This window comes from Lacihabitans soyangensis (assembly GCF_024343775.1).
In the GTDB taxonomy this organism is placed as follows: domain Bacteria; phylum Bacteroidota; class Bacteroidia; order Cytophagales; family Spirosomataceae; genus Leadbetterella; species Leadbetterella soyangensis.
On record NZ_RJUF01000019.1, the window covers coordinates 1 to 57,671 of the forward strand.

The following is a 57,671-nucleotide window of genomic DNA, read 5'->3' on the forward strand; positions in this document are numbered from 1 at the left end:
TCGTCACAATTTGGCATCAAGCATTATTGCACCATAGGATTGAACTCAAGAGAAGCCAACAACGAAGCTCTTGCTGAGGAAGTTATGGAAATCTTGCCTTTATTTTTATACAAAGAAGGTGTGGTAGGCGTTGGAGAAATTGGCTTTGACGACCAAACCGCTGCAGAGGAAAAATATTACCGTCAGCAGTTAGAAATGTCAAAAGAGGCTGGCTTACCTGTGCAAGTACACACGCCGCATAGAGACAAAAAGAAAGGAACAGAATTGAGCATGTCCATTGCCTTGGAGCACGCCATTGACCCAGGAATGGTAATCATCGACCATAACAATGAAGAAACCGTGGAGAGTGTTCTGGACAAAGGATTTTGGGCGGCATTTACCATTTACCCTTTCACTAAAATGGGTAATGAACGCATGGTAGAACTCGTAAAAAAGTATGGGCCAGAACGAATCATGATAAATTCTGCTGCAGACTGGGGTATAAGCGATCCATTGGCAGTGCCAAAAACAGCCGCCTTGATGAAAATCAGGGGAATTTCAGATGAAGCTATAAAAATGGTTTGCTACCAAAACGCCATTGATGCCTTTGCTCAAAGTGGACAAATAAATGTGGCGGACTTCGAGACACCACAAGTAATCGATCAAAGTCTAAAATTCAATGGAAATACCGTTTTAAGAGGCGGACAGATTCCGAGAGTGGACAAAAATTCTATTTTTATTAGCTAAGTATATTTTGAACATAAAAGCATATCTTCAACTCTGTCGCCCCGCCAATATCATCACAGCTATTGCCGATATTTTGGCAGGAGTAGCAATAGCGAGTTTTGCGACTCCATTAACCGAAATAAATCCGTTTGGGGTAATACTTTTATGTATTTCTACTATTGGTCTGTACGGTGGCGGAATAGTTTTTAATGATATTTTTGATTTAGAATTAGATAAAATCGAGCGGCCTGAAAGAGCAATTCCCAGTGGAAGGATAAGCTTAAGAAATGCCTATATTTTCGGAACTGTGCTTTTGTTAATAGCAATTATTTCCGCTTTTTCGAATGGTAGTTTAAGTGGAATCATCGCAACATTGATCGCAATCTCAGCCCTTGTTTATGACAAATACGGAAAACATCATTCGTTTTTGGGACCGATTAATATGGGTCTTTGTCGTGGTGGAAATCTGATTTTAGGGATGTCTATAGTTGCCAATACGGTTTCCGAATGGTGGTGGTTGGGAATTTTACCAGTCTGTTACATAGCAGCCATCACAATCATAAGCAGAGGTGAAGTGCATGGTGGCAACAAAAACACCCTATATTTTGCTGGTTTATTATACATAATGGTTAGTATTTCACAATTAACTATTGCTTACAAACTCGATAACCTCTTGATAACCTTAGCTTTTGTTGCAATTCATATTTATTTGATTTTCAAGTCATTACTTAAAGCTATTTCGAACCCGATTGGACCAAATATTAGCAAGGCTGTTAAGGCTGGAGTATTGGCTCTAATCGTGATGGACGCGGCCTGGGTGAGTGTTTCAGGCAATTTTGTTATTGCACTTTTTGTACTAATTTTACTACCGATATCGATAAAACTAGCAAAAGTTTTTGCTGTTACGTAGGATCTTAAATAAAAGAAATTAAATATTCTAAATATAATGAACTAATGGCTCCTTAAAATCATCAAATAGTCCGTTCTGAAAATTTGATGTAGAGTTAAGTTCATTAAACACTCAAAAATTAAATCAAATTTTCAGAGAGGATTTTATTTGATGAATGTTTTTTTGCCTACTTTTTTTCGAAAAAAAGCAGGTCCCCGCCGGAAAGGCGACGAATCAAATATAAGGAGTTTATTATTTTGTGTTTGTTTCAGTTTATTTAATAAAACTAAAATTGTGCATTCAAAAAGAAGTTTAGTCAGGTGATAAAAATTTTATTCAACCATAAATGAAGTCTATAAAACAGGCCTTTGAGGTTCCGTTCAGTTTTGATATTATTTTTACTGAGAACCTTTTTTCTACTGATAATCAAGAATTTAAAAACTTTCTTGAAAACTTTGGGAACCGCAGTTTCCATAAAAAAATATTATTTTTAATAGACGCAGGTGTCGCAGAAAATCATTCCTATCTGCAAGACAACATCCGTGGGTATTTTCAAGAAGTCAATAACATTTCTTTAGTTGATGAAATACTGGTGATGCCTGGTGGTGAGTTGGTTAAAAATGACCCTCAATATCTTGAAAAAGCACTTTTGGCCATCAATGAACATGGCATAGATCGGCATTCGTTTGTAGCTGCCATCGGTGGGGGAGCTTTTTTGGACATGGTAGGTTATGCCTCTTGTATTGCCCACCGCGGAGTAAAGCACATTAGAATTCCTACTACTGTTCTTTCTCAAAATGACTCTGGCGTGGGTGTTAAAAACGGTGTCAATTTTCTTGGTAAAAAGAACTTCCTGGGCACATTTGCTCCGCCAGTGGCCGTGTTCAACGATTCAAATTTCTTAAAAAGCTTATCGGACAGAGACTGGCGATCTGGAATTTCTGAAGCCGTTAAAGTGGCCTTAATCAAAGACTTATCATTTTTTGAATGGCTTGAAGATAATGCCCAAGCCATGGCTGATAGAAACAAGGAAGTTATGGGCGAGCAGATTTTCCGCTCAGCCGCACTGCATACCAATCACATTTCAAGCGGTGATCCGTTTGAATTAGGTTCAGCCAGACCATTGGATTTTGGTCATTGGGCAGCCCATAAATTGGAGTACTTGACCAATTTCGAAATCCGGCATGGCGAAGCTGTGGCTATCGGCATAGCCTTGGACTCTGTTTATTCTAAAATACTAGGTCTAATTACCCAAGAAGAGGCAGATAGAATTCTTATTTTGCTCAAAAAACTGGGTTTTATTCTGTACCATCCAGCACTTGGGGAAAACGACAAATTGAATCTTTGGGAAGGATTAAATGAATTCAGAGAGCATTTGGGAGGCGAATTGACCATAACAATTTTGGAAAAATTGGGTAAAGGAAAAGAAATACACGAAGTAGATTTTGAAGCCATGAAACAAGCCGTTGATGAGCTCGAAAAATTGAACGTATAATAGAAACAATTAAAACCTTAGCGTCTTAGCGACCTAGCGGTAAAATCAAATATGAAAACAGCATTTGGCCAACTTAGCTATTGCAGCAATATACATCCGGGAGAAGACTGGAAAGAGCATTTTTCGGTACTTAAAACCAGTATTCCTGAAATAAAAGCAGCCGTCAGTCCAACGGAACCCATGGGACTCGGACTTAGATTAGCCAATCAAGCGAGTATAGATTTATCTGAAAATGAGAACTTTGAGGATTTCAAAAATTGGTTAGAAGCTAACGATGTCTACGTTTTTACGATGAATGGATTTCCGTACGGAAATTTTCATAATGTAGTGGTGAAAGACCAAGTTCATGCTCCTGACTGGACCACCAAAGATCGGGCAGATTACACTATCAGAATGTTTGAATTACTGGCTAAACTCCTTCCCGAAAATCTAGATGAAGGCGGAATTTCAACATCTCCTCTCTCCTATCGTTTTTGGTGGAATACGCCCGAAAGTTTAGAAAAGGCCACCAAAGCGGCCACCAAAAACATTTTATTGGTCGTTGATGCTTTAATCGATATTTTTGAGAAAACTGATAAAACGCTACATTTAGACATTGAACCAGAGCCTGATGGTATTTTAGAAAATTCCGAGGAATTCATAAATTGGTACAAGGGGTATTTGCTTCCAATGGGCGTCCAACACCTTGCTGGCAAAGGATATTCGACTGAAGAGGCCACCATACTCATAAAAAAGCATATAACACTTTGCTATGATGTTTGCCATTTTGCAGTTGGCTTTGAAAACCCACAAGACGTTATCGATAAACTTAATAATGAAGGACTTAAAGTAGGCAAAATTCAAATAAGTTCAGCTGTAAAAGTAGATTTTTCTGAAAATGCAGAAGAAAAACTAAAAACAATAGCCCAATACAATGAGCCCACTTATTTGCACCAGGTGGTGGCTCAGCAAAAAGATGGAAGTTTCCAAAAATTCCCAGATTTAACCGAAGCCATCGCTAGTTTTCATGAAAATATCAGTGAATGGAGAGTACATTTTCATGTTCCTTTGTTTCTGGAGAATTATGGTTTGCTGGGCTCGACTCAGTCAGATATTGTAGAAACTATCAAAGTGCATAAAAACAAACTATTTACTCATCATCTTGAAATCGAGACTTACACTTGGGGAGTTTTGCCATCAGAGTTCCAAGCACCTCTTAATGAATCCATTATACGAGAAATCAACTGGGTAAAGGGTCTTCTTAATGGTTGAATGAATTAAAGAATGAATGATTATTATTTTGAATGATTCAATGATTGATTAAACAAGGGTATATTTTGGTAAAATATAGAAAGAAATGCAAAAAACAGTTGTAATCGATATAGTGGGATTGAGTACGAGCGTGATAGGTAAGCATACGCCTTTTTTGCAAAAGTATATTGCCAAAAATAATCTTACCCACATAAAACCCGCATTTCCTGCCGTTACTACTACCGCACAGAGTTGCTACGTGACCGGAAAAACGCCAGCCGAACACGGAATAGTGGGCAATGGATGGTATGACCACGAGGCCTCAGAAATAAAATTCTGGAAACAATCGAACAAACTGGTGTATGCCGAAAAAATCTGGGAAGCCGCCAAACGAAAAAATCCTGAATTTACAAGTTCAAAAATGTTTTGGTGGTATAACATGTACTCCTCGGCCGATTTTTCAGTAACACCACGTCCACAATATCATTCCGATGGGGTGAAAATGCCTGATTGTTACTCTTACCCCTCAGATTTAAGAGATAAACTCCAAAAGAAGTTTGGGACCTTTCCTTTGTTTAAATTTTGGGGACCAGGTGCCAATATTGAATGCTCCAAGTGGATTGCGAATGCTTCTATGGAAGTTGACCGAGAAAACGACCCGACACTAACGCTAATATATTTGCCGCATTTGGACTATTGCTTGCAGAAATTCGGCACGGATTTCTCTAAAATAGCCAAAGAATTAAACGAAATAGATGCTCTGGCGGAAGAACTGGTCACTTATTATGAGCAAAAAAATGCCAACATTATTTTGCTTTCAGAATATGGCATAAACAACGTTTCTCGGCCCGTTCATATCAACAGAATTTTAAGAGAAAATAGCTTAGTGGCCATCAGAGTAGAGGCTGGGCTCGAACTCTTGGATGCCGGAGCCTCAAAAGCCTTTGCGGTAGCTGACCACCAAATTGCCCATATTTATGTCAATGACCCAAAAGAAAAGGCCCGTGTAAAAAGTATTTTGGAGAAAATAGAAGGTGTAGCCTTGGTAATGGACGAAGCCGAAAAACAGCAACACCACATCAACCATAAAAGAGCAGGAGATTTTGTACTAATGGCCAAAGCCGACAGCTGGTTTACTTATTATTACTGGAACGACGACAAACTTGCACCCGACTTTGCACGAAGCGTAGACATACATAACAAACCCGGCTACGACCCTGTGGAGATGTTCATGAACCCTGCAAATCCTTTCATAAAATTACGGGCAGCCTATAAACTAGCCAGAAAACTCCTCGGATTTAGATACCGCATGGATGTAATTCCATTGGACGCCACACTCATTAAAGGCTCACACGGCACCTTGGACATTGGCAAAGAATACTATCCCGTACTTATAACTAATCAAGCCATTAATCAAAAAGAGATAGCGGCCACAGATGTTTATAATGTAATTTGGCAGAGTGTTTTTGGAGAGGGGTAAGTGTTTTGGAAATAAACAGGTTGTGAATTATGGAGTTATGTTTTTTTTGAAGTTGAGTTCATTGTTTCAGAAATAAAATAAACCTACATTTACAATCTAAATTATATGTTCACTTATTTCAGTATTCTGTATGAACACCATGCGAATTGACATAATAAATCCAAAAGCTGCCAAACTTTTAAGAGACTTGGAGGACATGAACCTGATTTCCATTCAAGATTCATCAAAAAAAGGATTTGCAGATGTTCTAAAAAAGCTTCGTTCAAAGGCCAAAGAGGCACCATCATTGGAAGAGATAACTAAAGAAGTGGAGTTGGTTAGAAGCAAACGTTATGCAGAAAAATCCAACTAGAATCATTATTGACACTAATCTCTGGGTCAGCTTCTTGATATCAAAAGATTATTCAAAACTGGACGAAATCATTTTTACCGAAAAAGTTTCGCTAGTTTTTAGCAAAGAATTGCTTGATGAATTTTTGGAAGTGGCACGCAGGCCTAATTTAGAAGATTTTTTGCTGCAAATGATATTGAGGAAATACTTGAGACTATAGACGAATATGCAGATTTTGTCAAAGTTAAATCTAAAATTGAGCTTTGTAGAGACCCGAAAGGTAACTTTTTGCTCTCCTTATTAGCTGATGGTAAAGCCGATTATTTACTTACTGGAGATAAAGACTTACTTGATTTAGTCAATTTTGGAAAGACGAAAATTCTAACAATTTCTCAATTCCTTACAAAGAATAAAAGTTCATATTTCATTCAAGGCTCAAACAGAGTGATAGCCATCGATATTGAGTTTTTACAATTTACTCATTACCAATCAAGCAATTAAGCAGAAAGAGCTAGTATGTCATAAACGGATTTGTGAGGGTGTTTTTGGGAACGATTCGATAACCTCACCTTGCAAACTTCTCCAGCTGATTTACCAAAACTTCGAAATCATTAGGGTAAGGGGCAGTTGCTTCGATAACTTGACCGTCGAGATCGCGGAATTTGATGGTGTGGGCGTGTAGGGCCACTCTTTTCATCAATGGTAATTCCTCGGTGTCGTTTTTGAGGTTAAACTTTCTTTTGATGTCTGACAGAAATACCATTTCGCCGCCATAAGTCGGGTCACAAACAATCGGGGCTTTGAGGCATTGCAAATGCACACGTATTTGGTGCATACGTCCTGTAATCGGGATACATTTCACCAAGGTATGTCTGGTGTATTTTCTGATGGTAAAAAATATCGTTTCAGCCATTTTGCCCTTTGCCTTGTCTATCCTCACAGCTGTGCCATCTTTCAAGGGTGCTATCGGCAAAAAGACTGAAATAGAGTCAAAATCGTGCAAACCATTTACGACCGCATGGTATTCTTTCTGTACTTCGCGATGCTCAAACTGCATGGCCAAGTTACGATAAGCTTCAGGATTTTTGGCAATTACTAAGGCACCTGATGTTTCTTTGTCGAGTCTGTGGCAGAGTTGCACATCTCCATAAGTTTCACGTGCCAGTTTAAGGATACTAATAGATCGGTCAGCAGTACGTTCATCAAGCGAAGGAACAAATGGTGGTTTGTTGATAACCATATAGTTATCATTTTCAAAAATCACTAATTCCTTAAAATCTAAATTCTTGGGTGCTTTTTTAAACCTGCTTAAATCCATCCTACCGTTTATTATTTCGGTACAAAGCTACGCAATTTCCTTGGGTGGTTTGGCCAAATGGAAGGTAAATCTTGTCCCTTTGTCTATTTTAGAGGTCACGTTTATGGTAGAATCATGGGCGTTTAGGATATGTTTTACAATGGCCAAGCCTAAGCCCGTTCCGCCCACTTCGCGTGTTCTACTTTTATCAACTTTATAGAATCGCTCGAAAATCCTGGGCAATTGTTCCTGAGGAATTCCAGGTCCGTTGTCCTCAATGACAATCTCTACTTTTTTGTTTTCAGTGTTGAGTTCAACCACCACTTTACCGTTGTCTCGGCCATATTTTATGGCGTTGTCTATGAGGTTTATCAGCACTTGAGACAACCGTTGCTTGTCGCCATAAACCCAACACGCTCGGAGGTCTTTGGGTTTATAAACCAAGGTCGTGTTTCGTTTATTGGCCTTATTTTCAAGTTGTTCAAATATTTCCTTCACTAACTCCAAAATATCAAACGCCCCAAATATCATTTTGATGTCACCCGTTTCCACTTGAGAAAGCACCACTAAATCTCTCACCAAAATATCTAAACCATCTAAGCTTTTGGCGGCTTTTTTTAGGAACCTTTCTGCTATAACAGGATCTTCCAAAGCACCATCAATGAGCGTATGCACAAAACCTTGGGCTGCAAAAATCGGGGTTTTAAGTTCGTGCGAAACATCAGCCAAAAACTCCCTACGGAATATCTCCATGCGTTTTAGTTCATCTATCTCCTCTTGCTTTTTGCTAACATAGTTAGAAATTTCTCTATTGAGTTTTTTAAGTGGGTTTACACTTTTTAGCAGCGTTTTTCTAGATATATCAAAGTCCCTGATTTTGAGTTTTTGTATACTGGCATATATCTGATTCACCTCCTTAAACACCAGCAAATCAATGATATAAAAAGTAAAAAAGAAAGTAGAAAAGAAACTACCAATGGCTGCTATGAACAGCATGGCCAAGTTAACCTCCGGCACAAAACTAAGGAAACCAGTAGTGATACTAGAAACAAGCAAAGAAGTAAAAAGAGAAATCCACCTAGGCGATAAAAACATACGAAATCTTTAGCACAACGAAATTGCGGTTTTATGGGCTAGAAAGCAAATATTCTGCTATTTATCTGTCTTAAACATATAGCCAACGCCTTTGAGCGTGCCTATGTATTGGTCGCCAATTTTCTCCCTTACTTTACGAATGTGCACATCTATGGTACGCTCTACCACAAAAATATCTGAACCCCAAATTTTCTGAAGTAAGCTTTCGCGTGACTGAACTTTGTTTGGTACTGTAGCCAAATAATGAAGAATTTCGAATTCTTTTTTAGGTAAAACTACCACCGAACCGTCTTCTTTTGTTACGGAGTAGGTTTCCTTGTTGATGATTAAACCGGCAATACTCAAAACACCTTCATCAGTGCTTTTTTGGGTTTCTTTCCTAAAAAAAGCATTAATTCTACTCAACAAAGCCCGCGGTTTTATGGGTTTGGTGAGGTAATCGTCAGCTCCAACTTCAAAAGCCGCCACTTCTGAGTATTCTTCGGCACGTGCGGTTAGGTATAGTAAGTGTATGTGTTTTAGTTTTTCAGTGTTTTTGATGATTTTTCCTGCTTCTATTCCGTCCATGATGGGCATCATGATATCCATCAATATCAAATCTGGCATAAATTGCTTGGCGGTTTCAATACCTTCCAGGCCATTTGCAGCAGATTTTACCTCATAACCTTCTTTTTCTAGATTATAAATCAATAGCTCAAGTATGTCTGCATCATCGTCAATGACAAGTACTTTTTTAGCCATATTTATTATTTGTTAAATGAACGTTAAAATTCTGGTACAAAAGTAGGCTAACCGAAGCTGAGGTATGTTAAGCCAGTGTTAAATTTCTATGGAATATATTTTGCGTTGTTCGTTGGTAAATACAATTTTGGAGTTGTTTTCAAATACGACCGCTTCAGTTTGGTTTTTACCAATCTTCACGCATTTCAAAGGCTTTTTAAAATTTACCTGACCATTCTCTATGCCGTAAATCATTAGTTTACCATAAGTTATGAGGGCATATTTGGTGCCATCTGGGCTTATATCTGCACCAGTCACTTGGGCTTTAAAGTACACTTGGTCTTTGGGCATTACCGAATATTCACCTGGTTTATCGGGTAAAACATAGAGTTTTGTAAGCTTCTTGCCTTTGTTCCAGCTTTTTGTAAAAAGATACAATGAGTCGTTTTTCCAGAAAAATGCCTCACAATCAAAAACTCTGTTTAGAGAATCAGCTGGTGTTTGATCAGCATATCTAAATTTTATCTGCTCTACACCGTAATAGCCTCTTTTATAAATAGTTAAATCGTTCCTGCGGTTTGAATTATTACCAAAGTCTCCGATGTAGATATTGCCCTTTGTATCTTTTGCTAAGTCTTCCCAATCAATGTTTACCGAATTTGGTACATCCAAAGTGTCAAACATCAAACCCTCGGCATTGACCATGTACAGCTCTGGGCTACCACCAGAGTCGTTATGCGTCCAATAGTATCCATCCTGCCAAGCTTTGCTAAGTCCCGAATTTTCACCAATACAGACTGGAAACTTACCTGTTTTCTCTATTTTAGGTTTGCTTTTGACAAAAAAAGCATTCTTTACCTCGTAGTTGCACGAGCAAGTGGCTGTTTTCAGAGCAAAAAGAAAAAGGTAGAGTTTGTATATAATCATCTTTTCAATTTTTCAATTTCCAAAATCACATCTAATATACCTTTTAAAGGGATTTTTACCCAACCTGGACGGTAATTTAACTCATAACCTAACTCATAAACAGCTTTTTCGAGCAAATGAAATTGCAACAAATAGTTGATCTCATTGTTGTTTTTCAAAAGCGGATGAAGCGGCCCAAAATATCCAAGATATTCTTCCAAATAGGTATCTCTCATGAGTTTATACCACCTGTCGGTAGCTCGTTGGAGTACTTTCTCGTCCAGTTCCTTGGTTTCAGGACTGTTGAACAATTTGGCAGAAACCGCATAATGGTAAGACCGAATCATTCCTGCCACATCTTTTAAGGGTGAATGCTTCACTTTTCTACTTGCAATGCTACTTTCTGGTTCTCCTTCAAAATCAATAATTACCAAGTCTTCCTCACAAACCAGCACCTGACCGAGGTGATAATCTCCATGAATTCTGGTTCGGAACGATTCAATGGGGCGGGTGAGAATTTGATCCACAAAATCCAAGATTAAATCTTTGGCCTCCATAAATTTCCAAGCCAATATTTGCGAGGCTTCGTCGAGTGACAAATAATTGTCTGTCAGAAGATTGTACCGATGCTCAAGCAAATCTTCGACTTTCTGATGGATAAATCTACGATAAGGTCGGTCAAAATTATCAGCCCTAAAGCCTTCGTCGCCATGAATGCTAAAAAGTGCATCGTGCATTTCTGCCGTTCTTACTCCCAAAAGAGCCACTTTCTCAAATACATTTTCCTTAACTTGGAAATTACCGTCAACAAAAGCAAACATGAACTCGTTGAGATAGTCGCCCGTTTTGGACCAGTTATCTTTTTCGTTGGATATAACTTCTACCAATAGCCCAAAAGTGATGTCACTTTCAAGTTTTCGTTCCAAAGTTACACTCCCACAAAATCTCGGAATATTTTTAAAATCGGAGTTTTGAGTGATAAACTGCACCATTTCCACCTCTGGATTGGTTTCACTGAAGAGCTTGCGGTAAAGTTTGAAGAAATATTTCCCACCAAAAACAAAAGCGGTATTACTGGAGTCTATGTCAGGAATTACACTTTCAGAAGCCGACTCATCTTCCAAGCCTTTGCCTTTTTCAAACTTAAGGAGGTCGTTGTCTATCTGCAATGTACCCTTGCTGGCCACCACATTATGAAAAATGGCCTGTCTAAAAGACGTATCAAAAACAGCCTCCACCAAATAACCCTCTTTGTCCTCCAAAGTTGCCGGGCTGATAATTGCCTTTTCTGGAAGTTCAACACTGCCTTTCTCTACAAAAGAAAGTGGAAACATATAAGTCTCTGTGTCTCCCTCAGGGTATTTAACGGTAATAATACTGAAGAAAAACTGCTTCTCTGCATCGGTCATTCTGACTACTTTGGTAACTTTCAATCTCCAGTTCTTTCGAGCTTTACCAGCGAACCATCTACATTTAACAAAGTAGTCGGGCAATAAATTATCTTCTAAAACAGTGTGTACGTATTTATCTTTTTCAAAACCTTCCCAGTCGAGTTGTAAAACAAATTTTGACATAATTTTCGGTCAAGTATTTTTCAACAAATTAGCATTTGAATTGAAAATAAAAAAGGATTTATCTCAATTTCTCCTCGAAAAGTTTCAGTATCCTTTTATACTCGTCTGTCCACGAACTTGGCTCCACAAAGCCGTGATCCTCAACCGGATAGGATGCCAACTCCCAGTTTTCTTTTTTGAGTTCTATCAAACGCTGACTCAAACGCACAACATCTTGATAATGAACATTCACATCTACCACTCCATGACAGATTAGAAGGTTGTTTTTGAGACCATTTGCAAAATAAATGGGTGAGCTTTTACGATAAGCTATACTATCGGTCTGAGGCGTGTTTAGGATATTTGAGGTATAGCCATGATTGTAGGCCGCCCAGTCTGTCACTGGTCGAAGTGCCGCACCGGCTTTGAACACATCGGGTGCCGCAAATAATCCCATAAGAGTTATAAAACCACCATATGAACCACCATAAATCCCGATTTTCTTAGCATCCACTCCATGGTTTTTCACTAAATATTGAGCTGCATCCACGTGGTCTGACAAATCTTTGCCGCCCATGTGTCTGTAAATTCCAGTCCGCACATCACGCCCATAACCTGCTGATGATCTGTAGTCTATATCCAATACAGTGTAGCCCAAATCCGTCAAAAGGTTATGAAACATGTACTCTCTAAAATAGCTACTCCACCATTTGTGGGCATTTTGTAGGTATCCAGCTCCATGTACAAATATTACTGCGGGTTTTGTTCCTGCCTTTTTGCCTTTGGCTGTTGGCTCATAAATTCTGCCGTAGATTTCCTGGCCATCGGAAGCTTTAAAAGTAATGACTTGAGGATCTCTCCATGGGTACGCCTGAAAATCAGTGGTGAGTGAATTGGTGATTTTTTCAGCGACAGCTCCGGCTTCATTTTTCTGCAAATACAGCTCCCATGGCTTATTTGAATAGGAATATCTGACGGCCAAGAGCTTCTCATCAGGCGAAATCGTAACCTCATGTGCCCCAGTCATTTCAGTTATTTTGTTAAGTTTTGAACCATCAACTGCCAAATGATAAAAATGCTGTTCGCCGGGATGAACCTGATTGGTGGTGATAAAAAACGTTTTTTTATCAGAAGACAAAGCCACTCTTTGTACTTCAAATTTACCAGAAGTAAGAGCCATTTTGGTTTTTGTATTCAAATCATATCTATAAAGATGAGCATATCCTGTTTCTTCAGATTGGAAATAAATGGTATTTTCATCCAAAAAACCCAAAGTACTGGCAAAATTCGATATCCCGGGTCCGCCAATCCAAGCTTCATCTCTTTGGTGATCAAGGTTTTGAACTTTTCCATTTGCAAGATCAACTTTTACTATCCAGCGATCTTTGTGATCGACAGTTCGTGCCTCAGCTATCAAAACAGTACCCATTGGCGACCAAATAAAATTGGAAAACTGAATCGCCCTTCCTTTAGCCTTTGTTGCACTGTCTATTTTAGGATAATCCTTAAAATATTCTGGAAATTTATCTATGCCAGGTAAACCTTTTGAAGAAATCTTAAAAACGGTATCTGCAAGAGCATTGAATAAATAAGACTCAGAGGTCATTTGTGGAGAACCCACTTTGTTTCTTGCAGGAATATCTTCGGTGTAACCCGATGCGTTCACATAATTAGGTACAATGGTATTTTTTTGCGTTTTAGGTGTTTCTATCACACTATAAACCACCATATTAAGATTTGGGCTTATTTGCAAACCACCCAATCTTTTGTCATCAAGGTATATTTTTCGAAGGCCTTTTTTAGGTGGATTATTTTTCTTGGCCTGAGTCTCCTTATTTTTTCTTTCTTCCAGAACATCGAACAATTCCAACTGATCTTTTTCTAACCAAGCTTCCTCTTCTGTCTTTTTCTTTTCTGATGCTTTTGAGCCAGCCTGAAAATCAGTCAATTGTTTTACAAATCCATCGTTAATGTTTTGAGAATAAAAGTTTTGACCTCTTCTGTAAACCACAGTTTCGTCGTCCAGCGAGAACTCTGCTGATGACTCTATATCAACGGTTTGTGTTAATCTTTTGATAAGATTTGTGTGTAAAAAATGGACAAATAAATCCCCTTCTTTTACAAACACCTTTTTGGCACGATCATTTGAGTACGCACCAGTCAGAGAAAGGCTCTCTCGTTGTTTTGAAGATAGCTTTTCGATTTTCTTACTTTGCAGGTTATACGAATAAAGCGAATCGCCTAAGTTCTTATCAGGATTCCAGTTGAAGTAAATATTTTTGTTCTCCTCAGACCATGAAATGTTCGAAGGTGAAGTACCGATCCATTTTGGGTCTTGCATGATTTTGTCTACGGTGAGTTTTGACTGAGCAAATGCACCAAAAAAACCAAAGAGAAACAGAGACAATAGTTTGATTTTCATTTATTTATAGGGTTTATGATGAAATTATTTCTTTAACAAATTTTCTAATATTACTACAGAACTGACACCAGCTTTCTTTCGGAGTTCTCGGTTAAAGGCACCTAAAACAATATCCTTATCGCCATCATTGTCAAAATCTCCAGCGTCCATGGTTAGCCATTTATGGCCGGAAACTTTCTTTTTTGAATTCACCTCAAAATTCAGGTTACCCATTCCTTCAAAATACAAAAAGCCCTCGCTTCTTGCAAACTCCGGAAAAAAGGAAATAACGGCCAAATCAAAGTCTTTATCATTGTCGAAATCTTCGGCTATTACTTTGGAGGCACCGTTTATTGGATAAAAATACTTTTCCACAAAGCCTGCTTTTCCATCGTTAAGATAAATACGAACGCCATGAAAAGGTTTCTTGACGATGCTCAAATCGGCATTGTCACCATTTGTATAGACAAAATCCATATCACCATCAAAGTCCAAATCTTTGGCTTCGAAATAACTAGAGCCGAAATAAGGCGGAAAACTCAGAAGAGGCTTCATCTCATACTCGCCGTTTCCCGTGTTTTTCAATAAAACTATGGCTTCTCTGCCTTGGGTCATCAGTGCCAAAATATCTTTTTTACCGTCCCTGTCAAAATCCACATGATAAACTACCCTAGCTCCAGGTTCATTTATTAAAACGTTTTCTTTAAATGTTTTACCATCATACCAAGCTAAATTTCCGAAAAGATTCCCAAAATTAGCGATGATAAAATCTTCATAGTTATCGCCGTTTAGGTCGGCCAAAACCAAATTTACTGGTCGGTGTAACTTGTCAATTAAAACTTTATTGTCGGCCATTAGCCTACCCTCAGACAAATCGGATGGATTGAGAATACCCACCTCTAACCAAACTTTACCAAGATTTTTGTGGAATTTCAAGTCTACAACTGGGCTTTTGGTACGCATTGAATCCGATAGTTCTCCATTCTGTTTCAAAGAATAAAGACTACTTTTTATTGAGGTTCCTATCGAAAGCTCCTTTTTTGTGGAATCAAACTGGGTCAAAACTATCTCTTTTGCCTCTATTTTTTGCTCTTTCAGAGCAAACCCCAAAAGCTCTTTGGTTTTGCGTATTTCAGCCTTATTTAAAGAATCTGGAGCATTATCACCATAATATTTAACAATTTTTTCCCAATCCTCTTTCGTCATCACGGGATGATCAGGATAAACTCCCGAATTCATAATGGCCATCATTTCGTCGTTGGAGTAGTTCATCATTTCCAACATATAATCTCCTTGTCCCAATCTCAGAGCCATTTTGGGTAATACACCATTGAGCCAAATAGCTTTGGGCAAAGATTTAGGCTCAGGAAACATATGACAACTACCACAATGAATTTTAGAAAGTTCTTCACCACTTAGATTCGTCACCTCTGGAACGGTAATTTCCGAAGAATTTCCTTTTTTGCATGAATATCCTATGACACAAATGAACAATATACCAATTATAAAACACTTCATAATTAGTTTATTTTAAAACCTTTAGCCCCCTTTGGCAATACTACATATCTTGCAGACTGCCCCAAATAACCAGAGCCATGATAAATTTCTTTCTTTGTTGTCTTGCCATTTAACACATAGCTATAAAACCTTGAATTTGGATTTAATTCTGCCTCTTGCTTCATAAGTGGCGTTTTGAACATTTTTAAAGGCCCCCTATTTTGTGAAGCCAATAGACAAATTTCGCCTTGACTATTAGCAATACTTACCAAAGCTTTTGCATCGCTTGGCACGTAGAAACCCGAGTTTTTCACTATCGAAAAGTTACCTGTGCCATTTCCTTTCAAATAGACACCATTGGAAGCATCATAACGTCCGACTGAGGTTTCAATGCCGAAATTATTGCCCGAAACTACGATATCTTGAAAGCCGTCACTGTCAAAATCCTCCACAACAATGCCATTTGCTGGACTAAACTGTACCTCCATAGGTAAATCTTTGACCAAAAACTTGCCACCACCTTGGTTTAAAATAATAACGGACTTCATAAAATTTAACTCCAAATCTTGAGCATCCTTTTTCTCTTCCTTTGTTAGTAAGTTATCAATATTTGCCTTTGCAAAATCCTTATAAGACACAAACCTTGATCTCGTTACGTTTAATTGTTTGTTAACGTCGTCTTTACCATTAAAAGGAACCAAAAACTTCTCTTTCTCTTCGTTTATATAATACACAAATGGAATAATGTCATAATTGCCATTGTTATCAAAATCTTTGGCCAACACCCTCGCAGGCTCTTTTTCATTACCTTTAAACTGAGCATTGAGGCCAATATTACCGAGTAAATAATCCATATCTCCGTCATTATCAAAGTCCCCAGCATTGGTAGAAGTCCAAAGACCTTTGAGCTTTTCAAGTCCGGTATCTTTCATTTCAGATAACTTCCCTTTATTATTTTTGAATAATCTCGGTGCCGACCATTCTCCTGCTACCAATAAATCCATCCACCCATCATTGTCAAAGTCGGTCCACAAAACGTCACAAATCAATCCCAAGTTTTTAAGTTCTGGAAGAACCACATTCGTAAACTTTGCTTGGCCATCTCTTGAATCATTTCTGAATAAATAAGAATCAGTGAATTTAGGATATTCTCCTGGGACATTTCTACCTGCAACAAACAAGTCCAAGTCGCCGTCATTGTCATAATCTGAAGCCCTCACACAAGATGTACTTGTCGCAAATGCAGGAATTGCATTCATTTTCTCTGAAAAATTACCTTTCCCATCATTCAAGTATAGTTTATCTTCAAAAACTTTGTCTCCAGGCCTACCCTCAGAGCCACCGCGGCACAGGTATAAGTCCAAATCTTTATCCCCGTCTGCATCAAATAATAATGATCCCAAATCTTCTTCAAACTTGTTTTGGAGTTCATATTGGGCCAAAAGTGTTTTTTTTGTGAAGGTTCCGTCTGCTTTTTGAAGAAAAAACATTCCGCTATATCCACGGCCACCCCCTAAGAAAAAATCCTCCAACTTATCGCCGTTGACATCTCCCACTGACATGCCGGGTCCCAATTCTGAAAGTTTGAATGGTAAGAGATTTTGTACATTGAAGTCTATAAAATCAATCTCTTTATGAATGAAATCTAATTTGGAGTTTTCGGTAATGTCTTCGAAAACACTTTCTCCCATATTTTCGATGTAGTCGGTTTTAACATTGGCATTTTTGATATTTACTTCCAAAACCTGATCTAACTTAGGATTTACAATTATCTGAGACATACCGTTGTACCATTGTACTGTCAGTTTCTTCACCTTTTTAGCACCCAAACCAAAATGAATAAAGGGTTCAACGCTAGACAAATAACCTCTATAAGGATTATTCTCATGAATCATTTTCTCTCCATTCTCAAATTCCAAAAGAGCTACCGTTCCGAGGCCATTCAGATTACTTTTATCTCCAATAGTTTTAATTCTCAAAAAGTGATTTTCTTTGGCTTTATCCAATTGCACTTGATTGTTTTTAAACACGAAAGCAGAGTCATTGATATTGTTTACTACATAATCCAGATCGCCATCGTTGTCTAGGTCTGCATACACTGCACCGTTGGAAAAAGATGGAATATCCATTCCCCATTTTTCAGTTACGTCTTCAAATTCTAAATTACCTTTATTTCTGTAGGCGTAATTACTAATCTTTACCTCTGGAATTTGCCCAAGCAAAAAAGTCTTCTCTGCCAAATTTTCGGCCTCAGCTCTGAAGGCCATGAAGTCTCTGTCTGTTACATCCTTTGGAAAGCCGTTTGTTATTATGATATCCCGAAAACCATCATTGTCAAAATCCGCCAATGAGGGTGTCCAACTCCAATCGGTTTCAGCTATGCCAGAGAGTAAGCTTACTTCACTGAACATCGCTTGCTTATTGTTAGGTAATTTCCCATTATTAAGCTGAAGCGTATTACGCATGTATTGGTAGGTATAGCCAAACTCATCACTTAGTTTAAACAATTGATAGTTGTTTGGTGGGGCAAGAACTTTTTTTCTTAAATTGTTTTTTGCCAACATGTCCACCGCAAAAACATCAAGCAAACCGTCATTATTAATATCGGCCACGTCATTGCCCATTGCGGAGCTACTTGTATGCTTAAAATACTGATTAGCTTGATCTGTGAAGGTCCCATTGCCATTGTTGATATACAATAAATCGTCAGCAGCATAGTCATTAGTCACATAAATATCTTTCCATCCATCTTTGTTGATATCGCAAATATTTAAACCCAGTCCGTAGCCCTCTATGGTTATGCCCGCCTCTTTGGAAACATTGGTGTAGTATGAATGTCCTAACTTTTCGTCGAAATCACATCTATACAATCTATCTGTATTTGGATAAGTCCCGTCTTTAACTTTTGGTCTAAAAGTATTGGGATATTGGTCAATTTCGTTGGTAAGTACATATAAATCCAAATCTCCATCGTTATCATAATCAAAAAAAGCAGCATTTTCAGAATGTCCCGAATCATTCACACCATATTCAGCAGCCATCTCTTTAAATACTGGCACTCCATCTTTCAAACCTTGACTGACAAACAAGAGATTATGTCTCTCTGAGGCGGGTTCCTTAACCGTGGCCGCCACATAAACATCCATCCACCCGTCGCTATTAATATCCACTGGAACCACGCCGGCACACCACCTGTTGGATGCTTCAATACCCGCTTTAGAGGATATATCATCAAACTTAAAATCTCCTTTGTTTAAGTATAACTTATTGGCAACCTGATTTCCACTAAAAAATACATCCTGCAAACCATCTTTGTTAAAATCAGCAATACCGACACCAGACCCATTGTAGACATATTCAAAATCAAGGATATTGATAGAATCGTTTTCGATTATTCTGTTAGAAAACTGAATACCAGAGTCAGAGGCCTCTATTTTGGTAAAAAGAGTATTGTCCTTGCAAGAAAGAAAAGTAATAGAAATTATAGAAAGAAATAAAAATCTTAACGTCATATTGGGTCAAATTAATAGAACCCAAAAATAACAAAAAAAGGGCAGAAGCTTTGCTTCTACCCTTTTTAAAAATCTCGAAAATCTATGAATTAATATCCAGGATTTTGAGTTAGGATATCTTTTCCTTGAACGTCAATCTGAGCCTGAGGAATTGGTAAGTATTCATTTTTACCTTTAGTGAATTTAGCTCCACCAAATTTAGCAACTAATAATTTACTTTCGTAAGCCAAGTATTTGTTCAATTCAGTATCAGCAATTCCCCATCTCACTAGGTCAAAGAATCTATGTCCTTCTTGAGCAAGCTCAAGCATTCTTTCCATTCTTACCGCTGACCTAGCTACTGCTTTGTCAGTCCAAGGTGCACTGTAAGAAGCTATGTTATAATTAGCCGCAAACTTAGACTTGTCACTGTTTTCAGTAACCCAACTAGCTTTGTTGGCTGCTCTAGCTCTAACCATGTTAGTATATTCACGAGCTTTCTCCAATGAACCAGCCTCTATCTCAGCCTCAGCTGCCATTAATAAAACATCAGCAAAACGAATAATGTTGAAGTTCATAGTAGCATAACCTCTTGTCCAAGATGAACCGTCAGTCAAAGTATTCTCTTGACGTTTGTAGTAAACAAACTTTTTAGGAGAATAAGGACCCGCATAAGGTTGAGAACGAATCCAGTCTTTACCAGGATGCTCTGTCCAGTCAAGATATGGTATACCTCTACGACCTACTGTAAAGTCCAAACGTGGATCTACAGGACCAGCATCTTCCACAAAGGGAGCTGAAGACTCAACACCATAATCATTTTTCAATTCATTACCTGGAGAATTATATGAGCCGTCTAATAATGGAAGACCATCTTTTGTACGATATGAATTAGCCAAAGAAAAACTTGGCTGGAAGAATCCACAACAGTTTCCAGGACCATTCAAACCTGTGTTGTAAGGATAGTTCAAATCATCAAACCAGTTCGAGTTGTTTACATTCTGTGTATTCATAGAAGACTGCAAAGCAAATACCGACTCCTCGTGATTATCATTCTCAGCATTGAATACCTCAGGGAAACTTGATACCAAAGCATATTTCTTACCATTGGTAGTTCTACCATTGGCAATAATCTGATCAAATAAAGTTTTAGCTTGAGCAAACTTACCTTGGTACAAATTAGCTTTGGCTAAATAAGAAGCAGCTGCCCATTTATTAACTCTACCTGCCTGCGACTGAGTCTCAGGAAGATTATCCATGGCAAATTTGAAATCCGCCTCAATTTTATCCCAGAAATTTGGAGAGTTTTTGATGGTTTCAATTCCTTTACCAAAATCAACTGTTTCATCTACATATGGTACGCTGTTGAAAAGCTTCTTAAGCTCAAAATAGTAATGACCACGTAGCATTCTTGCTTCACCAAGAATTCTTTTCTTATCAGCATCTGATAACGATGTAGACGCTGTAGCCAAACGAATAGTGGCATTACAACGTGAGATACCTTCATACTTAGGTCTCCATGTATCGTTAACATCACCGTTGGTTGGATCCACCTCATAACGCTGCATTGGGTTAATGGCAGTGTAGTCACCTGGGTCAGTACCCTTATTTGCCTCACCACCCATTATACTACCATATACCCAGTTATTTGGAGCACCCAAACGCGAATATCCTCTGGCATTCAAGACAGAATATGCTCCAATCAAAGCACCTTCAACACCTGCCTTGCTGGTCAACTGGGTCTCACTCAAAGACGCCGTAGCAGGAATCTCAAGAAAACTATCTTTACAAGAGTAAGTAAAAACTGTCATTGCAGCTAGTACCATTCCTGTCTTTTTTAATATTGACTTGTTTTTCATATTATTTAAAAAAAAATTATGATTAAATGTTAAAAACCTAGGTTTAAACCAAAGTTAAAGCTTCTTGTTACTGGATAGTTACCAACATCCACACCGAAGCGGCTATCAGCATCTCCACCAACTGCAGGATCCAAACCTGAATACCCAGTTATGGTAAAGATGTTGTTCACTGAGCCTGAAATTCTTGCACGGTTGATACCCATTTTTTTGATCATGCTAGTTGGGAAAGTGTAACCTACTGAAATATTTTGCATTCTGAGGTATGAACCGTCTTCTACGTACCAAGAGTTTTCAGCACCCGAAGTAGAGATATTTGAAGCTGACTCCCAGATTGGGGCTTTGGCATTATCGCCTAAAGCAGCAGTCCATGATTCTTTAGCTCTTTCTCCCTTACCTGAGCCTTCAAATGTTCCGTGGAAATCTGTAAACCACTTAGACATGTTGAATATTTCGTTACCAACATTAAATGCAGTATATACTGCGAAATCCCAGTTTTTGTATGTCAAACCTAAGTTAAGACCACCACTGTATGGTGAAACTGGACTTCCTAAGAAAGTACGGTCATCTGGAGTGATTTTACCATCTCCGTTTACATCACGATATTTGAAACGACCTACGCCTGCACCTGATTGTGCCGGAGAGTTCTTCACGTCCTCAGCACTGCTGAAATATCCAAGAACATCATAACCAAAGAATGAAGACAATGATTGACCTACCGAGTTACGAATAGGAGAAATACCTCTATATCCTGGGCCATTGATAAATTGTTGTGTTCCAACAAGCGAAATAATTTCGTTCTGTAAGAATGAATTGTTCAACGTCAAATCGTATTTCAAATCGTTGGTAATTTTACCTCGGTTGATGATTTGGAAGTCAATACCTTGGTTTCTCATTGAACCGATGTTAACTCTTGGAGCAGATGCACCAGGACCAGCTACTGCAGGAATTGGAGCTGGGAATAACAAATCTCTTGTTGTCTTTCTCCATAAGTCAAATGCTACTTCCCATTTACCGTTTCCTAATGTAGCATCAAAACCTAGGTTAATAGTTTCTGAAGTCTCCCATTTGGTGTCTGCATTACCAATTCTTGTTCTGAAATAACCCTCGTCAGCACCGCTGCTTTGTCCACCAATCGGATAAAAAGATGAACCACGTCCAGCACCGAATAATGAGAATTGATTGGCTGGGTCCACATTGTTTGAGTTACCCATTAAACCCCAACCAGCACGTAACTTCAAGTCTGAAATAAACGGCAAGTCTTTCATAAAATCCTCACTAGCAATTCTCCAAGCTCCAGAAACCGCAGGGAAAATACCCACTCTTGAGTTAGCTCCAAAAACAGAAGATGCATCACGACGAACAACTCCAGTAAAATAATATTTCTCGTTGAAGTTGTAATCTACCTTAGAGAACAATGAGTAATAATTTGCTCCTCTAAATAGTGAGCTGTTTACTGCTGGAGATTGTACTGCATTAAGTGTTACAAAGTTTGGATCCATAGAGAACGGGTTAATACCAGAACCACCTATATTTCTACCTTTTCCTGTATTAAGTGCCTCTTGACCAACAAATATATTAACATTATTTTTGGCACCAAGCTTAAGCTTATAATTCAAGGTGTTAGTTAAAACCCAGTTCATAAAATAACTAGCATTTTCGCTAAATGAGTCTGAAGCCTGAGGCTCAGAGTCTCCAAGGTATCTGTTGTCATAATTTACGCTATAACCATTACCAAAGTTGCTACCAATACTCGACCTTAATGTCAAGTTTTTGATAGGGTCAACTTCGATGTAAACATTACCCATACCACCTAGGAAGAAACTTCTGTCTCCTTTGGCGTTGTATTCTCTTTCACGCAAAGGGTTTCTAGGATTGTTAAAACCAGCAGCCCTTGTAGAGGCAAACTGACCGTACTCGTCATAAACAGGAATTACTGAAGGCATACGATATGCTGACAAAATCACTGATTCATCATCAGCAACACCAATACCACCTGCATTACCAATTGCACCATTAACAGAACGGTAAGTAACTTGGAAGTTTTGTCCAATTCTAACTTTCTTACCTAAATCATACTCAGAGTTTACACGAGATGAATATCTTGCAAAATCATTATATTTTAGGATACCCTGTTGATTTTGAGCAGCCAAACTAACATAAAATCTACTTTTTTCTGTTCCACCACTGAAACCCAAACTGTGACGAGAAAGTTGACCCAAACGAGTTATTTCGTCGTACCAGTTTGTTCCTGCCAAATTAGGTCTAATCAAGAAAGTGGTTAATGGGCTAGCTGCCTTAGCTGCGTCAATTGCAGCTCTATCGATTGTACCTCTAACACCGTTCTGACCGTTTGCATGCAAATAATCAGGTAAAGTTGCAGTAGCTGAAGTACCATACTGTGGGTGAGTGTATGCAGGTGCAGTACCGTTTGCTGCAGCATTATTTCTATACGCTACGTGTGTCCATTCTGCTTGCTCTTGTGGAGTCAACATTTTAGGCACACCGTTTACGTTAGGATCAGTTGCACCATATAAACCATCATATGACACTTGAAGACCTTTTTTACCTTTCGTACCTTTTTTTGTGGTCATAACAATCACACCAGCAGCAGCACGTGAACCATATATTGAAGCTGCAGCAGCATCTTTCAATACTGTAGTAGACTCAATGTCATCTGGTGATAAGAAATCGATGTTTTGAGTAGGTACTCCGTCCACTACATATAATGGCTGATTACCTTCAAAAGCACCAAAACCTCTCACACGAATAATTGAACTAGTGCCTGGAGCTCCAGTTGTAATTACTGTAAGACCAGCTACTCTACCTTGAAGTTGTTGTTCAACGTTACCTGAAGGAATCTGAGCTAGGTCTTTGGCCTTAACGATTGAAGCAGCAACTGTTGATTCTTTTTTGTTTGTGATTGAGTAACCAGTTACGATTACCTCGTCAAGGGCAGCAGCGTCAGTCTCTAAACTTACATTGATCGCAGACTGGTTACCAACCGTAACCTCCTTTGATTTGTAACCAACAAAGCTGATTACCAATACATCGCTTCCTCCTCTTACGTCGATAGAATAATTTCCATCTCCGTCCGTAGCCACACCTTTTGTAGTACCTTTAATTACTACCGATGCCCCTGGCACCCCCGAATTGTCACCCGCGTCAGTGACCCTACCGCTTACCTTTCTTCCCTGAGCAAATGCAAACTGTGACGTGAGAGCCACACCGAACATAAGCATCACGAAAGACCTCAAATAAAGTTTTACTTTCATAGAACTTGATGGTTAAAAATGATTAAATAGATTGATTAATTCAAACAAATTGTTTGAATAGTGCAATATTAGACATAAAAAATGAAATGTCAACAATACAAATAAAAAAAATTGCATTTAATCATGAAAAAAATATCCTTTGGTCGATTAAAACTCAATTTTTTAGTAAAAAAATGTTAATTATTCATCACTTATTATCAATTTATTATAAGAAATATTGATAAATTTATAATTTTCTGAAGATTCTTGGATAAAAAATATACAATTGGATATTTGACAAGAAGTATGTCTTTTTTTTGAAAATTCAATATGAGAACTGGCCAATATGGTTTTCAAATATCTATAGGGCAATTGTATATTTTAGATGGTGGCTTAGTTGGAGCCAACCACACATTTGGCCAGATAACTTTTAGAAAGTTTTTCGGAGTAGATATTTATTCTAAAGACATAATAGCCAACAGGTAGGAGTTGGCCCATATTATCTTTTCCATCCCATTCGATTTCTCCGGAAGTTCCTAAAATAACATTATTGGCAATTGTTTTCACCGAATATCCATTTCGGTTAACCACATCTATCGATGCTGCACAACCGGAGGCGTTTAATTGATATTTCAGTTTGGTGGTTGCTAAATCGTTCGACTGATAGGGATTGAAGACGATTGGTTCAACATAAAAAGTATTCTGCAAGTCATCTGATATAGTTTGAGAATTCTCCGAACCAGGTGTAGCAAAACCGTAATCAAAAGAAGCCGAGGCCCAATTGGATTTATCATTACCCAAATTGGTTCTTTCTAAAGAAATTCCTTCGGGATTAGTCACCAGTCCATGATGATCCTTTTCATTGTAAATGACTTTGTCAAAAACCTCCTCTTTATCATTCAAAACTATAACAGTACCTGACTCATTATTAAATGCCGGCATTTTGGTAACTTCCACAATATTACCCGACTTTGGGTACTCGGCCATCAAAAATTCCCTATTTGTAGTAAAAGCCAGATAGTTTTTTGGTTTAAGTAGTAAATCATAGTTTACGGTTGGAGTAGGTTCATCCATCTGTCCCAAAAGATTTAGCCTAGAAAGCTTCCAATTCTTAAGATTCAAGGTTTTTTCTGAAGCATTATAAAGCTCTACGAAATCTTCACCTCCAGGTTTTGGATTAAAAAGTATTTCAGAAATGAGAATTTCACCTTTTAAAGCAGGCAACAAGTTACTAAATTCTACCTCGAAGTCTTCTGCCAAGTTTCCTGAACAATCCTTTAAATTCAGGACACGGAGACTTAACGTCTCTCCAATTTCCAACAGGTCCCTTAATGCAATTATTATCTGTGAGTTACTATAAGGCTTATAGGAAATGTCTAATATTGTGTTAGCACTATTTTGAATGAAAAAATTATTCTTTTCTTTCAAAAAATCCAATGAAAGGTTTTCACTAAAATTGAGTACAATTTCTTTAAGATTAAGACTAGAATTAACCAAAATTGGAGGTGAAGTATCTGGTTTAGCTCCTGCAACGGAATTGATCCTACCAGGTGAGCCACCTAATTCATTCTTGGATGATGCCCAATTCGATTTTCCAACACAGGGGTAATTGAAGTCAATCATTTCAAGGCTCACTCCGCCAGAATTTACATCTGTGTGCCAGCCTGCAGCATATTCAACGAATGTAATATCCTGATTCTTGGCGTCTTTCAAAACAAGTAACGAGCCTTCATTGCTCAAAGAAAAACTCGTTAGAGGCACTACCAATCCAAAAGACGAGAATTCTTGTTCAAAATCCCTTCTACAGACAATAGCAAAGGTTTTAGGTTTTAGCAAGAAATCCGGGAATGTAGTTTTGAAATTGCCATAAAAAAGCTGGTAATTTTTTAGTGAAATATCCTTATCGGTACTGTTGTAAATTTCGATGTATTCTCTCACCGGCAGCCCTTTTGAAGGTGTAGGATCGGCAAAAATCTCAGTAATAATGATTTCGTGTGATTGTGCGACTGCACATTTATACAGAAAAAAAAGTAAAGCGAAAAGTTTAAAATTCATTCAAGATTGGGATTTCTTGGAACTAAGTTAATAGAATATTTTAAGAGTACAAAAGTGAAACCTTTCCAAAACTAAAACCCCAAACTGAAAAAATGACAAAATAACCAATGAGGCACTAAAAGTAACTTTTATAGGCTCACAAAAAAAGATTAATAGGCTTCGAATTGGCTTTAAAAACTGCTTGTCCATTTAATAGAATGAAACATTATCCTTTTTCAAAAAACGCTTTTAACAAAAAACAAGCCAAAAATGTCACCTTTCAATAATTTAAATCACCATTATCTCTGTTAACCCGTTTACAGGTGGTTTTCCTGCAAAATTCTCTAAGTTGTGATTCGAGCCAAATCGGCATGATTTTTGTAATATTCCTGATTTTAAAGCTATTGAGTTGAATATTAAAAGTTTAAAACATCATAATATGTCATTACTAAAAAATAAAACATTGGGTTTTATTGCTAGCTTGGTAATATCGACCACGGCCTGGGGGCAAACCATACCACCAAAGCCGAATATCTGCACCACACCACCTGTAGGCTATTTACTGGGAGGAGAATCCTCTCTTAGCCCACCTATTTCGTGTGTTTCATTTGGAGCAGATAGCTTAGCAATAGTTAAGATTACAAATAAAAATGATGCGAACACAGGTATTTTTGTGGACAATCCGATTTTCTATTTCAGCATAAACAATAACTTTAATATAGCTACAGCTACGAATGGTATTGTGGGCGTGGCCAACTCTGCCTCAAAAAATTTACCTGCAGGCTATCACTGGATTTTGATGAAGGGAGAGAAAAATGGACAGAAATATTTACATTGCACCGTCCAAGAGGTTCTGAGGACTCAAATACCAACCGTCACGGCCACGGCTTGTACGGGCAATACGGTTACTCTTAATATACCGAAAACACCAGAAAACCAACACAATAGATATATAATTGACTGGGGAAACGGAACGACCGACATTATTAATATTAGTGGCTCTCCACTTCCACAAGTTAGAAATAAAACCTACCCAAGTACACCAGATGCTGTTAAAATTCGTGGAGTTTACATCAGAAATGGCGTGGAAGTTTGCCCAACAAACTTTACCTCTATTACCACTAATGGCGACAAAAACACTTTGCTTCACACATTGGAAGGTGAAAATGGAGGTAAAGAAGTAAAACTGAAATTTGCTGGTGCTTTGCCGGGGGAGATATATGATGTCATGGCTGCAGTTGACAATGGAGCCGCACTCACCAATTGGACGAAACTTGCAGATGGCATCAACGGTGCCGCTACAATCACTGGTTTAGATCCCAATGCCAAATACTGTTTCAAACTAAGAAGCAAAAACTCTTGTGGTTTGGATGTTTTTTCAATGAATACCTTATGTACTGTAAACCTGAAAGCAACCATAAAATCAAGCAGTAGTGCGGAAATGAAATGGAACTTACCGACAGAGCCAAATAGCATACCGACTAGGCTAAATTTAGAGAAAGATGTTGTAGGTTGCACAAACTGTAAAAACAGCATACCATTTACAAGCCAAATAACCACTAGCTATACAGATGGTACTTTAGATTGTTCTAAAAAATATCTTTATCGTGTGGCTTATAGATACGCTTCAGTAACCTTTGGTGGAACACCGTACCAAATCAATATCAGTTCACCACAGATAACCGTGGACTTAAAATCTAATGCTACCTCTGCAAAACCAGAATACCTAGTTTCGGTAGGTTTTGACCCTAACGATGATACACGAATAAGAGTCAACATCGTGACAGACGCTACAACCAGTGTTCAAAACAACTACATTTTCTATAGAGCAGAAAACGACAGTCAGAATTTTGAAAAGCTTGGTCTTAGAAATACCAACGTTTTTGACGATGTAGCTATTTCATCAGAGGTAAAATCGTATTGTTACAAATACCAAGTGGAAGATAAATGTGGAGTAATGTCCGAACTTTCAGACCCATTTTGTACAATTATGCTGAATTCCAAAAGCTTAGGCATGCTCAACTGGACACCTTACCTGATTCCACCAGAAATTTATACCAGTGCCTCACCAGTTGACTATAGTTTGGAATACTTTGACGAAGACAAGAACTCCTTTGTTCCACTCAATGCAACTGACAAATTGGAACAGTCGGTACAGACTCTACTCGAATCATCCAGTCAGTCTGAGGTAAAATTCAGAGTAATGGGAAGACAATACGTTGATACTGATATATTTACAAATCAGTTCATTAACTCTTACTCTAACCCTTTTATACTGAAAGTACCCCCAGGTTTGTATGTTCCCTCAGCATTTACTCCAGACGGACAAGGGCCTACAGAATCTGAAACTTTCAAGGTCATGGGTAAATTTATTAGTTCAGGAAGTTTTAAAGTTTTTGACAGATGGGGAGGAACAATATTTGAAGCAAATAACCTGGCTGAGGCATGGGACGGCACAGAGAGTAATGGTGTAAAACCAGCCCCACCAGGCACTTATGCCTATACCATAATTGCCACAAGTGACACAGGGCAAACTTTCCGCAAAACAGGCTCAGTACTTTTGCTAAGATAAGTTAAATTGATAAAATACAAACATAAAAAAAGGCCTTTCGGCCTTTTTTTATTCATAATCTTCTTTACTTAACATACTGTCTAGCAAATCGTTAAACTTAACACCTTCATCGAGTGGTTGCTTTGATATGAGTGAATACTCCGCCATACCATGCAACACAAACTCCATCAGAAAATCCTTTTGATCTGAACTTTCATTTGGGAAAAATCTTTCAACCAATTCTTCTAAACCATCCACTTGTTTTAAACCTGATTTATAAACTTTTTGACTTTCATCAGACAAGAAAGTTAAAGAATTACCATTTCCAAACCACTCAACTATCTTCTTATAGTCTGGGCTTTTCCTTTTTTCTGGGTTTGGAAAATATGCAATAAACTCCGAACGAATGGCTTTACCAATAAGATTGTGTGCAACAAAAACTGGCCCCTCCAACTCCCCTTCGTAAACTAATTCAATTTTGCCATTGATGGCAGATATGGCACCATAAATATCAGAAACTCTCAAAGTCGGCTTTTTATCACCGTTTTTTAAGGCTCGCAACTCAGCCGAAGAAAGTAAGTTTTCAAATGCAGAAATAGTCATACGAGCCGAAACACCAGACTTAGCATCAACAAATTCACTATTTCGAGCCTCAATAGCCACCTTTTCAATCAAGTTTTGAAGAATATCATTTACAAAAATCTTACTCTGACCATCTTTTCTTTTGGCTTCTTGTTGTGTGATTTTCTTGCCAATTTCTATACTTTTAGGATAATGTGTAATTATCTGTGAATCAATCCTATCCTTTAATGGGGTTACTATACTACCTCTATTGGTGTAGTCCTCAGGATTGGCTGTAAACACAAACTGAATGTCTAAAGGTAGCCAAAGTTTAAATCCACGAATCTGCACGTCTTCTTCTTGCAAAATATTAAACAAAGCCACCTGAATTCTAGCTTGTAAATCAGGCAATTCGTTGATCACAAATATGCATCTGTTGGACCTTGGTATCAGTCCAAAATGAATAACTCGCTCATCAGAATATGGAAGTTTTAGAGTTGCCGCCTTTATAGGATCCACGTCGCCAATCAAATCCGCAACAGAAACGTCAGGTGTAGCCAGCTTTTCTGAATAACGATCCGCCCTTGAAAGCCAAGCAATCGGAGTATTATCTCCAAGAGTTTTAACTTGATCTCTTCCAAATCTTGAAACGGGCATCATTGGATCATCATTGAGCTCGCTTCCTTCAATTATAGGCACATATTCGTCCAAGAGATGGGTAAATAATCTGGCAATTCGCGTTTTGGCCTGACCACGCAATCCCAATAAATTGATGTTGTGCATAGACAATATAGCTTTCTCAATCTCAGGAATTACCGTATTTTCATAACCCCAAATACCCTCAAAAATATTCTCTTTGTTTTTTAGTTTTTCTACTAAGTTGTCCCTCAGTTCTTGCTTGATAGATTTAGAATGATAGCCGTATTTTTTTAATTCTCCAAGTGTTTTGATTTCTAAAAGATTCATTTTTTGAAAGGTATATTTATTTTATTAACCCAAAAACAAAACAAAAGGTTTGCATGAAAGGATTCTATGCAAATAAGGAGAAATGTGTTTTTTTAAATTTATATTTGGCAAATTTTAGAAACTATGAACATTACCTTAGAAGAACGCAAAAGAGTGGCACTTATAGCCCATGACAATAAAAAAGCCGAAATAGTAGAATGGGCAAAATATAACAAAGCAACTCTACGTAAACACCAACTTTTTGCAACAGGTACCACCGGCAGACTGATAGAAGAAGAACTCGATGTCCATGTAACAAAGCTTTTGAGTGGACCATTGGGCGGTGATCAACAAATTGGAGCATTGATAGCCGAACAAAAAATTGACATACTTATTTTTTTCTGGGATCCGATGTCAGCACAACCGCATGACCCCGACATAAAGGCTTTGATTAGACTGGGAGTGGTGTGGAACATCCCCATAGCATGTGACCGATCCACCGCTGATTTCTTACTTACCTCCCCGCTTTTTCACCAAAAATATGACATAAAACTACCCGATTACAGCAGTTATATCAAAAGAAAAGATTTTTAAAATCAATCATAATTGGTATTTTTGCAAAAAAATTGTGGGCTTGAGATACTTATTTTTGTTATTAATTTCATTTGTTTTTTTTCCAACGATTGCTGCATTACCAAGTGGCCCAGAGAATAAATACAATATTGTCTACAATTTTGAAAAAGATTGGACTGAATACGACCAAGACCTTAAAGTATATACCCCATACATCGCAAAAAACAACAACGATTCGAAAGTTTTTTCCCTGAAAATTAATTTAAACGATTACCCAGGTGGTTATTTGGTAATCAAAACTCCAAAGAAAGGCAATTTTCTTTTTTTTGACAACCATCTCAAAAGGACCCTTCCCGACAACAAGTGGGTAGTTTATAGCATAAGGCAGCTCATACAAGAAATTAACAGAGGAGAGACAGTCCTGAGTATATTTGGCTCAAACTTACCAGAGGAGAATACCGTATTCATCGGCTTCCCAGCTGCCAAAACCACTGAGGTTATCACCAAAGCCAAAAGCAGCTTTCTAAACCTCATACCCAGATCTACCGAGCACATGAGTAGCAGTTTGGTATTTGTCTTCTTTATCAATGTTATAATGCTGAGTTTTATAGCAACCAACTATACAAAGGCATTTAAAAAATATTATAGTTTCAAAGACCTTACGGCATTTATACCCAAAGAAAACTCTTTCTTGGTCAATAAACCGATGGACCGCCCCAATATGATGTTCATCATTATGGTCAGCCTTATTTCGGGTTTTATTGTGATGCTTTCTCATTCCAATGGCCTCAACCTTTTCGAGGAAAATTTCTTTTTTCAAAGTGGTAACACCTTCGGAATTCTCACCACAAATTTTTTCAAGGTTTGCTTGTTATTTTTTATTTCGTACATCGTCAAATACTTTTATATTAACCTCATAGCCAAGCTATTCAATATTCGAAAAATAGTTGACATCCACTATTTTAAAATAATACAAACCACTATTTATTATTTCACACTAGTTCTTATTTTGCTTCTTATAGGATACAATACCCACCTAAACCTTAATTTAGAGTTCAAATATTTATTCACATCGATATTGATTGTTTTCTATTTTTTGAGAACAGTTCTTATCTATTTTACCATAAATAGAACCGGAAATATCAAAACTCTTTACTTAATTTCCTATCTTTGCATCGTGGAAGTGTTTCCCATCGTATTAGGTATCAGAATATTATTATAAAAACCAAAAGACACCTAAAATCGAAGAATTAGGTAAATAAGACCCAAGATTAATTCAAATTTTTTTCTGCATGAGTGAGATGACAGATATTCAAAAAGAAAGTAGGCTAAAAAAAGTTGAAAGCATATTAATTACCCTAGAAAATCCAGGTGAAAAATCTCTAACTTACACAGATCTGACTAAAGTCTATAACCTCAAGGTGGATTTCAGGAACTTCATAGACGTCAAAAAATCAGATCATCGTGACTTTAGAAAGCAAAAAATCGATATTTTAGCCCATACGGCCATCGTCTTTACAAGCAGGCACGCAGTAGATCATTTTTTCAAAATCTGTGAAGAAATGAGAATTGAGGTTCCAATAGAAATGAAATATTTCTGCGTTACAGAGCAAACAGCCAATTATTTACAGAAATATATCACCATCCGTAAACGTAAGATTTTTTCTGGCAACAAAACGGCAGCTGATTTAGAACCTTTTTTTGTTAAACACAAAAACGAAAAATATCTTTTCCCTTGCTCAAACATCAGAAACAACTCCGTTCCAGATATTTTAAAAAAGCATGGCATAGCACTTACAGAAGCCATTATGTATGAAACCGTACCTGCTGACTTGTCAGATCTAACGGAGGTTTTTTATGATATCATTTGCTTTTTTAGTCCTTCTGGAGTTCACTCATTGGTACATAATTTCCCTGATTGGAAACAAAACAATACCCGTTTGGCGGCATTCGGCCCAACCACGGCAAAGGCAATTAGAGACCTTGGTCTTATACTTGATATAGAAGCACCACTACCAAATGCCCCGTCTATGGTGGGTGCTTTGGAGCTTTATATCAAAAAAGCCAACAATTTGTAATAAAAAGAACCTGATTAGAAAATATTTCATTTAATTGGAGGTTAATAATCAGGGAATAGTTTTTTCCGAATATAAAAGAATGATTAAAAAGTATTTATACCTATTGCTTTTTATATCGTATTGTCAGGCTGGGTTTGGTCAAAACATACCGCAGTTTACACAATACGTGTTTAATCAATTTTATATAAACCCAGCCTCTGCTGGTACTTCTAACCGTACGCAAGTTCAAGCCACACTTCGATCACAATATCTAGGCTATGTGGCAGATTTTGACCAAGGCGGTAGCAATATGGCATCTGTTTTTTCTGCTGACATGCCATTTACAAAAGGTAAAGGTGGATTGGGAGTGTATTTTTCGAACAACCAGTTTTCCAAAATCCAATCAAAGTCAGAGTTCCAGCTGGCCTATTCTTATCACAAAAGAATAAACAGTAATATAATTGGCGTAGGTATCAGTGTTGGCACCAACAATCTGAAGCTTCAAGGAGAGAACTACAGACCTCGCGACGAAGAAGACCCCCTAATACCCAATACAACCATTAATTCATTTTCTCCGAATATAAACACAGGTATTTATCTTTTCAATCCGAGTTATCAACTAGGCTTATCCGTTAAAAATTTACTTGAACCCGGTTATAAACTAAATGACGTTTCGGGAGTTTATAAAGATAAAAGAGCTTATTATTTAACTGGAAAGTACGACTTTGGTGTTACTTACACCCTTGATATAAGTCCTACTTTCATTGTAAAAACAGACTTACAGACTATTTCAACCGAATTGGGAGCCATAGCCACCTATAATCAGCAATATTGGGCGGGTTTAAACTATAGATGGCAAGATGCGGCATCTGTATTAATTGGTGGAAATTTCCTTAGAAATACGGTAAAAGTGGGTTACGCAATAGATATTGTAAACTTTGGCACCTTGGCGAAATCGAATACATCTCATGAAGTTTTCCTGAGATATTCATTTGCTGCACTTAAAATGGGTAAAAAATCTATTATTAAAACACCTCGTTACAATATATGATTAAACGGCACAGTTTTTGTAAGAATTAGTTTTGAAACAATAAGAAAGATTGACCACAATAGCCCATATAGCTTGGCATGATTTCTGCAAATACTTTTTCCAGTAGCTTTTTAATTGTTTTTAGAAGATACAATAAAGAGTAAAAAATATACGTTTTCGCTTTTAGAATTTAAGAATTAAATTAATCATCTTGTTTTCGATTATGAACAAGCAATTTTCAAACATTTTAGTAAAAGCCTTATTAATTATGGCTCCTGTTGTTTTCCTTCAAAGCTGCGGCTTTTTTAATAAAACAATGGACAAAGTAGGATTGGGCAAAAAGAAAGGAGGCGGAGATGCGGCTGATCCATTAGACGGAATCCGAAATGGTGAGATTATTGCCACGGCTAGAAAAGGCTACAAGCAAACTGCACCTAACGGCATGGTCTTGATTCCCTCAGGTTCGTTTACCATGGGCCAGACAGACGAGGATATCATGTCTGCCAGAATAACGCTCAACAAAAGAATCACTATATCTCCGTTTTATATGGATGATACAGAGATTTCTAACCACGAATACAGAATGTTTGTCAATTCAATAATGGCCGACTCAATCTCAGTTTTAGGGGAAGAGTTTATTATGACCAAGTTGTATCCTGACACCACAGTTTGGAAAAAAGACTTCACTTATCATAATGGTGACCAGTTGACAGAAAACTATTATGGTAATCCAGCCTTCGACATGTACCCTGTAGTAGGTGTAAGCTGGGATGCAGCACAATATTTTGCAAAGTGGAGAACACAATTATACAACAATTATAGAGCAGAAAACGACCAATTCAAATCTCCAAGGTTCCGTTTGCCTTCTGAAGCTGAATGGGAATGGGCAGCCAAAGGAGGAAAAGACGGTGCTAAATACCCTTGGGGTAACCCATACGTAGCCAATGGAAAGGGATGTTATTTGGCTAACTTTAAGCCATATAGAGGTAACTATCAAAAAGATGGGTATCAATATACCGCTCCTATCAATGCCTTCAACGTAAACGACTACGGCCTTTACAACATGGCCGGAAATGTGGCAGAATGGACGCAAGATGCTTTCTCTGACTCTTATATGCCAGTGACCTGGGACTTAAACCCTTCTTATGACAAAGATGACGAGCCAAGAAAAGTGGTAAAAGGCGGATCTTGGAAAGATGTAGCTTACTTCCTCGAAACGGGTACAACCACATTCGAATATCGCACAGCAACAAGATCATACATTGGTTTTAGATGTGTAATGGATAGACTAGGATCTATACCAGGAAGAGAATAAGATTAAATAAACTATAAAATAATAAAACAAAAATTAAAGTATAAATCATGGCAGCAAGTAGTGGTCCGAGTGCATTTTGGGACAAGTATATTCCTTTCTTTTATAGTATCGGTGCAGCAATCGTAATTTTAGGTGCAATGGGTAAAATCATGCACTACGACTGGGCTGGCTGGATGCTTCCGATTGGATTAGGAACTGAGGTTGTAATATTTGTAATTTATGCACTACAGTCTTTCCTAAGACCAACGGTAGAGTACCAATGGGAAAAAGTTTATCCTGAACTTTCAACAGAATTTAAAGGTGAATTACCAACTCGCTCTACTTCAGCAGCTCCTGCTGGTTTGGGCCTAACAGCCAAAATGGACGATATGTTGGCCAATGCAAAGATCACTCCAGATATTTTTGATGGTTTGAAAAGTAGCTTCCAAAATTTATCGAACTCTGTTTCAAACATGGGAGAAATAGCTTCTGCCACTGTAGCTACCAACGAGTTTTCTTCCAAAGTAAAAGATGCTTCATCTAAAATTGGTGATTTAAGCACATCTTTGGGGCAAACTGTAAACTCTATAGCGAGCATGGGAGACGCCAGTAGAGATGCCCAAGAGTATAAAACTCAATTTCAGAAAATTGCTCAAAATTTGGGAGCTCTAAATGCCGTATACGAAATCGAACTTCAAGATACCAACAGACATTTGAAGTCAATGAACTCTTTCTATGGAAATCTTTCAACTGCGATGTCAGACATGCAAGAAGCTTCAAAGGATACGCAACAGTTTAAGGCTGAATTAAATAAACTTACCAATAACTTGGCTTCTTTGAACAACGTATATGGTAGCATGTTGTCAGCAATGAAACAATAATTTCGAGCTATTCCCTAAAATCAAGACATTAAAATTCTAAAATAAATATTATGGCAGGTGGTAAAGAAAGTCCACGTCAGAAGATGATCAATATGATGTATCTCGTTCTGACTGCGATGCTAGCCCTTCAAGTCAGTAATGCGATATTACAAAAGTTTGTTTTATTGAACTTATCATTAGAACAAGCCAATAGTGCTGCAGATAATTCCAACAATCGGACATTAGCCGCAATGAATGAGGCAGTGGAAAAAGCTGGAGGCAAACCAGAATACAGACAGCTTTATAATAATGCCACAGTGGTTAGAAAAAAGACAGCTGATTTAATCAAATATATTGAAGGTTTAAAATCAATTATTATTCAAGACGCTGGTGGTGGTATTCAAGAAGGTGCAATTAAAAATTTAGCAGAAGAAGAAAAAGTAGCCAACATATTTGTTAAAAATAAGAAAGGCTATGAACTCAAAGGGAAGCTTAATGAATATGTTGCAGAAATACAAAAATTTGCACCAAATATCAAATTCGTCTCCTTGGCATTGGATGCTAAAGATGACAATGGAATGAAAAATACAGATGCCATTACCCGTAGCAAGGATTTTGCTGAGTTGATGTTTGCTCAAACTCCAGTTCCAGCTGCCTTGGCAGGACTAAGCCAGAAACAATCTGAAATACGTAGATACGAATCAGAAATTTTAGATTATTTGGCTTCGCAAGTGGGTGCTAAAGAAATTAAGTTTGATAAAATATTTGCGGTGGTTATCCCTGACTCAAGAACTGTTGTAGCGGGACAAACCTACAAAGCTGAAATCGCTATCGGTGCTTATTCAAGTGCTATTACTCCTACGATTAGTATTAATGGCTCTGGATTACCTGTAAAAGAAGGAAAAGGAACATACGAAGTAAGAACATCAGGTGGAAACTTTGATGCCAATGGTCAAATGAAAAGAAGTTATGTTGCCACAGTTTCATATCCAAAACCGGATGGTACAAGAGAAACTGTTACCCAAGAAGAAGAGTACACGGTTCTCAAACCTTCTGTAGAAATTATGTCACAGTCAATGCCTGCACTTTATTTCAAATGTGCCAACAGAATTCAGACTTCCTCACCAGGTTTGAGAGATTTGTTTAAGCCAACTTTCTCTGGTTCAGGTGCTGAATTCATACCAGGTGGAGGTGGAAAAGTTACGATTGTTCCAAATCTTGCTAAAGTTAACTTGCAAGTAAACAATGACGGTATTGCTTTAGGTTCGTTTGCCTTCCAAGTAAGAAAAGTTCCGAAGCCGACCATAATAGCAACTGCCAACGGTACAAGAGTGTCTGACGATGTATCAAAAAGAGGTCTTCCAGCTAGTCAAGTTAGGGTTATTAATGTAAATGCTTTGGCTGATGAAGATTTTAAAGCAACAAATCCAGAGGATGCAACGTTTAGAGTAGCAAGTTTTAATATTTACCTGGCATCAGGTACCAGACCAAAAGGAAAACTTGAAAATCAGTCTGGTAACGTGAATGTAGGTTCATTGGCTCAACAAGCCGAACCAGGAGACAGATATTTGATTACAATAAATAAAGTTCAGAGAAAGAATTTCAAAGGAGAAATAGAAGACGTGCCTGTAGGCGAAATGAGCTTTACAATACCGTTGAGATAAAAATTTAAAATAATTTAAGAAATGAAAAAAATCACAGTTTTAACTTGCCTTCTAGCCTTAGCGGCCACAAGTGCGGTTGTTGCTCAGGAAAAGTCTGACAATGGAATCAATCCATTGTCGTTGCGTCCGGTTCACGAGTCAAACGTGATGTACAAACTAACCCTTTGGAGAAGGTTAGATTTGAACGAAAAAGCCAATCAACCTTTGTTTGCCAGTGGTTCTGAAATCACCAAACATCTTATAGATGGCGTAAAAGCTGGTGTGCTGGAGCCTTATGACAACGATTCAGTTGCTACAAAAATCACTTTGGAAGAATTCACAAGAAGACTTACGAAGAAATTTGAAGGTGGTGGTCTTTCAAAAGAAGAAATTGAGGCCGGATTTGGCACTGAAGGTGCAGGATCTGAAGATGATGGCTGGGGAGGCGGTGGTGCTGCCACAGAAACTACGTCACAAAACTCAGGAAACAAGCCTGCCGCAACTACCGCAGCAGCCAATAGTGAAGGTTATGAGTTATTTGCGAAGGATTTGTATATCATAGAAATAAAAGAAGATTGGATATTTGACAAACAACGTTCTCGTCAGTACTTTGATATTCAGACAGTTACTATCAAGATTCCAGCCGAATTGTCGAGTGAAGGTTTAGAAATAGAATTGGCATCATTTAAATACAAAGAATTAGAGTCGTATTTCAGACTTAATCCAAACTGTATTTGGTACAATGCAGCTAATACAGCTCAGCACAAGAACTTAGCAGATGCCTTTGAATTGAGATTGTTTAACGGCAGGATCATTAAGAAATCTAATTCATTGAACAAATATCTGGATCAAGTATACAAATCACCGAAGGAAGGTTTACAAAAATCACAGCAGCTTGAGTATGAGTTGTTAGAGTGGGAAAATAACCTTTGGGAGTTTTAATATCATTTTAGAAATATTTTGGAGAGGCAAAGCGAAAGTTCTGCCTCTCTTTTTTTTGTATAAAATGGAAAACCCTAAATTTGACGAAAATTTAACAAAAACCTATGACAAAAATCAAACTACTCATCGCATTACTATTCGTTAGTATACAAACCTTTGCTCAAAACAGGGTTGGTAAAGTAACCGATAATAACGGTGAGCCACTAATTGGTGCATCCATAGTGGAAAAAGGTAGCAATAATGGAACTACTACAGATGCTACTGGCCGATTTGAAGTGAAGGTAACCAACGCTTCTGCGATATTTCAAATAAGCTATATCGGCTACAAATCCCAAGAATTAAAAGGTTCTGAATTGGCCACAACCATAGTTCTTCAAGAAGGCAACCTACTAGACCAAGTAGTAATTGTGGGTTCGAGAAGCATGAACAGGTCGGCCACAGACACCCCTGCACCTATTGACGTTATCGATATTAAAGACATTACCTCTAAAACAGGCCAATTAGACTTGAATCAATTGCTACAGTTTGCGGCACCATCGTTCAACTCCAACAGACAGTCTGGTTCTGACGGCACAGACCACGTGGATCCTGCCTCATTAAGAGGATTAGGCCCAGACCAAACCTTGGTATTAATCAACGGCAAAAGAAGGCATCAAAGTTCATTGGTAAATATTTATGGCACAAGAGGAAGAGGAAACACAGGAACCGACCTGAACACAATTCCAGCCGCAGCTATAGAAAGAATAGAAATACTTAGGGACGGAGCAGCAGCTCAGTATGGTTCAGATGCTATAGCAGGCGTGATAAACATTGTTTTGAAAAAAACTACAGAATCATTAGAGATCAATGCCAACTCGGGTATTTACAAAGCTAGCTATAGATTCGACGATAAAAAATTTGATGGCTTGAATTATAACTTCAACGCGAATTACGGTTTCAAAGTAGGTAAAGAAGGTTTCGTAAATCTAACCGGAGATTATAACTTCAGAGACCACACCAACAGAGCCAATGCGGCCGCTAACGAATTGGCCAGAAGGGAGTTTGGAGATCCGCGTGCTCAGAATACTGCCTTGTACCTCAACTCAAGTTTCCCAATAAATATAAACACCGCTATTTATGTTTTTGGAGGAACCAACCAACGAAAAGGAGAATCTTATGCTTGGACAAGATTTGCTGATGACGACAGAAATATAGCTTCGATTTATCCTGACGGATTTGACCCACTCATTAAAGCTGATATCAAAGATAACTCAATAGCAGCAGGAATCAAGTCTCAAATAAGGAGCTGGGACGTAGATTTTAGCAATACTTTTGGGTCAAACAAATTTGACTATTCACTTGATAACACCCTTAACACTTCATTGGGTGCTACCTCCCCTACTTCGTTTGAAGCTGGTGGTTTCAGTCTCAATCAAAACACCATAAACCTCGGCTTTTCGAAGTTCATGAAAGATAAAATGGCTGGCTTAAACTTAGCATATGGTGCTGAGTACAGAATAGAGAATTACAAGATTTTTGCAGGAGAAGAAAAATCTTATAAAAGTTACGTAGCAGGTGTACCAGGTGGTTCACAAGGATTTCCAGGATTTCAACCCGGTGACGAAATAGAAGCTTCAAGGTCTAATTTCGGTTTATATTTTGACACCGAAGCAGATTTTACGAAGAAATTTATGGTAGGAGCGGCTTTGCGTTTTGAAAACTATAGTGACTTTGGAAATACTTTAAATGGAAAATTATCAAGTAGATTTAAGGTAAATGATGTCTTAACATTCAGAGCCACTGCCAGTACAGGCTTTAGGGCACCGTCTTTGCCACAAATTAACTTTAACTCTACTGTAACCAACTTTATCAATGGCAAACCTGTGGAGGTATTGATAGCGAGAAACAACTCTGAAGTGACAAAAGCATTGGGCATACCTGCTTTGAAACAAGAATTATCTAAGAATGCCAGTTTAGGATTTACGGTTAGACCGAATAACACCTTCTCGCTGACTGTAGACGGCTACTGGGTTCAAATTAAAGACAGGATAGTACTGACCGGACAATTTACTGATGAGGACGAACAAATAGGCCAATTACTTAAAAATGTAAATGTGGCCAAAGCTCAGTTTTTCACCAATGCCGTAAATACCACCACCACTGGCTTAGACATCCTATTGAGCAATAAAGACAAAATAGGCGAAGGACAATTGACCACCAGTTTGGGAATGAATTTTAACAAACTAGTGATTGACCAAATAAATACCACCAGTAAATTAGCAGGTAAGGAGGAAACTTATTTTGATCTAAGAGAGCAATATTTCTTGAAAGCTTCGGCACCGCCTTCGAAACTAAACCTGACTTTTGATTATCAAATCAAGAAATTGAGCACTATGATAAGATTTGTACGATTTGGGCAAGTAGAATTGGCGGACTGGAACTACGATGTGGTCGAAAACGATATCTATAGACCAAAAACTACCACTGATTTATCGGTTAACTACAAAATATCTCAAAAACTTGGCTTGGCCATAGGCTCTAATAACCTCTTTAATGTATATCCTGATATGTCGTCGGGTTACTATACTGAGTCTGGAGGAGCATGGGATCCAGTTCAAATGGGAAGCAACGGAGCTTTTTATTATGCCAAAATAAATATTAAACTATAAAATACATAAAAGTTCAATTTTGGCGGACTCATGTTTACAAAATATGAGTCCGTTTTTTTTGATTAAATTAGTATTGAGCTCAAAATCCTCATTTTTTGCATTATTTTTGTGAAAATTTAAAGTATGGAATACGATATCGTTATAGGCTTGGAGGTACACTGCCAATTAGAGACAGAAAGTAAAATTTTTGCCTCAGATTCTAACAAATTCGGTGGGGAACCCAATACCCATATCGGCGTCATCACTTTGGCACACCCTGGCGTGTTACCAAAACTCAACGAAAAAGCCGTTGAATTTGCCATAAAGCTGGGCCTGGCTTTTGATTGTGAAATCAACCAGTTCAATTTTTTTGATAGGAAAAACTATTTCTACCCTGACCTACCAAAAGGCTACCAAATTTCACAGGACAAATCTCCGATATGCTGGGGTGGCGAAGTGAAATTCAAAATAAAAAAAGGCAAAGATTTTTCTAATCACGCCGTCAAAATCCATCATATACACATGGAGGAAGATGCCGGAAAATCGATACACGACATTGAACCCAACAATACTTGTCTTGATTATAACCGAGCCGGAACTCCCCTACTCGAAATCGTTTCAGAACCGTGCATGACCTCACCCATTGAGGCCGCAGGTTATTTGGCAGAGATCCGAAAAATGGTGCGTTTCTTGGGAATTAGTGATGGAAACATGGAAGAAGGTTCTCTTCGTGCCGACCTCAATGTGTCTTTAAAACCAAAAGGAAGCGAAAAACTGGGTACTAAGGTTGAAATCAAGAATATGAATTCCATTAGGTTTTTGCAAAAAGCAGCTGAGTATGAAATAGAACGTCAATCGGCTATACTAGATGCCGGAGGTACCATTATACAAGAAACCAGAAGCTTTGACCCTGAACAAGGCAAAACTTTTGGCATGCGAGTAAAAGAAACCATGAACGACTATCGTTATTTCCCTGAGCCTGATTTAGCCCCAATCATTATCAGTGATGAGGAGTTGAAGCTTGCAAAGTCGAGAATGCCAAAGCTACCTTACGAACTGTTTGAAACTTTCAGCAAGGAGATGGGTATTTTGGAAGAGCATGCATATCTTTTGACTGAAGAAAAATCCTTAAGTGATTACTTTTTAGAGACTTGTAACATTACGAAAAACTATAAAAGTGTCTCGAATTGGATGCTTTCAAATATTAAAGGTTATCTGAACGAAAACAACCTGGAGATTGGTCAGTTTCCTGTTAAACCAGTAAAATTGGCTGAGCTGATTAAGAATATAGATGAAGGGAATATCAGCAACTCGGCGGCACAAGTGTTAATGGGATTGTTAATTGCGGGCCCTGAAAGTGATATTTTAGAATTGGCCAAGTCTAATAATCTGATTCAAAGCCAAGATTCTGACTCGATGGGTGCTTGGATTGAAGAAGTATTGGCCCAAAATGCACCAAAAGTAGAAGAATACAAAAAGGGTAAAAAAGGTTTGATGGGATTTTTTGTGGGAGAAGTTATGAAAAAATCAAAAGGGTCTGCAGATCCGAAGGTATTGAATACACTTTTGGCAGAAAAATTGACATAAATGAATATTTACAATATCTTCACTGGCACCAAATACCAATGAAAGAACAAAAAAATAAAATGAAAAAGAATTTATTGTTGTTATTTTTTGTGGGCGTAATTATGTCCTGCAATTCTCAAACGAAGGAAGTTTCTAATGGTCTTTCATTAAAGATTAAAGGTACCATCACCAATGACGTGTCGGGTATGGTGTATTTAGAAAGAATGAATGAAAGAAACATTGGAGCTAAAATTGACAGTGTAAAAATAGCTGCAAAGAGTTTCAGTTTCAATACCAAAATAGCTGAACCCGGCATTTATCAATTGAATATTGCTAACGAGCAAGTAATAGGCTTGATTTTAGATGGCGGTGAAGAATTAACTATAGTCGCTGATGGTTCTGCGACTCCTGAGAAAGCAGCCACAGCCAAAGTAGATGGCTCCGAAAACATGCGAATGTTCAATGAGGTCATGACTGACATGCAGAATTTCTCCAAAAAAGTAAATATTATTGATGGGAAATTCCAAGCTGCTAAAAACGAGAAAGATAAAACAACTCTAAGAAACGAATACCTTGGTATGTTAGAAGCTCAAAAAGGCTTGGTTATACCTAAAATAAAATCAATGGGAACTTCATTAGCAGGTATTATTGCCACTAATAATTTCCTTAAACCTGACTTCGGTGGTGAGTATCAGTTTGAACTAAAAGAAAAGCTCGAAAAAGAAGGCAAGAATCATTTCTTCGCCAAAATGTTTATTCAAACCGTCAATCAGGCATCAGTTGGAACCGTTGGTTCGGTGGCACCAGATTTTGAACTGACTACATTGGAGGGTAAAAAGGTAAAACTTTCTGATTTTAGAGGTAAAACCGTCATCATTGACTTTTGGGCAACTTGGTGCGGACCATGTATAATGGCGTTTCCGGGAATGAAAAAAGCAACTGAAAAATATAAAGACGACCCTAATGTAGTCTTTCTTTTTGTGAATACATTCGAAAGAGTGGATGCAGGCCAATGGAAAGATCATGTAGGCAAATTTATAAGCAATCGTGGTTTTACATTTATGAATCCTGCCCTAGATATTGGCAATCAAACTGCTTTAACGTACGGTGTAGAAGGAATTCCGGCCAAGTTCTGTATTGACAAAGATGGAAAAGTGAAACACAAAGGTTCGGGATATTTAGGAAGTACTGAGGCCGTATTCAACGAAATGGTTGAGTGGGTTGAAAAATAATAGTAACGAGAATATTGAAATAGCCCAAATGCGAATTTGAGGCTATTTTTTTTGATAAAATAAAACACTAAAAATGAAGATTGCGATAGTTGGATGTGGAAATATGGGAATGGCCTTTGCCAGGTCGTTTATTCAATACGATTTGGTAAAAAAAGAAAACCTCTTGTTGATAGAAAAAAGTCCAGAGAGATCAGAAATACTCAAAAAATCGAAAGAAGGAGTGGTGGTTGACACCGTAAATGACACATTATCAACTTATGACTTGGTCATATTATCAGTAAAACCACAGGATTTTAGTATAGTAGCGACTGAATTAAAATCTTTTTTAAATCCTGAACAAGTGGTTCTTTCTATAATGGCCGGTATCACGATGGCGAGGATTCAAAGTGAGCTAAACCATAAGTTAGTCGTTAGAGCCATGCCTAACACACCAGCCATGCTTGGGCAAGGAATCACGGGTTTCTGTGCATCAGAAGGCATTGGTTTCTCTAAACTACTCAAAATAGAGAACCTTATCAACGCCACAGGACGCTCAGTATATATTGAAGACGAAAGCATGATAGATGCCGTAACGGCTCTGAGTGGAAGCGGCCCTGCATACTTTTATTATGTAGTGAAACACATGGTAGAGGCAGGCAAAAAAATGGGATTCGATGAAGGACTTTCCAGGTTGTTGGTAAAACAAACTATGTTAGGGGCCTATCATTTAATAAACAATGCAGAACTTAGCTTAGATGATCTCATAAAAGCTGTCGCTTCCAAAGGAGGAACGACTGAGGCCGCACTAAGCACTTTTGCCGAAGCCAATATTGGCACCGGACTTGAACAAGGAATATTAAACGCCGAAAAACGAGCCAAAGAGCTTTCAAAATAAATGAAGCATTTTATCTATTTACTTTTCATTCCTTTTGTATTTGCTTGTAATCCAAGCAAATCGTTGGTCAGTAAAAACGAAAAGCAATTGGCCTTTTACAAAATAAAGAAAAATACTTTTGTGCATATTTCTTTTTTGCAAACCCAAACTTGGGGTAAAGTTGGCTGTAATGGCATGATTTATATTCATAAAAACCAAGCCTATATATTTGATGCTCCAACTGATAACGAAACTTCGGAGGTACTCATAAAGACCTTGGAGAATCAGAAAATCAAAATAAAGGGTGTGGTTGTGAATCATTTCCATAATGACTGTTTAGGTGGACTAGAGGCTTTTCATAAAAAAGGCATCAAAAGCTATGCTTCAGAAAAAACAATAGAATTGGCAAAAAAAGACAGCGTGACCGTACCTCAAATTGGTTTCAAAGAAAAGCTGACTTTAAGAATTGGCAAAAAGGAAATTGTGAATCAATATTTAGGGGAGGCACATACCAAAGACAACATCATAAGTTTTATTCCGTCTGAAAATACGATGTTTGGAGGCTGCATGGTTAAAGAAGTAAAGGCTGGAAAAGGATTTCTTGGTGATGCCAACGAAAAAGAGTGGTCAAATACCATCCGAAATGTAAAAAAAACGTTCCCAACTGCACAATTCATAGTACCGGGCCATGGAAAACCGGGCGGTCAAGAGTTACTGGATTATACCATAGGATTGTTTGAGGTGAAGTAAAAATAGAGATAGAAAATAATCCCACAAAAAGCTTTCAAAATACTCGTTTTTCCCTAAATTTGAGTTTAAAAAGAATAATATTCTATGATTGATATAGATCCTGTGGATTTGAAGATTTTAAAACTTCTCAAAAAAGACGGAATGATGACCAATAGGCAAATTGCCGTTGAACTCAACCTCACCACAACCCCCATTCACGAAAGGATAAAAAGGCTCCGTAGAGATGGTTTTATAGAGAAATATACCATTGAATTAAATCGAAAAAAGCTTAACAAAAATCTAATTGTTTTTTGTAATGTCTCTCTTAAAGAACACGCACAACAGTTTTTGACGCAATTTGAAAAAGATGTTCAAACCGTACCAGAGGTAGTAGAATGCTATTGTGTTTCAGGTGGTTCAGATTTTCTTTTGAAAGTAATTGTATCAGACATGGAGGAATACAAAGACTTTATTCTCAATAAATTAGCTGCAATATCAAATATCGGAAGTGCACAATCGCACTTTGTTATAACAGAAGCCAAGCACTCTTCTATTATTGGAGAATAGGCTTCTTAGGTTTGGAGGAAAACAGTTTCTTCAACATCCAAAACACCAGAAGAATAGCCAAAACACCCATTATAAGTGGAATCCAAATAGAAACTATCGAAATGCCAACAGCCAGTATGTTCTCGAATGTACTGAAAAAACTGTTTCCAATTCCTCCAGTAAATTTTGTAGAACCAAGCCGTATCAAGGAAGTGCCAGCCTGAATGGTTCCGGCTACTCCCCCACCTGCCAATATTCCTAGACCCCATTGAAGCGTTGGGTCGTTTATTTTCAAGAATTGAGTAGTTAATAATGTTCCGGCAACTACAGACGCAGGCAAAGCTATAGAATCCAAAAGATTATCTATAAAAGCAATATAATAAGAGGCGATTTCGACTATTGAGGCAACTATCAAAACAAAGGTGGCAGTATTGCTTATCATCCACCCAAAATCATCTGAAACACTTACTAAACCAAACCTAGCCGCCAAATTTGACACCAAAAGTGGAATAAATACCCTGAATCCACTCCCTGCACTCAGTGCCACGCCGAGCATTAATCCAGGAATCCAAGTGATCCATTCTTCCATTTTTTACAGAATATTCATGGTTTGTTCCTTTATTTTTTCGAGTTCATCTTTCATTTGAACCACCAAACGCTGTATAATAGCATCGTTCGCCTTTGAGCCGATTGTATTGATTTCTCGACCTATTTCTTGAGCTATAAAATTAAGTTTTTTGCCATTAGAGGCTATTTCAAGCTCTTTCTTAAAATAATCTAAGTGATTTGTCAGTCTCACTTTTTCTTCCGAAATATCATATTTTTCAACATAATAAATCAATTCTTGCTCAAAACGATTCTTATCAAAATTTTCACTGTTTATAAAATCCGCCACAGATTTCTCCAATCGTTCTCTAATGGCCGGAATTCTTTTGGGGTCTTGCTCAATAACCATTTGCAAAAGGCCATCAATAACATCAATATATTCCACAAATTTCAGCTTGGTTATCTGACCTTCTTGTAGCCTAAATTCCTTACAATTTGCAATAGCCTGATTGATCAATTTCATGATTAACTTCCACTCCTCTTCTACCTCTTCGGTATTCAATGCATTGGTATTGTAGGCATTAGGCATCATGGTGGCCATTCTGAGCACTTCTGTTTGAGAAGCCTCAAAGCCCAATTCCTTTGCGGTCTGAATTAAATCCTTAAAATATGCTTTAACCAATGGCCTGTTTACCGTCGTCCCCGCTGATTCCTCATCTTTTGGAGTTACGTTCAACATCATCTCTATTTTGCCGCGTTCTAATTCTTTGGAGAGGAGATTTCTAACTTCAATTTCTCTATTCGAAAAACTTCTTGGCAGCCTACAATAAATATCAGAAAACTTAGAGTTGAGTGTTTTGATTTCTACAGAAACGGCCATCTTGTCGGTTTCGATAGTGGCAGATCCGAAACCCGTCATTGATTGTAACATAAATAGTGTTTATCTTTTGTGTAAAACTAAGGAATTAATCCATCAAAATGGTCAACCAAAGGCAAAAAAGTGTAATTTTGCAGCCAAATTGATAGTAAAAATGGATATTATTGGTATATTAAGTAATAAAATAGAAACGGCCGTTCAGTCACTTTTTGGTGTATCTGACCAAGCAGTTTTACAACCTACTCGCAAGGAATTCGAAGGAGATTACACCTATGTTTTTTTTGGTTTAGTTAAAAGTCTAAGAAAATCGCCTCCCGAAATAGGCAACGCCATCGGTACATACTTGTTGGATAATAACGACATTTTTGAATCTTACAACGTGGTACAAGGCTTTTTGAATTTAAAAATAAAAAATACGGTATGGGTTGAAGTTCTCAACGATTTACTAAAAACCAATACCGGTTCCGAAATAGAACGTTTATCTCAATCAGTTTTGGTGGAATATTCGTCCCCAAACACCAACAAACCGCTGCATTTAGGGCATTTGAGAAATAATTTCTTGGGTTACTCCGTATCTAAAATCTTAGACGCTGCTGGATATGATGTTACAAAAGCTTGTCTAGTAAACGACCGAGGTATTCACATTTGCAAGTCTATGGTGGCCTACAAGCATTTTGGCAATAGCGAAACTCCCGAGTCTGCGGGCATTAAAGGGGATCACTTGGTAGGGAAATACTATGTGGAATTCGACAAGGCCTATAAAAGCCAAATTCAAGAGCTTATAGCAAGTGGTTCAACAGAGGATGAAGCGAAAAAGGCAGCTCCAATCATGGTAGAAGCACAGGAAATGCTTCTGAAATGGGAACAAAATGACCCCGAAATTATTGACCTTTGGAAAAAACTAAACACTTGGGTATATGATGGTTTTGAGAAGACTTATAAAAAAATCGGAGTTGATTTCGACAAAACCTATTATGAATCAGATACTTATCTACTCGGAAAAGATCTAGTTGAAGATGGTTTAAACAGAGGTATTTTCTATAAAAAAGAAGACAACAGTGTTTGGATTGATTTGACTGACGAAGGGTTGGATAATAAATTGGTGCTCAGAGGAGATGGAACGTCGGTTTATATTACCCAAGATTTAGGGACAACTGACTTGAAATTCCAGGATTTCCATTCCGAAAAATCCATTTGGGTAGTTGGAAATGAGCAAGACTATCACTTCAAGGTGTTGTTTGCCATAATGAAAAAACTAGAGAGAGCATATGCAGAAGGCTGTTATCACCTTTCCTACGGCATGGTAGACCTGCCGTCGGGCAAAATGAAATCAAGAGAAGGTACTGTAGTAGATGCTGATGAATTGGTGGACGAAATGATAGCCACCGCAAAGGCCATGAGTGCAGAAAAAGGCAAAATTGAGGATTTGGAATCCGAAGAATCAGCCGAACTTTTCAGAATGTTAGCTTTGGGAGCCTTGAAATATTACCTTCTGAAAGTAGAGCCTAAAAAGCGAATGCTCTTCAATCCCGAAGAATCTATTGATTTTCAAGGAAATACTGGGCCTTTTATCCAATACACCCATGCCAGAATCAAGTCCATCCTCAGAAAGGCAGAAGTAGCAGATAATCAAATATTTACGCTTGACGGTGTTCATATTCTAAATCCCGAAGAATTAGAATTGGTGTTTTTAATAAAAGACTATGATACAGTAATCAAAAACGCCGCCGCAGATTATTCTCCAGCCTTGCTGGCCAATTACACCTACGAATTGGCCAAAACCTTTAATGGTTTCTATACGCAACATTCGGTAATGAATGAAGAAAATGCGAATATCAAATATTTGCGTCTTGGACTGATCAAAAAAGTAGCAGAAACCATCAAACATGCCATGGGTTTACTTGGAATTGATGTTCCTGAAAGAATGTAAAAAAAGTCTAAAATATAAGTGAATAAAAAAGCGGCAAAATCAATCTTGCCGCTTTTTGCTTTTATGTACATCCTTAAAAATCAATGTTCCATAATACTCAAAACAGGAATTACCGAAATATTTACAACCTCCTCAGCGATACTTCCAAACAGAAAACGCTCAAAACCAACCCTACCATGGGTAAACATAATGATTAAATCAATATCGTGAGTCTCGGCAAATTCTACAGTTCCTTTTGAGACAGAATCATGCCTAAAAATCTCAAAATCAAAGTTTTGGATGTTATATAATTTCTCAACATCTCTGGCCGTATCATAGATTTCGCTTCTATCGTCGGTGGTTTCACCGGTATCTATAAACACAAACTTGTTTTTTGTGGCACTCAAGTCAAACAAACTCATGGCTTTTTCTATGAATCCCGTTTTCTCAAAATCAGTCACAAACAAAACGTTTTCTATTTTTACAAAAGCCGTATTTTCTTTCATAACCAACACTGGGCAGTCAGCTTTCCGGATTACATTCTGGCTATTGGTTCCTTTCAAATAATCCTTCCAACCGTTGGCTCCCTCTGAGCCCATCACTATGAGATCGGCATTCTCACTTAAAATAGCAGGGATCAGTTCTTCAAAATCCTCTTTGATACTTCCCTCAATGGTAACATCGGGGTACCACTCCTTCCACCTTTCAATCTCTCTGAGAGCATCACCTTTCAGTAAATTGTAATATTCTTCCTCGGTGTGTACCGCAGATTCTACCAACTGATATCTGAATTTTGGAAACTTAAACATAGTCATCAAGTTGATCTTGGCATCCATGTTTTTGGCAAGTTTTACGGCGGCAGACATTGCATTTTCGGCTGCCAAATGAAAATCTGTGGGTACTAAAATAGTCTTCATAATCTGAAAATTTATTATAACACAAAAGTACGTGTCATAAGAATTCAGAATAATGACCAAAACCCAAATCCGAAATGATTAAAGACAGTTTTTAGCAAAAAAAGAATACAATTTATTTAGCTCTTATGGCTATCACTGGGTCCATTTTAGAGGCCTGTGAAGCAGGAATTAATCCTGCCACAATACCAATGATACTTGAAATGGTAAGACCAAAGATTATATTGCTCGAAGAAAGTACAATATCTAAACTGCCAAGGTCAATGAAACTGGCGAAATAAACCAAAATCAAACCAAATAAACCGCCAATCAGACAAAGAAATATGGCTTCAAACAGAAACTGGAACAATATAAAGTAGTTTTTAGCACCGAGAGATTTCTGAATTCCGATAATGTTGGTACGTTCTTTTACAGAAACAAACATGATATTGGCAATTCCGAATCCGCCAATAAGTAGAGAAAACAAACCAATAACGAATCCACCTGCACGGATAGACCCAAAAATAGTAGTAAGAAAACTAGCAGCGGCATCAGGTCTATTTAATGCAAAATTATCCTCCTCTAAGGGCCTTAAACCTCTAATAGTACGCATTTTGCCTTTAATTTCGCTTTCCAGTTTTTCCATCTTTAGGTCACTTTCAAAAGCTTGCACTTGTATCATTCCATACAAATTACCCGAACTGAACATTCTTTTGTGCTTCACAAAAGGCACATAAACTTTCTGATCCGGGTTTCCACCGACATCCACCAGTTGCTTACCTTTTTTCTCTTGCATACCAATCACCACAAAATTTTCACCCTTGATCTTCATCTGTTTACCAATCGGATTCTCTTCTCCAAACAAGGTTTCGGCTATTTCAGCACCGATTATTACTACATTTCGGCCAGATTCTATTTCCGTAGGTGAAAAGTATCTGCCATCTATAACTGGCACATCAGAAATCAAATTAAAATCATATGTAATACCCTGAACAAGAGCATTATAACTATTACTCTGGTATTTCACTTGCGTGGCAGACCAATCCATAATGGTAACTGCAGAGGCGTTTTCGAGATTATCTTTTAGGTACTTATATTCAGAATATTTTGGTCTTGGCCTGTTGAAATATTTCCACCAAGGATATTCGCCATCACCAAACTGCCACGGAAATTTATCGACATAAATGGTTTTGTCGCCAATAGAACTCAAGCTGGTTTTGATATTAGATTCGAGCGAATCTACCATAGTATAAACTCCAATTATAGAAAAAATGCCGATGGTAACCCCTAGAAGTGACAAAACAGTTCTTAATAAATTAGACCGCAATGCCTGCCATGCAAATCTTAAAGCTTCAAACGTGAGTTTAAAAAACAACATTCGTGATTTTATAATTGATAAGGTAAAAATTGCAAAAAAAAAGGAATTTGAATCAAGTAATTTTATAAATGACACAAAACACTTAACTTAACGGTAAATATCCATGATTGGTGGAATCCCTAACCTAAACTTATCAACAGAAAACTAGAGATGAAAAACAGAATTGCATTCTTCTTTTTGGCCTTATTCCTTGTGTTGGCTTGTAAAACTACCCAAAAAACGCCGACGAAAGAGGCCTCCAAAGATTTATTTTCCTTATTTGTAGAAGACCCAAATGTAAAACCATTTTACTCGGAAAAGAAGGGCGTTTTTGCTAAAAATGGAATGGTTGCCGCCGCACATGCCGAAGCCTCCAACGCTGGTATTGAAATACTAAAAATGGGCGGAAATGCGATTGATGCAGCGGTGGCCACCCACTTTGCTTTGGCGGTAGTTTTTCCGTTTGCAGGTAACCTAGGTGGGGGTGGATTTGCTGTAATCCGTACCAAAAATGGGCAAGCACATACCTTAGATTTTAGAGAAAAAGCACCTTTGAAAGCACATAGAGACATGTATTTGGACGCCGAAGGTAATGTAATTCAAGGCCTCAGTTTACAAGGCCATTTGGCAAGCGGTGTACCCGGATCGGTGGACGGAATGGTTGAAATGCATGAAAAATTCGGAAAGTTGCCTTGGGCTAAACTATTGGAACCAGCCATAAAATTAGCCGAAGAAGGTGTAATCTTGACCGACCGAGAGGCACTTGGTCTAAATAACAATGCGGATGTATTTAAAAAAGTAAATGGCCAGGACTTACAATACTTTATGAAACCTCAAGGCACAAAATGGGCCAAAGGAGATCTTTTAGTTCAGAAAGATTTGGCAGAGACTTTAAAACTCATACAATTAAACAAAAGAGCGGGCTTTTATGAAGGCAATGTGGCAAAGCTATTGGTAGATGAAATGGCAAAGGGCGGAGGAATAATTTCACAAGAAGACCTTCAAAAGTATCACTCCGCTTGGCGAAAGCCTATTGAGGCAGATTACAAAAACTACAAAATCATAACCATGCCGCCTTCCTCTAGCGGTGGAGTGGCCCTGTTGCAAATGCTTCGCCATGTGGAGCCCTACCCACTTCAAAAATGGGGTTGGAACTCTGCCAATACCGCTCAAGTGATGATAGAAGCAGAAAGAAGGGTCTATGCCGACAGAGCCAAGTGGATGGGGGACACTGACTTTATCGATGTGCCTATAGAAAAACTAATCAGTAGAGATTACTTGAAAAAGCGTTGGATAGATTTTGACAGCACCAAAGCTAGCAATAGTAAAGACATCAAAGGGGGTACATTGCCTGGCTATGAGTCTTTTGAAACTACGCATTACTCTGTTGTGGATAGTGAAGGAAATGCGGTTTCGATAACCACTACACTCAATGGTGCTTACGGAAGCAAGGTAATAGTTGCTGGTGGTGGTTTCTTGATGAATAATGAAATGGACGACTTCAGCATAAAAAGCGGCGTACCAAATATGTTCGGATTGTTAGGTTCGAAGGCAAACGAAATTCAACCTGAAAAACGGATGTTGAGCTCCATGACACCCACCATAGTAGAAAAGGACGGCAAGCTATTCATGGTTGTAGGTACTCCGGGTGGAAGCACCATTATGACCTCTGTGTATCAGACGATACTTAATGTCACCGAGCATAAAATGACCATGCAGCAAGCGGTAAACGCTCTTAAGTTTCACCACCAATGGTTGCCCGACCGTACGGTATTCGAAGCCAACGCATTTAGTGAAAAGACTTTGGAAAAACTCAGAGGCAAAGGTTATATAATGGATCAGCAAAAAGGAACTTTAGGACGTATGGACTGCATAATGGTACATCCTGACGGAAAGTTAGAAGGAGCATCAGATCCAAGAGCGGACAATACCAGTATAGGTTATTAAGAACAAAATTAAGAGCGGCTAAAAGACGAATAGCCGAAGATTATCCTCGACTACTCTTTTATCACTCAATAGAAATTAAGAATCTAAATTATTTCAAAATCATCCTTTGGCTGATGGTTTTTCCTTTTCCATCGGTTCCATAAACCGTTATAAGATATTTTTTGGTTAAGTCTGCATTATAAAATCCAATGTTCGTTTTACCATAAATATCTGTTTTCAGCAAGGGATTCCAATATAAAGTCTTGCGTCTATCGGGCTTCGCAGTGGCTTTGGTATACTTCGGGGCAAATATATTTCGGGCATACTGATAACCCATAAAAGTCTGATAATTGTTAGCTTTATAAATACTTAAAAGGTCCTTACCTTTTGCTGTCAAGAGATTTACGATGGTACCAGCTTCTTGTCCCAGCTTGGCCGTTTTCTCTTTTTTATTCAAGAAATCCAGCCAAACAATGTCAACAGGTTTCAGTAGATTTAAGAAACCTACCGGTACTCTAGTTCCATCCACCATCACCCAGTTTTGATTTCCGCCATTTAATTTGCCAGTTAACTCAGGAACGTTTTTTTCAATCAAATCTACCACTGAAGTAATTCCCGATGAAGAATCTACCGTAACGGCAGTCTCAAAGTCCGCCTCCCAATTGTAACCTCTACGACGATAATCATTTTTAAGGTCTTTGCTCATTTTGCCGGTAACTACCACTTCTTTTAGAGCCACGGCTTTAGTTTGTACCGCTGGAGTTGTATTCGGTTTGTTCACTGCCGTAGGTTTCGCTGTTACACCATTAGCCGGAGTTTTAGCAACAACAGCAGGTGGAGTAATAGAAACTTTGGGGCTGTATACTCCTTCTAACTTAAGGTCCAAATACTGGCCCTCATTATTCAGAGCCAGAACCTTAACGCTGTCCGTCCAATGGTCGTAAACGACAAAATTTCCAGAAGAATCCGTTTGGGTTTCTTGGTATTTCATTCCTATTTTATCCCATAGAAATAAACTAAGCTTTTGATTTTCATATGGAACCATACTTTGCAAGGCAGTGCCTTTCATAGCCAAGGATTTTTCTTCTTTGAACACATTGGTTTTGGCTTCCTTTTTCCAGTCCATGGTCATCATAAGATTATCTAAATAAAACTTAGAAACCGTAGGTTGAAACTCAAAGAGTGAGTCCAGTTTTTGAATTTCCGCCTCAAAATCAGCATCAAAAACCAGGCTATTTTGCATATTTTCTATTTTCTGACTGAAAACTGTGGGTGGTGTAATGTCGGTAACTGAAATAGACAAGTCAAGATTGGACATTGGCCTTTGGTTGTCATCCAAAACATAAAGGTCAAAATTAACTTTGCCTTTTGGTAACAGATTAGGCTTGTAATTGTCTATCTGTAAGGAGTTTTTGGCATTATTCAGAAAATACACCAAACGCTTGCATACTACCTTGCCAGTCAAATCCTCCACTGCGATTTCTACAACTCCTGAATTAGGCACCAAGTCATTGTTAAGCACAAACTTGAAGTTGGTACTAACCGTCTCAAAAGGCACAGTGGTTATGATTTCTCCTCTTTGGCGAACCACAATATTGAATTTCTCAGGTACGTTGATATTGGTAAATACATTAATGAATAATCCATCAGAATAAATAACATTGTCGGTAGACAGAACATAACCAAACTGTTGCGAGGCAGGCAGCAGTTCTTTATACATTTTACCAGCTAGACTAAAAACTGCATAATACTTCATCCCCGTCTCAGGTTTTATTATAAAAGTGCCAATTTTTTGTAAATCAGGATAAAAGGTAGTTATGAGTTTTCCTGTACTGTCTTCAATTTTCCCCTCGAATCCCTTTGGCAAATTCATAAAATTATTGAGTTTAACCGCCACTTTACACGAAATGGCATCTACCAATTGTCCCCCTTCTGGGTAAAAAACAACTTCTGGTTTCTGAACAACTTTGGTAGCCAGTGGGCTGGCAGCACCTGGTAAAACACCTGAAACCTTGAAAGTCTTGGTATAGAAAGCTTTTTCAGAATAGTTTCGCATCAGCTGCGTATAAGCTGTGAGCTCATATTGTCCAGCAGCAAGGTTCTTTGGCAGAATAATCTGAGAATTAGCGTGACCGTTTTGTACGGCCAATTTAGACTCATTGATTATCTCATTTTGCTTGTTTTGAAATAGCAAATACAAAACCTGACTTTTCTGAGATAAATGGTGCGAAGTGGCATCAAAAACATAAGTTTTAAGCCAAATGGTATCCCCAGCTACATAAGCGTCTTTGTCAGTATGGACAAAAACTTTCTCCGATTGATAAGTCGAAGTTTGAGCTGAGATTTGAATCGCACAAAATACTAATAAAACTAAAAACTTAAACTTTTGCATATTAGGAGGCTATATTTTGGGTTTATTATACAATTTGCAAATACTGTGCCTATATAAATGAACAGAGAAATTTCTCGAAAAATTTGTGGCAATAGGGCTGAAATAAAACCTAAAATATATTCACATTAAAACTTAGCTTCCCATTGTCCCAATCTAGCATTCTATTCCAAAGCGAACTAAATAAATATTGGTTTTAAGGAAATTTAACCAAAAAACATCGATAACAAGCTTCACTTGTTCATCCATTGCATCAAGTCTTCCTTATCCACAATCGACCAACTATGCGGGTGTCTGACGCCATTTGCTCTAAAACCTTTATTTTCGGTTGGTAAATATTCCACTTTATCAAAGCCTATTTTATTTAGATTTTCATAAAGTATTTTGATATAAAAGGCATTCATTTGGTCAAAATCAGCCTTTCTGTTCTCTTTCCACCAAAGCGTATCTGGCTCTGTATAAAAACGCATTTTTGTATTTTTAAGACTTTTAAGATTATCGGTGTAATTGGTTGTGGAAGTGTACACCGCATAATCTTGGTATTTCAAAATATTGTCAGTCGGATTACCAAATTTATTTCCTAAAGTTTCAATTATCCATTTACTTTCTTGAACAGATACTTCAGAAAAGTTCCGCTTCAAATTTTTTTCAGAACTTCTGTATAACGCAACCAAGTCAATGGGTGAATCAATTATAAAAACACCTTTGGGCTTCAAGTTATATATCTTATTTTCAATAAGAAACGAACTAATAAGTAAGGTAACATTACCTCCACTCGAAAATCCACCGAAATAGATGTCCTTCCTTGGTAGATTATTTACCTGAAATATTTTTTGTAATTGTCCCGAAAGTTCTCGCTTTTCATTTTCCTCGAGCCACAATTTTTGATTGTAGTTCATGTAAATCAAAGCCGTGTTGTTTTCCTTGGCAATTTCTAATATGTTGAATTCCCGTTTTATATCTTCTGGTTTTTCTCCAAAACCTCCAAAAAGGATGAGTACCTTTTTGATATCATTGCTGGAAAAATTCAAGACATAATTTTCTTTTCTAACTTCTTGAATATCAAATTTTTCAATACTCTGCTTTGGAGTGTTTTTGCAAGAAACGAAAGCCGTCAATATCAAAACGATTATTCCAAAAAACTTTTTCATTTGTCAAATTATTTACAACAAATATATTGAAAAGGATTATTATCCAAAATGGATTCTATTGCTCAGTTAAAACAAATGGTTTGGAAGAAGTTTACTGGCATCAGATAAAATTAATACGAAGAGCCTCATCTGTCTGAATGTTAAACCCTTACAGGGTTTGGGGTTCAATTATGGTTATTTTTGTTAATTTACTTCAACCCCTCTGGGGTTGCTTATTTTCAATTGTTTAAGAGTTTAAACCTTTTTCAAATGAAATTTATTCGTACACCAGTAGAAGAAATTCATCTATTATTTTCAAAAACAAGCCAATTCCAAAAATAAACCCATAAAAAAACCCGATTACTCGGGTTTTAAAATTATTTCGTTTCAGTGCTGTCTGT

42 protein-coding genes and 1 pseudogene (1 of these 43 running past the window's edge) are annotated in these 57,671 nt (G+C 37.8%); 24 read left to right on the plus strand and 19 right to left on the minus strand.

All coding sequences use genetic code 11. From position 1 onward, the window contains the following. From EGI31_RS08505 to EGI31_RS08535, 7 genes and pseudogenes are all read left to right on the plus strand, one after another. Positions 1 to 726, plus strand: a 726-nt coding sequence (locus EGI31_RS08505; RefSeq protein ID WP_255036793.1) for a TatD family hydrolase, incomplete at its 5' end; no start/stop codon positions are given. A gap of 7 nt (positions 727 to 733) precedes the next feature. Next, positions 734 to 1,615: a UbiA-like protein EboC gene (gene eboC / locus EGI31_RS08510; RefSeq protein ID WP_255036794.1), complete on the plus strand. Its 882-nt coding sequence runs from the start codon at positions 734 to 736 to the stop codon at positions 1,613 to 1,615. Positions 1,616 to 1,940: 325 nt separating this feature from the next. Beyond that, complete coding sequence (locus EGI31_RS08515; protein WP_255036795.1) at positions 1,941 to 3,089, plus strand: 3-dehydroquinate synthase; 1,149 nt, start codon at positions 1,941 to 1,943, stop codon at positions 3,087 to 3,089. Between the two features lie 51 nt (positions 3,090 to 3,140). After that, positions 3,141 to 4,340, plus strand: a complete 1,200-nt coding sequence (gene eboE / locus EGI31_RS08520) for a metabolite traffic protein EboE (protein WP_255036796.1) — start codon at positions 3,141 to 3,143, stop codon at positions 4,338 to 4,340. 85 nt (positions 4,341 to 4,425) lie between these two features. After that, positions 4,426 to 5,799 (plus strand): alkaline phosphatase family protein, encoded by a 1,374-nt coding sequence (locus EGI31_RS08525; protein ID WP_255036797.1) that lies wholly within the window; start codon positions 4,426 to 4,428, stop codon positions 5,797 to 5,799. A gap of 139 nt (positions 5,800 to 5,938) precedes the next feature. Further along, the gene (locus EGI31_RS08530; RefSeq protein ID WP_255036798.1) at positions 5,939 to 6,151 is read left to right on the plus strand and encodes a hypothetical protein; all 213 of its coding nucleotides are present in this window, start codon (positions 5,939 to 5,941) and stop codon (positions 6,149 to 6,151) included. Continuing rightward, positions 6,132 to 6,631: pseudogene (locus EGI31_RS08535) on the plus strand (putative toxin-antitoxin system toxin component, PIN family). The gene EGI31_RS08530 and the pseudogene EGI31_RS08535 overlap by 20 nt, the downstream one beginning before the upstream one ends. A 64-nt stretch (positions 6,632 to 6,695) precedes the next feature. Here the strand turns inward: EGI31_RS08535 and EGI31_RS08540 are convergent. From EGI31_RS08540 to EGI31_RS08590, 11 genes are all read right to left on the minus strand, one after another. Next, on the minus strand, positions 6,696 to 7,448 hold the full coding sequence (locus EGI31_RS08540) for an RluA family pseudouridine synthase (protein WP_255036799.1): 753 nt from the start codon (positions 7,446 to 7,448) through the stop codon (positions 6,696 to 6,698). 27 nt (positions 7,449 to 7,475) lie between these two features. Further along, positions 7,476 to 8,522 carry a sensor histidine kinase gene (locus EGI31_RS08545; protein ID WP_255036800.1) on the minus strand — a complete coding sequence of 349 codons (1,047 nt, stop codon included), beginning with the start codon at positions 8,520 to 8,522 and terminating at the stop codon, positions 7,476 to 7,478. 57 nt (positions 8,523 to 8,579) lie between these two features. Further along, positions 8,580 to 9,263, minus strand: a complete 684-nt coding sequence (locus EGI31_RS08550; RefSeq protein WP_255036801.1) for a response regulator transcription factor — start codon at positions 9,261 to 9,263, stop codon at positions 8,580 to 8,582. A 78-nt stretch (positions 9,264 to 9,341) separates the two neighbouring features. After that, a complete protein-coding gene (locus EGI31_RS08555) occupies positions 9,342 to 10,169 on the minus strand; it encodes a hypothetical protein (RefSeq protein WP_255036802.1) in 828 nt (275 codons plus the stop codon). After that, positions 10,166 to 11,722 (minus strand): putative maltokinase, encoded by a 1,557-nt coding sequence (locus EGI31_RS08560; protein WP_255036805.1) that lies wholly within the window; start codon positions 11,720 to 11,722, stop codon positions 10,166 to 10,168. The genes EGI31_RS08555 and EGI31_RS08560 overlap by 4 nt, the downstream gene beginning before the upstream one ends. A 58-nt stretch (positions 11,723 to 11,780) precedes the next feature. After that, the gene (locus EGI31_RS08565) at positions 11,781 to 14,123 is read right to left on the minus strand and encodes a S9 family peptidase (RefSeq protein ID WP_255036807.1); all 2,343 of its coding nucleotides are present in this window, start codon (positions 14,121 to 14,123) and stop codon (positions 11,781 to 11,783) included. A 24-nt stretch (positions 14,124 to 14,147) separates the two neighbouring features. Next, a complete protein-coding gene (locus EGI31_RS08570) occupies positions 14,148 to 15,620 on the minus strand; it encodes an FG-GAP repeat domain-containing protein (protein WP_255036808.1) in 1,473 nt (490 codons plus the stop codon). Positions 15,621 to 15,622: 2 nt separating this feature from the next. After that, on the minus strand, positions 15,623 to 19,111 hold the full coding sequence (locus tag EGI31_RS08575; RefSeq protein WP_255036809.1) for a VCBS repeat-containing protein: 3,489 nt from the start codon (positions 19,109 to 19,111) through the stop codon (positions 15,623 to 15,625). Positions 19,112 to 19,200: 89 nt separating this feature from the next. Next, on the minus strand, positions 19,201 to 20,949 hold the full coding sequence (locus EGI31_RS08580; RefSeq protein ID WP_255036810.1) for a RagB/SusD family nutrient uptake outer membrane protein: 1,749 nt from the start codon (positions 20,947 to 20,949) through the stop codon (positions 19,201 to 19,203). Between the two features lie 29 nt (positions 20,950 to 20,978). Further along, the gene (locus EGI31_RS08585) at positions 20,979 to 24,221 is read right to left on the minus strand and encodes a SusC/RagA family TonB-linked outer membrane protein (RefSeq protein ID WP_255036812.1); all 3,243 of its coding nucleotides are present in this window, start codon (positions 24,219 to 24,221) and stop codon (positions 20,979 to 20,981) included. A 372-nt stretch (positions 24,222 to 24,593) separates the two neighbouring features. Further along, positions 24,594 to 26,255, minus strand: coding sequence for a lamin tail domain-containing protein (locus EGI31_RS08590; protein ID WP_255036813.1), 1,662 nt, complete (start codon positions 26,253 to 26,255; stop codon positions 24,594 to 24,596). A gap of 418 nt (positions 26,256 to 26,673) precedes the next feature. Here EGI31_RS08590 and EGI31_RS08595 point away from each other — a divergent pair, with 418 nt between their 5' ends. Beyond that, positions 26,674 to 28,806, plus strand: coding sequence for a T9SS type B sorting domain-containing protein (locus EGI31_RS08595; protein WP_255036814.1), 2,133 nt, complete (start codon positions 26,674 to 26,676; stop codon positions 28,804 to 28,806). Between the two features lie 48 nt (positions 28,807 to 28,854). Here the strand turns inward: EGI31_RS08595 and EGI31_RS08600 are convergent, their stop codons facing one another. Then, positions 28,855 to 30,312: a magnesium chelatase gene (locus EGI31_RS08600; protein ID WP_255036815.1), complete on the minus strand. Its 1,458-nt coding sequence runs from the start codon at positions 30,310 to 30,312 to the stop codon at positions 28,855 to 28,857. A 123-nt stretch (positions 30,313 to 30,435) separates the two neighbouring features. Between EGI31_RS08600 and EGI31_RS08605 the strand changes: the two genes are divergently transcribed. The 14 genes from EGI31_RS08605 (at position 30,436) to EGI31_RS08670 (ending at position 46,264) form a co-directional block, all read left to right on the plus strand. Then, positions 30,436 to 30,885 (plus strand): methylglyoxal synthase, encoded by a 450-nt coding sequence (locus EGI31_RS08605; RefSeq protein ID WP_255036816.1) that lies wholly within the window; start codon positions 30,436 to 30,438, stop codon positions 30,883 to 30,885. A gap of 40 nt (positions 30,886 to 30,925) precedes the next feature. After that, positions 30,926 to 32,086, plus strand: coding sequence for a DUF4271 domain-containing protein (locus EGI31_RS08610; protein WP_255036817.1), 1,161 nt, complete (start codon positions 30,926 to 30,928; stop codon positions 32,084 to 32,086). 70 nt (positions 32,087 to 32,156) lie between these two features. Next, positions 32,157 to 32,942 (plus strand): uroporphyrinogen-III synthase, encoded by a 786-nt coding sequence (locus EGI31_RS08615; protein ID WP_255036818.1) that lies wholly within the window; start codon positions 32,157 to 32,159, stop codon positions 32,940 to 32,942. A gap of 79 nt (positions 32,943 to 33,021) precedes the next feature. After that, entirely contained in the window at positions 33,022 to 33,972 is a 951-nt protein-coding gene (locus EGI31_RS08620; protein ID WP_255036819.1) for a PorP/SprF family type IX secretion system membrane protein, read from the plus strand. 202 nt (positions 33,973 to 34,174) lie between these two features. Continuing rightward, a complete protein-coding gene (porK, locus tag EGI31_RS08625; RefSeq protein WP_255036820.1) occupies positions 34,175 to 35,266 on the plus strand; it encodes a T9SS ring complex lipoprotein PorK/GldK in 1,092 nt (363 codons plus the stop codon). Positions 35,267 to 35,313: 47 nt separating this feature from the next. After that, a complete protein-coding gene (porL, locus tag EGI31_RS08630; protein ID WP_255036821.1) occupies positions 35,314 to 36,126 on the plus strand; it encodes a type IX secretion system motor protein PorL/GldL in 813 nt (270 codons plus the stop codon). Between the two features lie 50 nt (positions 36,127 to 36,176). Further along, on the plus strand, positions 36,177 to 37,769 hold the full coding sequence (gene porM / locus EGI31_RS08635) for a type IX secretion system motor protein PorM/GldM (protein ID WP_255036822.1): 1,593 nt from the start codon (positions 36,177 to 36,179) through the stop codon (positions 37,767 to 37,769). Between the two features lie 21 nt (positions 37,770 to 37,790). Further along, the gene (gene porN, locus EGI31_RS08640; RefSeq protein ID WP_255036823.1) at positions 37,791 to 38,690 is read left to right on the plus strand and encodes a type IX secretion system ring subunit PorN/GldN; all 900 of its coding nucleotides are present in this window, start codon (positions 37,791 to 37,793) and stop codon (positions 38,688 to 38,690) included. A gap of 104 nt (positions 38,691 to 38,794) precedes the next feature. Next, complete coding sequence (locus EGI31_RS08645) at positions 38,795 to 41,338, plus strand: TonB-dependent receptor (protein ID WP_255036824.1); 2,544 nt, start codon at positions 38,795 to 38,797, stop codon at positions 41,336 to 41,338. Positions 41,339 to 41,461: 123 nt separating this feature from the next. Then, positions 41,462 to 42,904: an Asp-tRNA(Asn)/Glu-tRNA(Gln) amidotransferase subunit GatB gene (gene gatB / locus EGI31_RS08650; RefSeq protein ID WP_255036825.1), complete on the plus strand. Its 1,443-nt coding sequence runs from the start codon at positions 41,462 to 41,464 to the stop codon at positions 42,902 to 42,904. Between the two features lie 59 nt (positions 42,905 to 42,963). Further along, positions 42,964 to 44,115 (plus strand): TlpA disulfide reductase family protein, encoded by a 1,152-nt coding sequence (locus tag EGI31_RS08655; RefSeq protein ID WP_255036826.1) that lies wholly within the window; start codon positions 42,964 to 42,966, stop codon positions 44,113 to 44,115. Positions 44,116 to 44,188: 73 nt separating this feature from the next. Then, a complete protein-coding gene (gene proC / locus EGI31_RS08660) occupies positions 44,189 to 44,989 on the plus strand; it encodes a pyrroline-5-carboxylate reductase (RefSeq protein ID WP_255036827.1) in 801 nt (266 codons plus the stop codon). Continuing rightward, the gene (gene bla / locus EGI31_RS08665) at positions 44,990 to 45,718 is read left to right on the plus strand and encodes a subclass B1 metallo-beta-lactamase (RefSeq protein WP_255036828.1); all 729 of its coding nucleotides are present in this window, start codon (positions 44,990 to 44,992) and stop codon (positions 45,716 to 45,718) included. Positions 45,719 to 45,802: 84 nt separating this feature from the next. Further along, on the plus strand, positions 45,803 to 46,264 hold the full coding sequence (locus tag EGI31_RS08670; RefSeq protein WP_255036829.1) for an Lrp/AsnC family transcriptional regulator: 462 nt from the start codon (positions 45,803 to 45,805) through the stop codon (positions 46,262 to 46,264). Here the strand turns inward: EGI31_RS08670 and EGI31_RS08675 are convergent. Further along, on the minus strand, positions 46,251 to 46,832 hold the full coding sequence (locus EGI31_RS08675; RefSeq protein WP_255036830.1) for a DUF4126 domain-containing protein: 582 nt from the start codon (positions 46,830 to 46,832) through the stop codon (positions 46,251 to 46,253). The genes EGI31_RS08670 and EGI31_RS08675 overlap by 14 nt on opposite strands. Positions 46,833 to 46,835: 3 nt before the next feature. Continuing rightward, positions 46,836 to 47,720: a YicC/YloC family endoribonuclease gene (locus tag EGI31_RS08680; protein WP_255036831.1), complete on the minus strand. Its 885-nt coding sequence runs from the start codon at positions 47,718 to 47,720 to the stop codon at positions 46,836 to 46,838. A 100-nt stretch (positions 47,721 to 47,820) separates the two neighbouring features. On the opposite strand from EGI31_RS08680, the gene argS reads away from it, so the two are divergent. Further along, a complete protein-coding gene (argS, locus tag EGI31_RS08685) occupies positions 47,821 to 49,596 on the plus strand; it encodes an arginine--tRNA ligase (RefSeq protein WP_255036832.1) in 1,776 nt (591 codons plus the stop codon). 80 nt (positions 49,597 to 49,676) lie between these two features. Here argS and EGI31_RS08690 read toward each other — a convergent pair whose 3' ends face one another. Both EGI31_RS08690 and EGI31_RS08695 read right to left on the minus strand, forming a co-directional pair. Continuing rightward, on the minus strand, positions 49,677 to 50,492 hold the full coding sequence (locus tag EGI31_RS08690) for a universal stress protein (protein WP_255036833.1): 816 nt from the start codon (positions 50,490 to 50,492) through the stop codon (positions 49,677 to 49,679). 112 nt (positions 50,493 to 50,604) lie between these two features. After that, positions 50,605 to 51,846, minus strand: a complete 1,242-nt coding sequence (locus EGI31_RS08695) for an ABC transporter permease (protein ID WP_255036834.1) — start codon at positions 51,844 to 51,846, stop codon at positions 50,605 to 50,607. Between the two features lie 150 nt (positions 51,847 to 51,996). Between EGI31_RS08695 and ggt the strand changes: the two genes are divergently transcribed. Beyond that, positions 51,997 to 53,772, plus strand: a complete 1,776-nt coding sequence (gene ggt, locus EGI31_RS08700; protein ID WP_255036835.1) for a gamma-glutamyltransferase — start codon at positions 51,997 to 51,999, stop codon at positions 53,770 to 53,772. An 88-nt stretch (positions 53,773 to 53,860) separates the two neighbouring features. On the opposite strand, the gene EGI31_RS08705 is transcribed toward ggt, so the two are convergent. From EGI31_RS08705 to ftsH, 3 genes are all read right to left on the minus strand, one after another. Next, on the minus strand, positions 53,861 to 56,143 hold the full coding sequence (locus EGI31_RS08705) for a hypothetical protein (RefSeq protein WP_255036836.1): 2,283 nt from the start codon (positions 56,141 to 56,143) through the stop codon (positions 53,861 to 53,863). 230 nt (positions 56,144 to 56,373) lie between these two features. Next, positions 56,374 to 57,291 (minus strand): hypothetical protein, encoded by a 918-nt coding sequence (locus EGI31_RS08710; protein WP_255036837.1) that lies wholly within the window; start codon positions 57,289 to 57,291, stop codon positions 56,374 to 56,376. A gap of 356 nt (positions 57,292 to 57,647) precedes the next feature. Continuing rightward, positions 57,648 to 57,671 carry the final stretch of an ATP-dependent zinc metalloprotease FtsH gene (ftsH, locus tag EGI31_RS08715; protein WP_255036838.1) on the minus strand. 2,013 nt of this gene lie beyond the right edge of the window, so the window shows 24 of its 2,037 coding nt (coding positions 2,014–2,037); its start codon lies beyond the right edge, outside the window — the gene reads right to left on this strand; its stop codon occupies positions 57,648 to 57,650.

What these genes read in the sequence shown, in the direction of transcription:
- EGI31_RS08575 (WP_255036809.1), bottom strand. Translation starts at nt 19,111, where the DNA reads ATGACGTTAAGATTTTTATTTCTTTCTATAATTTCTATTACTTTTCTT.
- EGI31_RS08530 (WP_255036798.1), top strand. Translation starts at nt 5,939, where the DNA reads ATGCGAATTGACATAATAAATCCAAAAGCTGCCAAACTTTTAAGAGAC.
- EGI31_RS08645 (WP_255036824.1), top strand. Translation starts at nt 38,795, where the DNA reads ATGACAAAAATCAAACTACTCATCGCATTACTATTCGTTAGTATACAA.
- EGI31_RS08560 (WP_255036805.1), bottom strand. Translation starts at nt 11,722, where the DNA reads ATGTCAAAATTTGTTTTACAACTCGACTGGGAAGGTTTTGAAAAAGAT.
- EGI31_RS08675 (WP_255036830.1), bottom strand. Translation starts at nt 46,832, where the DNA reads ATGGAAGAATGGATCACTTGGATTCCTGGATTAATGCTCGGCGTGGCA.
- EGI31_RS08690 (WP_255036833.1), bottom strand. Translation starts at nt 50,492, where the DNA reads ATGAAGACTATTTTAGTACCCACAGATTTTCATTTGGCAGCCGAAAAT.
- EGI31_RS08705 (WP_255036836.1), bottom strand. Translation starts at nt 56,143, where the DNA reads ATGCAAAAGTTTAAGTTTTTAGTTTTATTAGTATTTTGTGCGATTCAA.
- EGI31_RS08620 (WP_255036819.1), top strand. Translation starts at nt 33,022, where the DNA reads ATGATTAAAAAGTATTTATACCTATTGCTTTTTATATCGTATTGTCAG.
- EGI31_RS08525 (WP_255036797.1), top strand. Translation starts at nt 4,426, where the DNA reads ATGCAAAAAACAGTTGTAATCGATATAGTGGGATTGAGTACGAGCGTG.
- EGI31_RS08550 (WP_255036801.1), bottom strand. Translation starts at nt 9,263, where the DNA reads ATGGCTAAAAAAGTACTTGTCATTGACGATGATGCAGACATACTTGAG.
- ggt (WP_255036835.1), top strand. Translation starts at nt 51,997, where the DNA reads ATGAAAAACAGAATTGCATTCTTCTTTTTGGCCTTATTCCTTGTGTTG.
- EGI31_RS08540 (WP_255036799.1), bottom strand. Translation starts at nt 7,448, where the DNA reads ATGGATTTAAGCAGGTTTAAAAAAGCACCCAAGAATTTAGATTTTAAG.
- EGI31_RS08710 (WP_255036837.1), bottom strand. Translation starts at nt 57,291, where the DNA reads ATGAAAAAGTTTTTTGGAATAATCGTTTTGATATTGACGGCTTTCGTT.
- EGI31_RS08655 (WP_255036826.1), top strand. Translation starts at nt 42,964, where the DNA reads ATGAAAAAGAATTTATTGTTGTTATTTTTTGTGGGCGTAATTATGTCC.
- EGI31_RS08590 (WP_255036813.1), bottom strand. Translation starts at nt 26,255, where the DNA reads ATGAATTTTAAACTTTTCGCTTTACTTTTTTTTCTGTATAAATGTGCA.
- EGI31_RS08595 (WP_255036814.1), top strand. Translation starts at nt 26,674, where the DNA reads ATGTCATTACTAAAAAATAAAACATTGGGTTTTATTGCTAGCTTGGTA.
- EGI31_RS08570 (WP_255036808.1), bottom strand. Translation starts at nt 15,620, where the DNA reads ATGAAGTGTTTTATAATTGGTATATTGTTCATTTGTGTCATAGGATAT.
- bla (WP_255036828.1), top strand. Translation starts at nt 44,990, where the DNA reads ATGAAGCATTTTATCTATTTACTTTTCATTCCTTTTGTATTTGCTTGT.
- EGI31_RS08555 (WP_255036802.1), bottom strand. Translation starts at nt 10,169, where the DNA reads ATGATTATATACAAACTCTACCTTTTTCTTTTTGCTCTGAAAACAGCC.
- EGI31_RS08545 (WP_255036800.1), bottom strand. Translation starts at nt 8,522, where the DNA reads ATGTTTTTATCGCCTAGGTGGATTTCTCTTTTTACTTCTTTGCTTGTT.
- EGI31_RS08565 (WP_255036807.1), bottom strand. Translation starts at nt 14,123, where the DNA reads ATGAAAATCAAACTATTGTCTCTGTTTCTCTTTGGTTTTTTTGGTGCA.
- gatB (WP_255036825.1), top strand. Translation starts at nt 41,462, where the DNA reads ATGGAATACGATATCGTTATAGGCTTGGAGGTACACTGCCAATTAGAG.
- EGI31_RS08670 (WP_255036829.1), top strand. Translation starts at nt 45,803, where the DNA reads ATGATTGATATAGATCCTGTGGATTTGAAGATTTTAAAACTTCTCAAA.
- EGI31_RS08585 (WP_255036812.1), bottom strand. Translation starts at nt 24,221, where the DNA reads ATGAAAGTAAAACTTTATTTGAGGTCTTTCGTGATGCTTATGTTCGGT.
- EGI31_RS08680 (WP_255036831.1), bottom strand. Translation starts at nt 47,720, where the DNA reads ATGTTACAATCAATGACGGGTTTCGGATCTGCCACTATCGAAACCGAC.
- porM (WP_255036822.1), top strand. Translation starts at nt 36,177, where the DNA reads ATGGCAGGTGGTAAAGAAAGTCCACGTCAGAAGATGATCAATATGATG.
- porK (WP_255036820.1), top strand. Translation starts at nt 34,175, where the DNA reads ATGAACAAGCAATTTTCAAACATTTTAGTAAAAGCCTTATTAATTATG.
- EGI31_RS08600 (WP_255036815.1), bottom strand. Translation starts at nt 30,312, where the DNA reads ATGAATCTTTTAGAAATCAAAACACTTGGAGAATTAAAAAAATACGGC.
- EGI31_RS08580 (WP_255036810.1), bottom strand. Translation starts at nt 20,949, where the DNA reads ATGAAAAACAAGTCAATATTAAAAAAGACAGGAATGGTACTAGCTGCA.
- argS (WP_255036832.1), top strand. Translation starts at nt 47,821, where the DNA reads ATGGATATTATTGGTATATTAAGTAATAAAATAGAAACGGCCGTTCAG.
- eboE (WP_255036796.1), top strand. Translation starts at nt 3,141, where the DNA reads ATGAAAACAGCATTTGGCCAACTTAGCTATTGCAGCAATATACATCCG.
- EGI31_RS08615 (WP_255036818.1), top strand. Translation starts at nt 32,157, where the DNA reads ATGAGTGAGATGACAGATATTCAAAAAGAAAGTAGGCTAAAAAAAGTT.
- EGI31_RS08515 (WP_255036795.1), top strand. Translation starts at nt 1,941, where the DNA reads ATGAAGTCTATAAAACAGGCCTTTGAGGTTCCGTTCAGTTTTGATATT.
- proC (WP_255036827.1), top strand. Translation starts at nt 44,189, where the DNA reads ATGAAGATTGCGATAGTTGGATGTGGAAATATGGGAATGGCCTTTGCC.
- EGI31_RS08695 (WP_255036834.1), bottom strand. Translation starts at nt 51,846, where the DNA reads ATGTTGTTTTTTAAACTCACGTTTGAAGCTTTAAGATTTGCATGGCAG.
- porL (WP_255036821.1), top strand. Translation starts at nt 35,314, where the DNA reads ATGGCAGCAAGTAGTGGTCCGAGTGCATTTTGGGACAAGTATATTCCT.
- porN (WP_255036823.1), top strand. Translation starts at nt 37,791, where the DNA reads ATGAAAAAAATCACAGTTTTAACTTGCCTTCTAGCCTTAGCGGCCACA.
- EGI31_RS08605 (WP_255036816.1), top strand. Translation starts at nt 30,436, where the DNA reads ATGAACATTACCTTAGAAGAACGCAAAAGAGTGGCACTTATAGCCCAT.